This is a genomic window from Psychrobacter sp. NC44, assembly GCF_904846655.1.
In the GTDB taxonomy this organism is placed as follows: domain Bacteria; phylum Pseudomonadota; class Gammaproteobacteria; order Pseudomonadales; family Moraxellaceae; genus Psychrobacter.
In genome coordinates, this window is the sequence record NZ_CAJHBN010000018.1 from 1 (window position 1) to 57,671 (window position 57,671).

Sequence of the window (57,671 nt, forward strand, 5' to 3'; positions counted from 1 at the left end):
GTCTCGGTTGCTTTTCCGTCGGTATAACCTTTTGATGCGGTTAAGGTTTCAGTTGCTTTTTCGTCGGTATAACCTTTCGATGCGGTTAAAGTCTCGGTTGCTTTTCCGTCGGTATAACCTTTTGATGCGGTTAAGGTTTCAGTTGCTTTTTCGTCGGTATAACCTTTGGAGGCGGTCAAAGTCTCGGTCGCTTTGCCATCGGTGTAACCTTTGGAGGCGGTCAAAGTCTCGGTCGCTTTGTCGTCGGTGTAACCTTTGGAGGCGGTCAAAGTCTCGGTCGCTTTGTCGTCGGTATATCGTTTATTTACCGCATCTGTATCATTTGTCGCATCTGCCACATTAGTGATACGTTTTTCGAAACCCTTGCTACCAACTGAAATTGTATCTCTTTCATTTGCAATGGAGAAACTACCGATGGCGGTTGCGCCTGTCGCGGTGGCTTGGCTATTACTGCCAAACACGCTGCTGTCTGTACCTGATGCGGTATTCTGATAACCAACTGCAACACTATAGTCACCCTCTGATGTATTTTCAAAACCGACGGCACTACTGTTCTCACCTGATGCTGTATTATTATAACCGACGGCGCTGCTATTTACATTCGAGGCGGTATTTTTATAGCCAATTGCACTGCTATTTATGTTCGATGCCGTGTTGTTATAACCAAATGCACTACTATAACCCTCTGAGGCGATATTATTAGATCCTATCGCACTGCTATTGATACGCGATGCGGTATTGTTATAACCAACAGCACTACTGTACTCAACTGAAGCTTCATTATTAGCGCCTAATGCACTACTATAATCACCTGATGCTGCATTAGTATAACCAACCGCACTGCTATAACTACCCGAGGACTTATTGAAAAACCCCACTGCATTGCTAGAGTTACCTGTTGCTTCATTTGCATAACCTAGCGCACTAGTCGCTTCATTTGAAGCTTTATTGTCAATACCTAAGGCACTACTATTAATACCGCCTGCTGCATTATTTATTCCACAGGCTAGTGCAATTGCACCTCTTGCCGTACTTCCTCCAGAAACAGGATCCGTTACGCATACCACGCCTGCCCACACTGTCGAACCACTGATCGCTGCGATACTGAAGGCAAGCCCTTTTAGGGTCAACATCTTATAGTCATTTGAGCGAGCTATTTGGGCGATAGTGCCAGTCGTGCCGCTAGTCTTACCAGCGCTCTTAGTATTTTCAGACACCACCACTATACAACCTAGTGATTGACTCCAAATCTTTTTAAATACTTTATTCATAGCTCGCTCCATAAGTCCAAAAACTACTCGTTGATAAAATCAAGGCTATCTATGCCACTTACTATGTCACTTACATTAACCATGCTCATAAATGACAACTGTCATTTATTAAAGCACAAAGCTAACATACCTGTATATTTACATTAAAGGATATTTAATCTTCAGGGCTGTCTTAGATAAGCAAAATAATCTGGGATAGTTTTATGGAGAAATAGCATTATGAGTAAGATTCGCCTACCCAAACGCTCACAGCACAGTTAGCATAACGATTGTTATATCGGTAAGAGTGAGCACGTCTGGTAGGGTTGCAAGTGCCGTTATGGCACTCGCAAGGTCTGGCAGCAGATCAACCTGATGGCGTATCTAAGGAAATTTGGATGGCATAGAGAGTGTTGAACAAGTAACCCTTAAGTGGATGGACTGATTTCATAACCCAAACAATCCACCTAAATGATTCACTCACGTAAATCATCCACGACTGCCAACATAGCCACTAATGAGGCTTCCCCTAATTTCATAGAGCGCTCTGGTGACCAACCCGTATCCGCATCGGGGACATTATTGTTATCTATAAATGGCATCTCCAAGGTATTGGCAAGGCAGTCAAAACGTTCGGCAACCCAGTGAGTGGCAAGCGTCATGTTCGCAGTACCCGGTGCATCTACGTCATAGCCTTCTTCCGTCTGAAAGTCGGCACTGGCGATCTTTAACACTTCTGAGAATCTATCGCGTAGACGTGCGAGGCGGTCGCTATAATTTGGCGTACCCTGCGAGCCAGCAAGGAACACAAAAGGTATTTCTTCATCACCGTGTACATCATAAAACAGGTCAACGCCCGTTTCTTCCATTTTATTAATGACATGAAAGACTTCTGGGCTGGTTTCCAAACTTGGATTTGACCAAGCACGGTTTAAATTAGTACCGACTGCGTTGGTGCGCAGATGACCGCGCACGCTACCATCAGGGTTCATATTAGGCACGATGTAGAAATTAGCTTTATCTAATAACAGTTTACCCGTGGCATTATCACCATCTAACAAGCTATGCAGTAGACCATCGACCAACCATTCAGCCATCGTTTCACCAGGATGCTGACGCGCCGTAATCCAAATATTGCGTTTAGGCGCATCGTTATTGCTAGCGCCATCACTAATTTTGACTAAGGTTAAATCGCGCTTATCAAGGGTTTCTCCCAAATGCTCTAACGTCACTAATGGATGCATTTGCACCGCTGCTAATAAATCTTGATGACGCTCATCACTGTAAGGGGCAAAAAAAGCAATTTGAATGGTTTCACATTCCAACTCTGCCGTTATGGTTAGTTTGCCGTCTTTATAAGAGGTTGGCAGACGAAACCAATAGTCGCGATCGTACGACGCTACCGCTTGGTAATTCTCCCACCCTGCAGGGAATGCTGCATCCTCTGCATTCATAATATTGAGCACATATTGCTCGCCAACTTGACCTGTCAGGCGAAAATTAAACCACTGAAAAAACTCGCCTCCAACGTCCGGACGAATAGCCAATTGGATATTTTTTTTATCTTCTAAATTAATAACCTCAATATTACCAGCATCGAAATTAGCAGTGATATGCATAAATTTTCCTTAATTATTTCTGGGACTGTAGTAGATAAGCACTATGCTAGACTACTTTTATGAAGATAACCCATTGTAAAATAAACGCCACTCTCAGCTTAAACGAAGCCCTGATTTTACTAGCCTAGATTTAGTTTCAAGAAAGCCACTGATTTATAATATATTTAAAATCAGTGACTTATGAAAATAAGTTGAGAGCGGCATAAAATAAGTAAAAAAGCACAGCGAAGGCTATTAGAGTTTTTTACGGCTGGAGTAACTGCTAGAACAGCCGCAGATTTGCTTAATATCCAGCCTAACACTGCGGCACTTTTTTATCATAAAATAAGACTTGTGATAGATTCTCATCTCTCATTGGAAGCCGATGAGATTTTTGATAGTGAAGTCAAATTAGATGAAAGTTACTTTGGCGGCGTACGCAAAGGCAACAGAGGTCGCGGGGCTGCTGGTAAAACAGCTGTATTTGGTATTCTAAAACGAAATTGTAAGGTTTATACCACTGTCGTAGCAGACACCAAACAGACGACTCTAATGTCTGTTATTAAGCGTAAAATCAAGCCTGACAGCTTTGTTTGTACTGATAGTTATCGAAGTTACAATTCGTTAGATGTGAGCGATTTTAAACATTTCAGAGTCAATCACTCTAAAGAGTTTACTTGCGGTAAAAACAATCACATCAATGGCATTGAGAACTTTTGGAATCAGTCTAAACGAATACTCAGAAAATATAATGGGATCGATAAGAAGAACTTCCATTTATTTTTAAAAGAGTGTGAGTTTAGATTCAACTATGGATCACCGTCTACTCAGCTTAAAACTCTGAGAATATGGTGTGATGTTTAATCCTTATCTACTACAGCCCCTAAAAGTCGATAGTGGGTTGTCCATGCAAAAAATAATGCTCTTAACCAGAAATAGTCACTGCCACGTCATACATGAAATTTTCAGGCTTATAAGTTGCACCATTATAGGTCAATCGAATCACGTGCTTGTCATAAGAGTCTACTTTATAATCACCATTGGCGAAGTCATGCAGCGCTGGCACTATCAGTAGCGCTTCAATTTGACTGTCGTTAATGCTAACCGAGATCTGCTGACCACTGCGTGGGTATAAAAAATAATCACAATGATTATTCACCATCACTTCTGCAGTACGCTCAACGACCTGACTGCCTATTTCTTCTTGTATGAGTTTTGGACAGATATCTGAGCGCTTTGAAGCCAGCCGAGCATAAGAGTTCTTAATATTATCTTCAATATCTTCAACGTCCTGTAAGTTTCTGTCAGGATCAGTAGCGGAATCTTCTGCCGTTAGAGAGCCTTGTTCAGAAAACGTTTCTGGGCTACAAGCACTGACCAATAAAAGAGAGAGCAAAACTGAACCAAACAAAGCCATATACGTGTTATTTGATTGTAAAAACGCTTTTTTTGGCTTATCAGACTTATGTGTGTTCACCATCGTTGAATACCGCTTCTTCATAAATCCTACTTACAATAGACGCTATGTGATTTCATAAACTAAATGATCATTAACCATAGTTTTTTAATGCTAAACTATTCATCATTTAGCGCTGCCTTTCATCAGTATTATTATAGCGCTTTTAATCTAACTTAATTCGCTCTGGCTTATATTTATTTGATTTTTTAATAGATCATAGATGACTTAATAGCGGCACGAAGATGAGCTGCTGGCATGATTAAAGCCCCATTTACGATAACCATCGGTGTCTATATGTATCGCACCCGTAGCATATAGGCCTAAACCGAAATTGTGAGATTGACCCTGATATTGCCAAAACTGGCACAAGCCATCTTGCATCGTACTGAGCCGCCATAAGTTATCTTCATACTCTGGCACCCAGATGTCAATAGCACTGGCATTCATATGCTTGCTACTGTCGGCTCCACCTGCACAGTCATTAAGGCCAGGACTGCGATATACCGAGCGTATTTCACTACTGATAGGTAGAATTCCTTGATGCTTCAATTCGCCGTACAAACGTAATGTCGGGACGATATTTGCCCATAACTCTTGCGGTGGCAGCTGATAAGGCTCATAACCACATTTGCTCCAGCTTCGCGCTGTTGTGAGCAATTGCGACATAGGCGGTACATTGTGTACCCCTACCCGCGAATTTAGGTAGCGTTGAAAATCTGCCACTTGCCTAGCACGGTAGCTATTGCTATTCAACCACGCGTTAAAATCCATACTAATAGAATCAGTATAAGTACTATTGTAAGTATTGTTCGCAGTGCTGTAGCTGTTATTACTGTAAGTTGTATTATAAGCAGGTGCGCGCCGATTGACATTCATGCGCTTATTTTCTTCAATAGACAGACTGTCATCGAACTCAAAATCACGCTGCTTTTGAGCAATCAATCCTTGCATGCTATCGCCACTCAGCATGGTAACGCCAGAATTATAGCTTGTAGTATTCGTCGAAGGTCTGATGTGAGCGTTACTACTACTACCCTGACGTACTTGGATACGGCGCTCACTATTGTCGCTGATAATAGCGGCATGAACAGAGATGCTACTGGCACAGATGAGTAGTGCAAGCATAGGCTTGTGAATCTGCCTATAAGGATATTTTTTTGTATTGGTCATTGCAACAAGCTACCGCTAAAAACGTTTTATCGATACTATCAAATTTTCAGCAAGCAAGCTAAACTATCGCCTCTAATCAGAGGCGTGTTATTGGTAATTAACACTTATCCTTATAATTTTTATAATTATGTGACTTTATTTCTTATGTGTTACTTTATCTACGATATTTTACTTGCATAGATATAGATATGGTGCGATTGCCTTTAAATGTTGATCTGATTTGAAAATTCCCTCTTACCTCAATTGCCAGACACACTTTGCCTATGTCTTCTAATCCGCAATACCGTTTTTCACGTCAGAGCCATCATTTAGGCCAAGGCCATGCACCATCGTTATGGCAGCGTATACATATCGATCCATGGTTGACCCTTCTCTTATTGACGGTTTGCTGCATTGGTTTGACAATTTTATATAGTGCGGCCGGTCAAGATGTCGGTATGGTATTACGTCAAATGGTCAGCTATGGTGTGGCCTTTACGGTTATGTTTATCATGGCACAGATACCGCCTAGCCTTTATCGCACTTTTACACCTATCTTTTATGTAATGGGATTAATTTTATTGGTATTGGTCGATATCATCGGTGAAGTACGTATGGGTGCTCAGCGCTGGATTAATTTACCAGGGTTTGGCAGTGTGCAACCCTCAGAATTTATGAAACTTGGGATGCCAATGATGTGTGCTTGGTTTTTATCCAAGCGTGATCTACCGCCCTCTCTATCTAGCATCGTCATTACCTTAGCCTTAATCATCGTCCCTGTATTATTAATTGCAAAAGAGCCTGATCTTGGGACGTCGCTATTGGTGGCAGCCAGTGGTATCTTTGTGCTTTTTTTGGCAGGGTTGTCTTGGCGATTGATTTCAGCTGCCGCCATATTAGCGATACCGCTTATTGCGATTGCTTGGAATTTTCTATTACATGATTATCAGCGTACCCGTGTCTTAACACTGCTCAATCCTGAAGCCGATGTACAAGGGGCTGGGTGGAATATCATTCAGTCAAAAACCGCCATCGGTGCGGGTGGACTCACTGGTAAGGGCTATTTAGAAGGCACGCAGTCGCATTTACATTTTTTACCAGAAGGTCATACTGATTTTATTATCGCGGCTTTTTCAGAAGAGTTTGGCTTGTTGGGTGTGATTTTATTAATGTTCATTTATTCCTGTTTGCTCCTGCGCGCCTTATACATCGCTTTCACCCATCCTGATGTATACAGTAGATTACTAGCGGGTGCAATTGCCATGTCTTTCTTTGTTTATGTGTTCGTTAATGTGGGTATGGTTGGTGGTATTTTACCCGTCGTTGGCGTTCCTCTGCCCTTCATTAGCTATGGCGGTACTGCAATCGTCACTTTGATGGCAGGATTTGGACTACTTATGTCCATTCACACTCATAAGCCCAGTTGACGCACAGTTACCAGTGATTCTCTAATGAACATTCAAACTTTATCTTAATGCTATTCATGTTAAAAATCAAAAGACACAGGCTATATAAAAGTTGTAAGGCGGATGAATCAGCCAATTAAAGCCTTTATCTAAATCATTGTTACATGCAAAATGGTTGAAAATAAATATAAATCAACAACAAATTAAGGGTTTTTAACAAATTTTATTGTTTCATCATTTTATGGCAAGTCCTATAACTTGCCATAAAGACCCTCCTATCTACTTTTGATAATAAATACAAGCCATTGATTTAATTGAAATGATTAAAAACACCCTTATATTTCCTCTCATTAAAACACTTCGTTGCCAATTGGTACTGATAGATTTTAATCCTTGTTTTTTACAAATAATTGCGTTAACCTCGTTTTACTGTACTGTGATACATAACCCGTACATAGCTACTAATAAACTTTGCATTTAATTATATTTTGGTTGTAGCTCGTACGTATAGTTAGCGAATTGTAGATTCCAAGCTTTCAAATACACTACTTAATTAACGGTTTAATAACAAAGACACACGCAATGCCTTCTAAAACCTTTATTAATTTAGCAATGTTAGAAAGTTTGTAAATAGCACATATAGCGGACTCGGTACTCAACCTTTGTATTCGGATTGGGTATTCTACTAATATCGTTAGCTGTCATTTGAGCGTTTCATAAGTATCTTTGGGCGTATTATCCTGACCCGCTTATGATAATAAAATGAAAAATTACCATACCTTAAAATCTATAAAAGCCACGTTTAGTATCAATAATTATATGAAAAAAATATTGATGATGCGGCTTTAGAGTTTGTGACGCTGTTAGATTGGTCTAACATTGCCACGCTCAGTCTAGAACTATTAGAGTTAGATTTTAAAGTATAAGTTATAGAGGTATCTATGAATAAGCGTTTATCTGGTTTACTTACCATGTCAGCAGTATTGTTTGCTGGCTCCGCAGTTGCTACTAATGCAAATGCTGTAGAAGCCAAAACCTCTCTTGCGATGATTTCACAAGATAACGCCTCCCATATCGATCGTGTACTTGGTGAGCTTAGCCGTCAACATGATGGCGCATCAAGTTTGGTGAAGTCAGCACGCCAACCAACCTCGTTGGCACTTAGCAGCTCACTGTTAGCCAGTGACACCTCTCAACTGACTAATGATGAAGATGTATTAGAGCGTCTGACAGCCGTAGCCTCTAACTCGGTCAGTAAATTTAAGCAAACAGGCCTAGCCTCTTGGTATGGTCGTAAATTCCATGGTCGTAAAACAGCCAGTGGTGAAACATTCGATATGAATGGTTTGACAGCGGCGCATCGTTCACTGCCATTGAATTGCTATGTTAAAGTCACCAATAAGACCAACGGTAAAAGCGTCGTGGTAAAAGTGAATGATCGTGGTCCATTCCATGGTAACCGCGTGCTAGATTTGTCTTATGGTGCTGCCAAAAAACTCGGTATTACGGGTAAAGGTGTGGGTAATGTTGCTATTGAGCGCGTTTCAGGACCATAATTCTAAAAAAACAGTCTATTTGTATTAGAGCATAAAAAGCGCCTAACACATCAGTGTTAGGCGCTTTTTTATAGTTTCAGTTTATTGTATCCATTAGGCTACAAATAAAGCTGTAGCGCTTAGCAATAACTTATAAAACAAGGTGTAATCAAAATGATTAACCCTTACACCTTACAGTTCAAATGCACTCTCAATGGCATCATCGAGACGTTCAACGGCAATCACATTGATGCCTTTAAATTGAGGAGCATCCTTAGCAGGCGCATTGGCTTTTGGGATAATGGCATACTTAAATCCATGTTTCATCGCTTCCTTTAAACGTTCTTGACCGTTTGGTACAGGACGGATTTCACCCGACAATCCCACTTCACCAAATACAGCCAATGACGATGGCAAGGCTTTTTCTTTAATACTTGAGGCACAAGCCAACAATACTGCCAAGTCAGACCCAGTCTCTATAACCTTGACACCACCGACGACGTTGACATACACATCTTGTCCGCTAGTATGAATACCGCCGTGTCGATGCATGACGGCCAGCAGCATGGACAGACGCTGAAAATCCAATCCTAATGCCATTCGTCTAGGTGAGCCTTGCGAATCATCCACTAATGCTTGCACCTCCACCAACAAGGGTCGTGTGCCTTCGCGGCTGACCATGACGACAGATCCAGCAACGGGTTTGTCATAGCGACTTAAAAATATCGCTGATGGATTGGCGACCTCTTTCAGTCCCATATCTGTCATACCAAAAATACCTAATTCGTTGACGGCACCGAAGCGGTTTTTGACGGCACGAATCATCCGAAAACGTGAGTCTGATTGACCTTCAAAATATAAGACCGTATCAACCATGTGTTCAAGAACGCGCGGCCCTGCGAGCGTGCCTTCCTTGGTTACATGACCCACTAAAAATAGCGCGGTGCCAGTCTGTTTGGCGTAGCGAGTCAAGATGGCCGCAGACTCTCGAATTTGACTGACGCCGCCAGGTGCAGAATTGATTGCATCCGTATAAATGGTTTGAATAGAGTCAATAATAGCGATGGCGGGTTGCTCTTGAGTCAAGGCGGCACAAATAGTCTCTACATTGGTTTCGGCCAGTACGCGTAATCTATCGGCCGGTAAATCTAAGCGCCTAGCGCGCATAGCAACCTGTGCCAATGATTCTTCACCAGTCACATACAAGGCGCTACCTGCCAACGAGTCGGCACGTGCCATATTAGTCGCAGTTTGCAGCAAAATCGTCGATTTACCGATACCAGGATCACCGCCGATTAAAACGACTGAACCAGCAACCAATCCTCCACCAAGTACACGATCAAACTCACTAATACCAGTTGGTAAGCGTGTGTCTAGCGTCACGCTCACAGCATTAAGCGGCATGACCGCACTATGCGTACCCGAATAATTTCCTGATGGTGCACCACCTAATTCACGAGAGGCTGATCGATTTGCTGCTGGTTTAGAAACGTTTTTATTGTGATGGGGCATGCTCACATTTGGTGCTTCGACCAAGCTGTTCCATTCACCGCAATCGGTACATTGCCCTGCCCACTTGCCAAAATGCGCGCCGCAATGCTGACAGACATAACTGCTCTTATTTTTTGCCATAACGTATGAACCTTATTCAAGTGTCCAATCAAGATTAATTGATAAAATATCGTGACGCTCTAATAAGCGTTAATTTGAGAATGATTTTTGAGATAAATTAGCCATCAGTACGATGGACTAGATCTTATAGAAGAGGTGATGCTAAATGTGATGAATAGCTAGATATAGGAAAAGTAGCAAGCGCTGTCTTGAGAACTTAATGGAAATTATAAGTCTAACAGACAGCGTAAATAGTAGCGCGAAAAACACGTTGAGATATTAAGGTTGTATTGAACATTTAAAAATACGCAGAGCTAATCGATGCGCATTTAGCAAAAATGTATTCGAGACAAGTACAATATTCAACACATCCTCGTTTATACGTGAAAGTCTTTACCCAGATAAACGGCTTTCACCAATTCATTTTCTAACACTTCACTAGAAGTACCTTCAGCGATAATAGCACCTTCTGAGACGATATAAGCTTTCTCACAAATAGCCAAGGTATCGCGAACGTTATGATCAGTAATCAAAACACCAATACCACGATTTTTGAGGGTCAAAATAACGTCTTTGATATCACCAACAGAGATAGGATCCACGCCTGCAAATGGCTCATCTAATAAAATGAACTTTGGGTCAGCCGCCAATGCACGGGCAATTTCACAGCGACGACGCTCACCACCTGATACGCTCATACCTAATGATTTTCGTACATGCTCTAGATGGAATTCACCGATTAGTTTTTCCAGCTCTTGCTTTTGCTCGCTTTTACTCAATTCTTTGCGAGTTTCTAAAATAGCCAAGATGTTGTCTTCGATAGACAATTTTCGAAAAATAGACGCCTCTTGTGGTAAGTAACCAATTCCTGCCCGTGCACGCTCATGCATGGCATATTTAGACAGATCCATTTTTCCTAAAGTGACACGGCCTTTGTCCATATTGACCAACCCTACCACCATATAAAAGCTGGTTGTCTTCCCTGCACCATTTGGACCTAATAAACCAACGACCTGCCCTTGTTCTACGGAGAAAGAGACATCTTTCACAACCCAGCGCTTACCATAGCGTTTGCCTAGATTTTGCATTGATAGTCGCGTCGCAGGTGCTGCGTTATTGTTGGTTGCTAAAGGGTTTGTATTTTTATTATCACTCATAACTTACTCATACGGTTGCGGAATTCAAGCACTAATACACTAAGGGATGTTGATACAGTTACATTAACCATTCAGCTTTTTAGCGGATGCTACTTTGGCTACCATTACTACTGGGCGGAAACACCAACTCTACGCGCTGATTACCGCCAGCAGTTGCTTCAACATCACCAGCTTTTAGGCTATAACGAATGACATTACCCGCAAAACTGGCGCCATTTTGAACCAACTTAGCATTACCCGTCAAAGTAACAATACCCGTGACCGCATTATAATCAATCTTATTGGCTTGACCTTTCGCCAGCCCTTTTTCTTGTGTGACTACCTGTTGCATGGTTGCAGGGCGTCCAGTCGCTACTGCTGAATTAATACTGCGACCCTGTGATAGGTTAACCGTAATGTTATCAGCGGTCATTTTAAACGTACCTTGAGTGATAATGACACTACCCGAGTAGCTGGTAACGCCTGTACGCTCACTATAGGTCGCTTTATCAGCCAATAGTTTGATTTCTTGATTGGCATCTGATGGCAGCGCATGACTGTAAAGTGGCAGTGCCAGCAGCATAACCGTTGGCAGCACATGTAATTGACGCAAGCGGCACGCTGTTAGATTGAAGCGTGCTAATGATGAGCGCAAAGTAGGCAAAAATTTAGATGTCATAAAAATCACTCGTTTTATAATGGGTAGTAGGATTTGCAAACTTTATGCTAGCTGCTATTTTTATTACATAGTCAATAAGAGTTACTGCGATCAAAACAATGCTTTATCTTGGCGTTCAGCTGGAGTAAAAGCGACGGCAACTTGACCAAACTCATATTCACCGGTCTCAAGGTTGGCGGTCATGCTAGAAGCTTCAAACCGATTCATGCCTTGTTCAATCTTAACAGGCGCGTCACTATATACTTGCCCTGATTTGGTATTGCCTTTAAGGATACTACCTGTCACCTTTATCGGTTCAATATCTGGCGCGTCTTTATTGCCTTCACTGACCAGTGAAAAGCCCCCTGACAAGCTGAGTTCACCCGTTTGCTGACTGATAGCAGCACTACCCGCTTCAATACGATAACGCTGCTCTGCCGATGGCTCCCAATTCATAGTGATGCCTGACATCTCGTCTAAATTGGTCTCTGGATTGTGCGTCAATGTTTTGGCAGTCAGCTCATACTCAGTTTCGCCTTTCTCATTAGTCTGTACCGCTTTGATATCTGTTGCTTCATAATCAACATCGGTTGCTTCCATGCTAACTGGCGGCGCTATCTCTCCTTGCTGTTGAAAAAACCAACCTGCAATACCAGCGATAATCAAGGCAAGAACTATTAAAACACGAGTATTCACGACAAATTATCCTGAGTTTTTGCTGCATCAAGCGTATAATACGCGATGAAGTCTTGATAGTGTCCATGACCTTTCAAAATGAGGTCACATACTTCACGTACAGCGCCAGTGCCACCTGATCGGGTGGTGACCATGTCACTGCGATTGATGACTTCAGCATGCGCATTGGGTACTGTTGCAGCAAATCCAACGGTCTGCATCGCTTTAATGTCTGGTAAATCATCGCCCATGTAAGCGCAATCAGCAGCCGTGATATTGAGCGCTGGATCAAGTATGGTTAGTAGCTCATTTAAAGCAACCAGCTTATCATCACGACCTTGCACCACATAATTAACGCCCATTTCCGTGGCGCGCTTATCTACCATGGCACTGCTACGACCTGTAATAATAGCCGTCAAAATGCCATAACGTGCTAACGACTTAACGCCTACGCCATCATGGACAGAAAAGGCCTTGGTCTCGATACCATTGGCATCATAGATAATTTGACCGTTTGATAAAATACCATCGACATCCATTATCAACAGCTTTACTTGTCCGGCTTTTTTGATTAAGTCTTGCATCATATCCCTCTTTCTTAAGGCTATTTTTTACATTTTATTGTTATAAATCGATACTGTGCGAATCTATACTGTATAAACCGATATCTTTATTAATGCTATTTATTTTACACCGGCTTGTAGCAAATCATGTACCGTAATAATTGCTTCTAAACGATCTTGGTCGTCAATAATTAGCAACTGGCTAATACCATTTTCATTCATCACACTGAGCGCATCTGATGCGCGCATGGTCTTACTAATGCGCCGTGGATTACTAACCATTACTTCAGCCATCGGCGTTTGCAAATCGATGCCTTTTTCTAGACCACGGCGTAGGTCACCATCTGTAAATACCCCAACCACCTTATCATTATCATCGGTCACCACCGTCATTCCTAAGCGCCCAGCAGACATAGTAAAAAGCGCTTCTTGCAGTGGCGCTTGCTGATGAATAAGCGGCAAATCTTCTGACTTAGTATGCATTAAATCTTCAACTCGCGTTAGCAGCTGACGACCTAATGCGCCTGCTGGATGCGATAATGCGAAATCCTCTGAGGTAAAGTTGCGCGCATGGACTAAGGCAACGGCCAATGCATCGCCAAGCGCTAAGGTCGCCGTGGTACTGGAAGTAGGAGCAAGATTAAGTGGACAAGCCTCTTGCGATTTACCGAGCGTCAATACAATATTCGCGGCACGAGGCAACATACCGCGCTTATCACGGCTAATACTAATCAGTGGAATATTTAGGTGTTTGACCACTGGCAGCAGCATCTTAATCTCATCGGACTCACCAGAGTTAGAGATAGCAAGCAGTACATCACCTTTTACCAACATGCCTAAATCGCCATGCCCAGCTTCACCAGGATGCATAAAAAAGGCTGGCGTGCCAGTAGAGGCAAACGTCGCCGCTATTTTACGCCCAATCAATCCTGACTTACCCATACCAGTGACCACGACTCGACCCTTACAAGCTAAAATAATATCGCATGCTTGTGCAAACCTATCGTCTATCTGCTCTGTTAGCAAAGCCAATGCCGATATCTCAGTGTTAATCGCTTCGATAGCCTTACTAATAAACTGCTCATGGGTTAGATTGATTTGGGTATTACTCATGGATTCGCTCTATTTTATAATGAATCAATACTGTATTTTACTATACTATGCCCAATATTAATAATAATCTACGAAACCAATCGCTAACAACTCGGCACGTCATTTTAGACCATTATTATACGTTTATTTATACAAAAAAAACCCACTATAAAAGCAGGTTTTGATCGGATAAATCACGTATTAGTAATGCACCTTCGATAATGAATCTTGCTCTCTAACCATTGTTATCATTAGATCCATCATTTGGCTTTTCCTCAAAACCCGTATTATCTGCTGGGTTTTCGAAGCCACGGTCTTGACCAAAACCGCCACGTTCAAAGCCACGCTCCTGACTCTGACCAAAGCTACCACGCTCAAAACCACGATCTTGACCTTGGCTAAAACCGCCACGATTAAAACCACTGCGATTAGACGCAAAACCGCGCTCTTCAAAGCCACCTGTGCTAGCAGGATTACTACCGCGTTCAAATCCGCCGCCTTGATAACCTGCTGGAGCAGCGCTTTGCGGTTGAGTACTTGTACCTGTCGTTGTCGTACTGCTACGTGGATTACGTGCCGGCACGACGGTTGAGATAGCGTGTTTGTATACCATTTGACTGACAGTGTTTTTGAGCAATACCACGTACTGATCAAATGATTCAATCTGACCTTGCAGCTTGATACCATTGACCAAGAAAATAGAGACAGGAATACGATCTTTGCGCAGCGAGTTCAAAAACGGATCTTGTAAAGTTTGTCCTTTTGACATGAGAGCTCTCCTAAATATTATTAATTATGTTTTAGTGCCAATTATTTTAAGTGTTCATTTAATTATAATGGCTAACGGCAGATACAATAATAAATTTTCTTTATAAAACGTATCTAAATAAACGCTACTTGTTCTTAAGTGATTCCACTTTATCGCGAATACATTATTATTGTAAATAATTAAGTAACTAGTTGTTTCAGTAGTTATTTTTATCAACAAACGTCAATTAATATTGATTGAAAACACAGTTAGGCTAATATTACACCTACTATTTTGATGAATTTAAATTATAACAGCTATCTACGATATATTTTGATACTAATTGTCATTACTTTCTAATAGTTGCATAGAGCTTTTTGCAATACTATATTTTTAGTACACCATATTGTATTTATAAGGTATTAACTCATACCATATTTTGAGGCGATAGTGATTTTGCTATAACTGATAGCTTTAGTATCATTGATAGATTTAATATAAATAGTCTCTTGCCTGCGCCATGGTAGTGAATGCTTTTACCACCATATTGCGGTCTATAGAATAGCCTTCCTCACTAGAGGTATCGGCTGCTATCGCCCCATCCATGGACTTACTAGGCAATTGCATGACTTTGCGTAACCATGTGTACTGACGTTTTGCCAATTGTCTTGTCGCATATAATGCCTTATTTTGCATTTGCTGACAAGCAAGTGCCTGGGTCGCATCATCAGATAAGCTTGATTGAGCTGAAGACTGCAGCACTTCAAAAGCACTGTAAAATTGCGCTTTGTCTAGATGAGGCTGTTCAAATACTGGGTGATCGATATGTACTAGGTATTCTAGTACTTGGCGATAACCAACGCAGCGCATGGATGGTAGATTTGGCGTTAAAGGATAGCGCTCCAGCAGACCAATGACCTCAGTCACCAACCCGTCATTCCACATGATATCTAAACGTTGCTCGATACGTGTATGCAACCATGGACGATCAGGCATGACTGTCAATGCATGCCATTGCTGATTGGGATTATTTGCCAATGCCTGCTTGGGCTTGCGCTGCCAGTCACTTATAGGAATGTCAGTTTGCAGATAAACTTCAACTGCTCGGGTGATGCGCTGAGTATCAGTCGCATTAAGGCGCTCATGGCTGATCGGATCTATCTCACCCAAATAGTCGTAAAGCGCACTAATGCCTTTATCTTGCCGCCACTGCTCCACACGTGCGCGAACACTATCATCACTGTCAGGTACTGGAGATAGCCCGTCTAGCAGTGCCATGTAATACATCATAGTACCGCCAACCAGCAACGGTATTTTGCCATTCTCGTGACAGCTATCAATCAAACGGGCAACGTCATTCACAAATTCGGCGACGCTATAGCTCTGCATAGGATCGATAATATCAACCAAATGATGTGGATAACGCGCCAACTCAATAGCGGTTGGTTTTGCCGTACCGATATTCATATCACGATAAATCAGCGCTGAATCTACTGAAATTAGCTCATAACGCCCTGTATCATATAACTCATAAGCCAGTGCAGTCTTGCCACTTGCTGTCGGCGCCATCAAACACACCACGCTATTATCTGCTAAATTGGCGTTTAGGCGATAAGATGAGCTGTCAGATGAAAGTTGCATAGGCTTGCCTTTATTAATGATATTAGTAGCAATAAATAACTTTGAGCAGTGTCATTGCTAAAATTTGCTTATTATATTTTTTGTCGTTATAGCTATCTTGACTCAGGCGCAGATAATAGCATCAATGTTGCTAATTGATTACCATCTATCGCTTTAATCGCATGCTGAGTCAGTAACGCGTCGATATCCGCCAAGAACACCATCAAGTCTTGCTTTGACATTTGCATGCTCACGGCAGCAAGTTGCTGATTAATGTCATTTGCACTGTGCAGCCATTGATCTTTTTTATATGCCCTATTGCTAAGTAAACTTGACTCAAATAACGAACGCATTTTTGATTGCCAATTCTCTGCACCGAGCAATACACATTGGCTTTGATGATAAAACAATAGCCAAGGCAGTGCTTTATTCTCACTATATGTCGTGCCAACAGATTCGGTTAATGCCTCATTTAAATGAGTAACAACGTCTAGGCAATAAGGCAAAGATGTCGAATGTATTGCGACATCGTTAGCGATACCTCTGGTGTTTTGACTTGTTTTCTCAGAAACACTTGGTACGTTTAAGGTTTGAGGCGAATACCTATTTTCTGACAACTGATAGGGTTGTTTGGGCGCTTTTACCTGCTGGCTTTTGCTTGAATAAATGGTCGTTGATGTGTTTGGCATTGCAGTAGCGAATGCGTTATCGATAGACAAATTACTATCTACTATCTGACTATTACCTAGTATTTGAATAGCATTAGCAGAACTGATCGTCTCTGTAGTCACTACTGTCTTAAGTTTTGTCCGAATCGCATGGCTTACATGCGCCATAATATTATTGAGCGGACTTATTTTAATACGCTGTTTAGATGGATGCACATTGATATTGAGCCACTGAGTGGGCAAATCAAAATAAAGCGCATAGCCAGTTCCTACCAACTGAGCAGTTTGGGCAAGTTGGCGTAGCTGATTGCTTATCAATGCTTCTTTTACCAGTCTGCCATTCACATAGATTAATTTTGGTAAGGTATCCTGCGAATCAGTGATAGGCCATAACCAACCATTAACGCTTGCTTGATCGCCAAAGCCATTATTAACATATTCTCTGGATGGCTGCATTAAACTGGTGAGGTCTATCGCTATCTCTAACGCCTTTTTGGTTAACGACAACCCAGTCGCTTGCTCAAGACGTGCCAATGGCAAAGGATTGACATTATTATTGCCATTAGCATTTGTAGAAACGGTATTTAAAGACTTTGAATTTGAAAGCCTTGTAGTTGAAGACACCGTACTTAAAGACATCGTACTTAAAGACATCGTACTTAAAGACATCGTACTTAAAGACATCGCACTTGAAGAAAGTGACAATCGTTTTTTATTATCATGAAACAGCGTCAGTGCCACATCTGCTCGCGCCAAAGCCACTTCGCGCACAATCGTTTCGATATGACCGAACTCCGTCGCAATAGATTTCAAATTGCCACGGCGTGCTGGTACGTTAAAATATAAATCTTTAACCGTAATGGTGGTACCACGATGATGCACAACTGGCATGAGCTTTGGCGCATCATCTAACACACCTGCGACTTGCAACTGGCGACCGATGCCACTGTCATCATGGCTACTGGTTAAAGTCAGCCGAGATACTGCCGCCGTCGCTGCTAGTGCTTCCCCGCGAAAACCCAACGTCGTAATACCGTGTAAGTTAGCGACATCCGCGACTTTACTGGTTGCATGACGGGTAATTGCCATGACCATATCATCGGGATGAATACCCACGCCATTGTCGACCACTTCAATCATACCCATGCCGCCTTGAGTAATATGTATCTCAATATTGGTCGCACCAGCGTCAATGGCATTTTCTAGCAGCTCTTTGACTACAGCTGCTGGGCGTGTCACTACCTCACCCGCTGCCAATTGATTGATGAGCAGCGGCGATAGTTTTTTGATGCGAGTATAAGAATGATTGTCTGGCATTTTCGGCATTAAGAGGTATCGTTGTTTTACGTGATGATAAGTAGTACTGGCAGATATTGATGACTTATATTAAGGTCTGTTGAACATTCAAATGTATAATTAAATCTTAACAGAGGATAAATCCAAGCCTTGCGCTTGTCCAGCCTTCGATAGCCGCAGCTCGACTTGACGAGACTCATTATCCTTATCAGTGCTAGTAGCTTGCGTCATATCGATAAACAAGGTCGGCGGTGGTAAATAGCTGTCCGCACGGCTTGCCCATTCGATGATAACCAACGCGTTTGGCTCATCCAGATATTCATCAAAACCGATAAAAGACAGCTCTTCTGGGTCTTGCAAACGATACAAATCCGCGTGGTAAACTGGCTTGACTGAGCCGTCTGTTTGCTCGATGCTATAAGGCTCGACCAAGGTATAAGTCGGGCTTTTGACGGCACCTGTATGCCCGAGCGCCTGCAACCAATAGCGAGTCAGAGTCGTTTTACCTGCCCCTAAATCACCTGCCAACCAGACACTACCTGTCAAGGGTAAAGCTGCCAATTGCGCAGCCAAACGTTGAGTATCAGCTTCTGTATACAGTGTCAGCGTCTTAGCGTTTTTGTCCTCTGTTGTACTATTAGGCATCGGGCTAACCTGCCTGCACTTGCGTCTGTACCTGCATCGTCACCGTTGGGTTGATAAAGCTTTCACCGCGGATTAACTTGGCATATAGCTCAGGGTCGTGCCACTCGGCACTGACTTGATCGCTAAACTCAAACGCTTCTAGATGAAGCTTACCCATTTGCTCATTCGCCACATCATCAGCAAAGCACTGCGCGTAACCGGTAGCGGTTTCGTGTGCAATCACCGAATAAACGCTGACATCAGATTCACCGTTTTGCATTTGGGTTTGTTTTAAAATTTCTTGCGCCCAAAAGAATATCACGCGTGAAAACTGCTCTGCCGATGGCGATACTGGCAAGCTTATCCAGCGCGCACTGAATTTTTTACAGGCAGCGACATACTCAGGGTCGTCTTTATTCCAAAAACAAATCGCGTGATCAAAGCTATCGATAATGTCCTTGATAGACGATTTTAATAAGCCAAAATCATAGACCATTTGCCCATGATCCAAGCGCTTAGCCTCAAGAATCAGCTCAATCTGATAACTATGACCATGGATAGAGTGTTTGCAGCGCTCAGAGCTACAATTACGCACAATATGTGCATTTTCAAATTTAAAAAGTTTACGGATACGCATAACAATCAACCAAAACAGTAAGCATTTTTATGCTAAATATGAATATTATAAAAGTTTGCCGCGACGACTTATCGGCTTGTGGCTTATTATAGCAAATCGTGATGACTCCGTAAGTAAGCACTTATTAATAGCTGTATTGACTAAATAAATCCATGGTATCGAAAATCTACTTATAAAATTCATTTATCAGACAAATTTTTAGAAGGAGCATTAAACAAGGGATGAATACAGGATTGACTCGAATCGTAGGTGAATTGTGCTAGCGCTATCTATTGCCACACCTTAAGCATATACTCATTGCAGTACGCACTATTTGCGTCATCAGCATTAATCTAACCTTCAAGCTATTTACACCGGCTTAAAAGGTATTACGGCTTATCTCAAGAGGAAAAAACCATGAGTAAAGGTCAAGACAGTAAAAAGAACGTAAAAAAGAAACCGCTATTAACGGCAAAAGAGAAAAAAGCTGCCAAACAATCTAAGAAAGACGACAACGGCAGTATCTTAGGTAAACATTAATATTTAGTGCATCATTTTTTATGCTAGGTGCGGTCTTTATGCTAAGCACTGCGCGGTGCAAACATGATAATTGCCATGCCTAATAACGCAACCGCAGAGCCTACTATATCCCACGTGGTCGGCCTGATACCGTTCACCGTCCACAACCATAAAATCGCCATCGAAATATACACGCCGCCATAAGCCGCATAAACTCTACCAGCTGCGGTAGGATGTAAAGACAACAGCCAAACGAAAGCGACCAAACTTAGTACGCCAGGGACAAGCAGCCAAATAGACTTACCTTCTCGCAGCCATAGATAAGGCAAATAGCAGCCCGCTATCTCTGCTAATGCGGTCAGTGCGAACAGTCCAACGGTTTTTAATTCAGTCAAAACCATCTACTCCTAAACGGTGATAAATCCTGTCATATACTGAACGGCATTGCCAGAAATCATTACTCTGTCACCTGCGACGACACAGTCTAGAACCCCGCCGCGACGTGATGCTTGATACGCAACCAATTCATTTTTACCCAAACGCTCCGCCCATAATGGAGCTAAAGCAGTATGAGCTGAACCCGTCACTGGGTCTTCATCGCCACCATTGGCTGGCCAAAAATAACGTGAAATAAAATCATAGTTTTTGTAGTCAGCAGACTTAGCCTGACAAGTCACCACCACATCTAAAGGCGCAAGCTGTTTTAGCTGCTCGTTATCACGCGCTACTGTTAATACGTCGGACTCAGCATTATAAATCACAAAATAGGCTTGAGTATTTTTATAGACTTCAACGGGTGCAATAGATAGTCCTGTAAGCAAGCTATCAGGGATATTGTCAACTTTCTCAGGCTTAGTATTAGGAAAATCCATTTGTATCTTGCCATCGTCTGTTTGCACAATGGTCAATACACCAACCGCTTTGGCTGAAAATTTAATGGTTTCTATACTAGGATTTTTGTTAAATAACACAAAGGCTGACGCCAAGGTTGCATGACCGCAAAAAGCAATCTCAGTCAATGGTGAAAACCAGCGGATATGATAAATGCCTTTATCATCAAGAACCATAAAAGCTGTCTCGGATAAGTTGTTTTCAAAAGCAATAGACTGCATTAAATTATCAGAAAGCCAATCTTCTGTAATAACGACTGCCGCTGAATTGCCTTTAAAAACGGTATCCGTAAAAGCATCGATGACATTTATTTCTAGTTGCATTTTATGTTCTCGCTTTATTTTTATAGATCTATAGTTTTATAGCTTTATAGCTTTATGAATTTTATGGTGTTACTGGCAATATCAATCAACAATAAATAGCTTAGCGCCTATCTTCGTTGACGAACGATGTGCAATCGTATTGTCCGCCACTTGATAAGTCATGCCCGCTGTTAAGGTAAAAGTACGACCATCTTTTAGTTCGGTGTTCAGCTCGCCCTCAACACAGAATAAAATATGTCCTTTATCGCACCAGTGATCGGCAAGGTAGCCTGCGGAGTACTCAACCATATGCACATTGATATTGTTAAATTCGCAAGTCTTCCAATACCCCGTGCCCGTTTCACCTCTGTTTTCTACCGCTTCTACTGTCGTCCAATCGGTAATAGCAAAAGGTATATTTTTCATTTCCATAACGTCATCTCCCTGATTTTATTGTTCATTTATTTATCATCAAATCTTTACTTATTACACCTTAAATCCAGCGCCGCACTTTATTTAGATAATCCTGATAAGTTTTGCCAAATTTCTGTGCCATCATCCGCTCTTCTGGCTGGATTTGAAAGTGCGTCATATAAAGTATAAAAATAGGCAATAATACAAACGCCAGAAGGTGAGACAAATAGAACGCCCAGCCTAATAATATAAGCACCAAGCCCACATACATCGGATTGCGGCTATACTGATATATACCACTGGTCACTAAACTAGAGACCTGCTCTAACGCTTGCGGATTGGGTGTGGTCTGAGCTATTCTAAATTGAGTCACACCCATGATACCTAAGCTCAGACCCACCACACCCAAAGCCACTGCCAGTACAGTTGAGCCGTTGAGTGAGAACGTCAAAGCAGGAACCATTTTAGAGACGCCATACATAGCAGCGGCGGTAATAATCACTTGGGCGACTGGAGGGACTTTAAGTGCTAGAGCGTTCATGATTAGACCTCATAGAGCGTTAAATGAAAAACCTTAACAGTGAGTGCTCATTATACCTGCTCACTATTTTCGTTTTAATTTTTACTTTTAGCCCTTAACTATTTAAACCGTCAAAAAATAATTGTTTTCACCTTTTAGATGTCGCTATCCTTTATTTTTATTCTTTGCTCGCTAACCATATCACTGTATTTATACGGTTAACTGGGATTGTTATTTATCAAAATAACGCCATTTATGTAAAGTAAAAACATATATAAAAATATAATACCTCATAGAGTATTATGTCTTAAAGTTGTATTTAAATTTAAATGAGGAAACTGGCATCATGATGCGTATCGGATTGTTCTTATTAACCAACTTAGCGGTGATTGTGGTATTTAGCATCGTGTTTGGTATTTTATCCAGATTTTTTGGAATTGGTGGCGTACATGGTGCGGGCGGGTTAAATTACACCAGTCTTGCCATTATGTGCGGCGTATACGGCATGGTTGGTTCGATGGTATCACTATTTATCTCGAAGTGGATGGCCAAAAGATCAACGGGAACGGTGGTTATTGAAACGCCAAGCAATGCCACTGAAAAATGGCTTGTAGATACGGTCGCCAGACAAGCGCGAGCGGTAAATATTGGCATGCCAGAAGTGGGGATTTTTAATAATTCTCAGCCAAACGCGTTTGCCACAGGCTGGAATAAAAACAAAGCATTAGTCGCTGTTTCATCTGGCTTATTGCAAAGCATGACACCCGATGAAGTAGAAGCGGTATTGGCGCATGAAATTGGTCACGTAGCAAACGGTGATATGGTCACCCTTGCGCTCATCCAAGGAGTGGTAAACGCCTTTGTGATGTTCTTTGCGCGTATTATTGGTAGCTTCGTCGATCGGACGGTGTTTAAAAATACCAGTGATAGTCCAGGTATTGGTTACTTTATCACGAGTATTGTGATGGATATTTTGCTTGGATTTTTGGCGTCTGCTATCGTTATGTGGTTCTCGCGTCTACGCGAATTCCGTGCGGATCAGATGGGTGCAAAACTTGCCAGCAAAGACAAAATGATTAGTGCGCTTGATGCCTTGCGTCCTTCTGAGCAGCGTCCAGATCAAATGCCTGAGAGCATGAAAGCATTTGCTATTTCATCAGGACAATCTACGGGCTTTAGTATCGCAAACCTTTTCCGCTCACATCCAACGCTTGATGACCGTATTGCGGCGTTGAGAAATTATAACCCTAGTGAGGGGTAATGACAGGATCAGCTCCCCTACCTGCTCGTAAAATTAACGTAAAAACCCAGACATAAAAAAAGCCTATCTATAAAAGATAGGCTTTTCTAAATCAAACTCGTTATTTAAATATCAAACGCTAATGCTCTGTCGCCTTCGCTATCTTTGATACGCGTTGGCAAACCAATCTTATTCAATAGATTGATAAATGGCTTGGCATCCAGCTCTTCGACGTTAACCATCTTGCCAGCATCCCACTCACCAGTTGCGACCAGAATCGCCGCAGCGACGGGTGGTACGCCTGCGGTATAAGAAATACCTTGGCTACCAACCTCATTATAAGCGTCTTTATGATCTGAGATATTATAAATAAATACCTCGCTATCAACGCCGTTGATTTTGCCTTTGACCTTGTCACCGATGCAGGTCTTGCCTGTATAATTCGGCGCAAGAGAGCTTGGGTCTGGTAGAACCGCTTTCACTACTTTTAATGGGATAACTTCTTGCCCTTCAGCAGTCATCACTGGCTGCTCAGAGAGTAGACCCAAACTTTGTAGCACAGTGAATACATTAATATAATGCTCACCAAAGCCCATCCAAAAACGGATATTTGGTACGTCTAAATTGGCGGATAACGAATGCACTTCATCATGGCCACTTAAGTAACTGTTTTGCACGCCAACCACTGGTAAATCGTCAGTACGCTTCACTTCGAACATTTTATTAGACTGCCACTTGCTGTCCTGCCAAGAGTAAACCGTACCAGTAAATTCACGGAAGTTAATCTCAGGATCGAAGTTAGTAGCGAAGTATTTACCGTGGCTGCCAGCATTGATATCAATGATATCGATATCCGTCACCGAACCTGCATCCATCATGTCATAGCCAAGACGCGCATAGGCGTTGACCATACCGGGGTCAAATCCTGCCCCTAAAATCGCCGTGACATTATTGTCCGCACAGCGCTGTTTGCGCTGCCATTCGTAATTGTCATACCATGGCGGCGTCTCGCAAATCTTGCGTGGATCTTCGTGAATGGCGGTATCGATATAAGCAACACCTGTCTCGATACAAGCTTCCAATACCGTCATATTGATAAATGCCGAACCGACATTGATGACGATTTGGATACCCGACTCTTGAATCAGCTGTATCAGCGCCTGAGTATCCATAGCATCCACTTGGTGCGTATGCAATACCGCAGGCTGCTTGAAGCTATTCTTATCTTTCACGCTTTGGGCGATGGCATCACATTTATCTTGCGTGCGCGAGGCAATATGAATCTCGCCAAGGATATCGTTATGCATCGCACATTTATGCGCGACCACTTGAGCGACACCGCCGGCTCCGATGATGAGTACGTCTTTTTTGCTAGATTTGGCTTGTTGGTTTGTGTTCAATGAACAATCCTCCTTTGTGTCTCTGTCGATACCATCGATAGTGGCGAGTCAAAACAGAAACGAGTGAATGATATGCGTGAATTAAAAAGGAAGACCGAGGAAAACCCACGCACCCGTCGGGCAAAGCACCATTTGATTGTTGGCTTTTGCCCGTGGCGATTATAACAATTTTCATGAAGACATCGGTAAAAATAATGTATAAAAAACAGACGAGTTAAAGTCATCTAAAAACGAACTTAAGTCTTTGTTTTCTAAAATTTAAATCAATTAATCGACACAACTAAATTAAGACAAGCTGGCTTTGTAATCTTGATAATCAAATTCGCGCTGCACATCTATACTGCCATCTAGACGACGAATCACAATCGCCGGCATATTAACACCATTGAACCAGTTCTTTTTCACCATGGTATAACCTGCGGCATTACCAAAGGTTACGGTATCACCTATTGTTAGGTTATTTGGCAAGGCATACTCACCAAAGATATCGCCTGCCAAACAAGAACGACCATAAATAATCGTATTATCAGCTGACTTAGCGCTCTCGCTGATGGGTGCGATATTGGTAGGGTCGATATCAAGAGAGGCAATATTCATTAAATCACTATTCACAGCCGCTATCGGCGCTGACTCACGGTAAATTAACAAATCAAGCATGTGCGCTTCAATGGATGAATCTACTACAGCGAGATTTTTTTCATTATGCATAGTATCTAAGACGGTCGTGACCAATGACCCAGCACCATGAATACTGGCCTCACCCGGCTCCAAATAAACTTGTACATCATATTTTTCACTAAAGCCTTTTAACCTGTCAGCCAGTTTTTCTAGTGGATAATCAGGCGCGATAAAATGAATACCGCCGCCCAAGCTCACCCACTCAAGCTGCGCTAAAACATCGCCAAATCTGTCTTCGATATCGGCCAAGCTGGCACTAAAGGCTTCAAAGCTGTCATTTTCACAGTTGTTATGAATCATTACCCCACTAATATCATCAAGTACTGCTGCAATCTTGTTTTTATCATGTTCGCCCAAACGACTAAAAGGACGCGCAGGATCAGCGATGATAAACGATGAATTACTGGTCTTTGGGTTTAAGCGCAGTCCCACTGGTATATTTTTTGCCGCCGCTTGACCTTTAAAAGCATTTAACTGTGAGATAGAGTTAAAGATAATTTTATCAGCATAGCTCAATACTTCATCGATCTCATCAGCACTATAGGCGACGCTGTAAGCATGAGTTTCTTTTTTATTATCACTGTCTTTACCTTTACCAAAGGTCTCGTAGCCAAGTCTAACTTCATTGAGTGACGATGAGGTTGTGCCGTGCAAATAAGGCTGCATCACATCAAACACGCCCCAAGTGGCAAAGCATTTGAGCGCCAATAATGCTTTAGCGCCTGATAGCTCGCACAGCCGTGAGATAATCTGCATATTGGCAACGATTGCCGCTTCATCGAGCAAATAATAAGGCGTGGGCAGTAGAGATGATTGGGTGGTGTTTAGCGAAGTTTTTGCATTCATAAGAGGTTACCTAATAGCTGCTGTTGGCATCATGACAGACATAAATATTTGCGCTATAGTAGACTAAATTCATCATAATTAGAATATCTTATGTCACTATCAACCGATTATTCCACTGCTACTAGCCAAGCTTATTCATCGCAGCTCGACCCAAAAAATATTCATTTAGAACATCTTGATGCTAATGCGCGTGCTGTACTGGAGTTTTGGTTCGACAAAGACAATGAGCCATATTGGTTTGCGCAAAATGATGACTTTGATACGCAGATAAAAGATAAATTCGGTGATATCTGGCAAGCTGCCAAGCAAGGTGAATGCGTGACATGGCGTAGCGCAAACGCGCCAACCGATAGCAATAGCTCCATCACGGCGTTGGCAGGCAGACTAGCAGAAATTATTGTCTTAGATCAGTTTTCGCGTAATTTATGTCGCGGGCAAGCAGGCGCTTTTGCACAAGATGGTATGGCTATCGCATTGGCACAAGAGGCTATTGGACAACCACACTTTGATACATTACCGACTGAATGGCGCAAGTTTATCATCATGCCATTTATGCATTCAGAGTCATTGGTGATCCATAAGCGCTACTTACCATTGTTTGAAAAATTACATGATGACAATACGCTGGATTTCGAAAATCGTCATAAAGATATCATTGAACAATTCGGTCGCTATCCGCATCGCAATGACATTTTAGATCGCGAGTCAACGGATGAAGAAGAAGCCTTCTTGCAACAACCGAACTCGTCGTTTTAGCGCTTATATATTTATATGATTGATTGCAATATGGTTTATTGCAATATGATTTATTCTAATATAGTTACTTCAACTCAAAAGAAGTGTGAAGTACAAGGCAACCAAGTATAGGCATATATATATATTTCAAGCGAGATGAACGCCGAACTTTTTATAGTGCAATGGATTGACTATGATAATAAAGCAAGGGCTGAATCAGATAACTGGTTCAGCCCTTGCTTTATTTTACTTAATTTTTAGGTGCTTTCGTTCAGATTGGTGCTTTTATTCAGCTTGAGGACACGCCCTAGTTCACTTAATTATTAGTTCACTATCCCTGTCGTAAAGGTAAAGCTCTCACGCTCGATAGTTTTATTATCCACTAAAATATCAAAGCTGACACGGTAGTCACTGTTGCCATGTAAACCACAGTTTTTGCCTTTTTTACTGGCAATCTGGCAGCTTTTTAAATTATCAGTGATTGGTAATATAAAAGCTTCGTTTGCTGGTAGTGCATTTGCCGTATTTTTATAGGGATCTTGGCGATAGTCTAGCAGCTCAATCGGTACATCGATATTTCGCTGGATATCATGGAATATCACATTGCTGATATCAATCGTTTGAGCGGATGGCATATTGATATAAATGGGTTGCCCGATAGGATCCACTCGCAAGTCACGACCTGTATGCTTGACAGGATCTGGCGTCTCATTATATAGCGCGGTTACTGTATCCGTCACGCCTTCACATGGATAAGTGAATACGCCTTTAACCGTATTATCTTTAGTCGCTTGGGTCGCTGCTGCATGGTTGACCAATACATAACCTTGGTTATTCGCCGCCTCTTTATTGTATGGCTTATAGATAACCACGCCAGTACCCGTCACGCTTGCACTAGGCATCATTAATGAACGCAAATGGTAAGGCGCTGCCAGCAAGGACTTTGCCATCGAGCCTGCCACAACATCCGAGCGAATAAGATTGCCTACTGAACTATAGTGAATAGATTGGGCGATATTCTCAGTCACACCATATCGTACATTTGGGTAATTTGCGTTTGATAAACGATCGGTAAAACTTAAGCCACCAAAAAATGGATTATTGCTACTGGTAACGCCCGAAATATCTGCAATCTTATTTTCGTAATGCGCACTGAATGCGGTCGGTGAGCTATTGGCAAAGACGTATTTAATATAATTTGCATGTTTAATGGCAACATCATCAAGCGCGGTATCAACAGATAAGCCGCTCAGACCACAGCTGGTACGTGCCAAACTGAACTTATTGTTGGCAATTAATGCAGCCTTTACCTCATTAGTAGCAGTACTGCTATCAGGTTGGTCGCCAACATTATCGCTTGAATTGTCACTTGTATTACCACTGGGCTGCTCGTTTGGCTCGATAGCAGGTGGGTTCGGGCTTGGCGCATTGGTATTAGAGCTGCTATCAGAGCCACCACCGCCCCCACCACAAGCTGTTAGAAACACTGTCAAAAAAAGCACTGCAGCAAGATTTTTCTGTGGCGTACTTATTAATAGCGTACTGAGCGTCATTTTTTATCCTATAGAATAATAGCGCGTATATAAGTCAATAAATGCCAGCGTTAAATATGCGGACATAAGCTAAGTAGACTTAAGCTGCTAATATCACAGTATTGAATTTATTTGTAATGGCATTGTAATACAGTCCAAAAATTTTTACTTGGTGTTTCTTGAAGACTGATACGTTCATTATAGACTGTCTTATTTTTAGTCATGACTATTTCCACTTAGGCTATTTTAAAGAAGCACGCTCAGCTTAACGTTTATTTTTAAGTGCTTTCTTCTTAAGTGATTTGTTCTTAAATGGCTTTCTCTAATGACTTTCTGACTGGTGCAAAACTACGTCTATGCGCAGATAATACGCCGTATTTTTCGATTGCCTCTACGTGTGCGCGTGTTGGATAGCCTTTATGTTTGGCGATACCGTATTCTGGATGCTCGGCATCAAGCGCATACATGGCTTTGTCACGGCTGACTTTAGCTAATATACTGGCGGCAGCAATGCTGGTATGACGCGCATCGCCCTTTACCCATGCTTGGCAATCGATAATCGATTTTTCTATACCCAGTTCAGCGAGCATTGCCTCATTTAATTCAGGGCAGCGATTACCATCGAACAAAACTTCGACCTGCCTCATAGAGTTGACAAGAGGATGAGCAATGGCTTTTAACAATACTTCGGTACATAAGCGCATACCGAGCATCGTCGCTTGCAAGATATTGACTTGATCGATGACCGCTGCTGGGATCTCGGCGACAACATAACCAATAGCATGCTGCTGAACCAACGGATAAAGACGGTCACGCTTCTTTTCACTCAGCTGCTTGGAGTCGGTCAAGATAGATAATGGCGTGTCCTTTAATGGCTGCATCTCAATCAATCCTGACCAAGTTTTAGGCAATATCGCAGCAGCCACATTGACGCTACCGAGCAACGGCCCACGTCCTGCTTCATCAACGCCCATTTGTAGCGTTGACTGCTGCAAGCCTTGCTCCACCTCGATCCGATACTGAGCAAGTAGCGCATCAATATCTACCTGACCCGATAAACGAATAGGCTCAACCAGCTGCAGATATTGACCTTTGATATCAATTTGCTCAATACTTATTTCAATCGGGGTGACAAAATTGTCGGTTTGGTACTGGTTACTCATAGGGGCGTGGTATCTTTGTTATTAGGTATCATTGTGATTAATAGAAGAAGAAATGATCGCAATCAATAATGGCTTAAATCCAATGTTTCGCTTGGATAAACCATTGCTCAATCACACTATTAGCGGGATCATGATTACTCTGCTGTTGTAATAAGTGCTTGGTGGCGACGAGATCTTTTAATTGCTCAGCATAGGCACGCGGTTGCAGTAGCCGCATGACCGTACGACAGATATTATCACCACTCGCCTGCTCTTGAATCAGCTCAGGAACGATTGCAGTATCAGCCAAAATGTTGGGCAGCGCCACATAAGGCACTTTGACCAAGCGTTTGGCAATCTGATAGGTGAGCTTATTTAATTGATAAACCACCACCATCGGTCGCTCTAATAGCATCGCCTCTAGGGTTGCAGTGCCAGATGCCAGCATCACAATATCTGAGGCTGCCATCGCGTGCTGACTAAAGGCTGGCTGGCTATCATCATAGACCACCACGATGGCAGCACGTAGTTGCTCTGAGCGCTGATCAATAACATCTTGGACGATGTATTGGTGATTCTGGTCGACGGTCGGAATGATAAAGCACAGCTTGGGGTCAAGCAATATCAACTTTTGAATACCATCTAACATCAATGGCAAAATAGCCGTGATTTCACCGCGCCGAGAGCCTGGCATCACACAAATAAGCTGGCTGACATCGTCAAATCGTTCAATAAAAAACTGCTGCAAGCCATCGTTGTGCCAAACCAGCTCACTACGGCGCTGATTGATCGGTGTCTCTAATAATGTTTGATCGATCGTACGCAACAGCGGATGACCAACACATATTGCTGGATGATTATGACGTTCATAAACGGACAGCTCAAAGGGGAACAAACACAACACAAGGTCGGTCGCTGCTTTAATATTATGAATACGTGACTCACGCCATGCCCAAATAGAAGGGCTCACATACTGCACGCAGAATACGCCTTGCGGTTTTAACTTTTTAGCCACTCTAAGATTAAAATCAGGCGCATCAATGCCAATAAACCAATTAATATCAGCGGCTTTAAATGCGCTCAATAATTCACGGCGAGCTTTAAGTAGGTCAGGTAATTGCGCCATGACTTCTACCAAACCCATTACTGCCAAACGCTCCAACGGAAAAATGCTTTGCAGCCCTTGCGCTTGCATCTTTGTACCACCGACGCCGACCCATACAATATCACCACGTAGATTATTCATCTGCTGCATGAAGTCTGCGCCCAAGCTATCCCCTGACACCTCACCTGCGACGATACCGATGACCAATGGCACAGTCTGTAATTCAGCACTTCGAATTTCAGTCTCTGTTTGGTCTATAAAGTTATGATATTGATCAGGCGTAGCAGAATCTGTCATGACAAGCTCTCGATATTAAAAAATACAATAAATGCATATAAAATAAATGAATGATTATTATAAAATACGACGCATAAAATCTGCGCGAAAGCTCTGTGATACCTAAGCATTCGCCATACTCACTATTTTATCGTCATACCTTTTATATTGTCATCATACGTGACGATGATACAAATAGCTAAATTAGCTGATAAAAGCCAGAAATAACTACTTAACGGGTTAATTCGTTTTTCTATACGGACAGATAAATTGAGTAACAATCTTGCTTGTTGAAGCGCTCATATACGATTAACGCTGAACAAGTATAACTAAGTTTTGGTTTCCTCATTCCAGTTATCAGTCAATTAACTGCGCGACTGCCCTTGTCAACCAACACTTTTGTCCGCATAATGAAACTCCCTATAAATCAGCTAGACGATATATAACCATGACAACATCAGTTACCCATAATGCAGATATTGACGACGTGAATATTGAAAAGTTCATTCCTTTGATCACTCCCGCTGAGCTAAAAACTGAGCTACCTTTATCAGATGCAGCCTATAAAACCGTATTAAACGGTCGTAATACCATCCAAAACATCTTGGATGGTAAAGACAAGCGCCTCTTTGTGGTTATCGGCCCCTGCTCTATTCATGATATCAAAGCCGCTCACGAATATGCCGATCGTTTGGCCATATTAGCAAAAGAAATCGAAGATAGCGTGTTCGTTGTGATGCGCGTATATTTTGAAAAGCCGCGCACAACCGTTGGCTGGAAAGGCATGATTAATGACCCTGATATGAATGACAGCTTCGACATTGAAAAAGGTCTGCGTACTGCCCGTAAGCTACTGCTCGATTTGAATGAAAAAGGTCTGCCTTGCGCTACCGAAGCACTAGACCCGAATACCCCGCAGTACATGCAGGATTTGATCAGCTGGTCAGCGATTGGCGCACGTACCACTGAGAGCCAAACGCATCGTGAAATGAGTTCAGGCTTATCATGCCCAGTAGGCTTCAAGAATGGAACAGATGGCGGCATGACAGTCGCTGTTAACGCAATGCAAGCCGTAAAAGAAGGTCATAGCTTCTTGGGTTTATCAGCAGATGGCAAAGTCTCAATCATCAAGTCTAAAGGCAACCCTTACGCGCACGTGGTACTCCGCGGTGGTAACGGCAAGCCCAACTATGACGAAACTGCGGTTGCGCAAGTGGAAAACGAGCTAGCAAAAGGCAAAACCAATAGTAAGATTATGATTGACTCAAGCCATGCCAACTCAGGTAAAGACCCGTATCTACAACCAATGGTCATTCAAAACGTTGCTGAACAAATTCAAAACGGCAATAAATCTATCATCGGTATGATGATTGAGAGCCATCTAAAGGGCGGCAATCAGAAACTGACCGCTGACTTAAGTCAGCTCGAATATGGCAAGTCTATCACTGACGGTTGCTTAGATTGGGACAGTACGGTCACTGCCCTGTATAATCTACGTGATATGGTCAAAGACGTTTTGCCTAACCGTTAATATTGACAGTCCCTCATCACGATAAAGATCACTCTATCTTGATAAGTTGCTCAGCAAAAAGCCCGTCCGATATTATTATCGGACGGGCTTTTTCTTATAAAATAATTTAGTTTATTGTTATAGAGTCATTTAATTTACCCTACTCGCTCGCTGATCCTAAAACACTGTTTAGACTTTCAAGTACATGCTTAGAAGAAGCCTGCTTTTGCAACTCAATCAACCGCTCATGCGCCATTTGACGACGTGGCTCCGCCAAGGTATTCCAACGCGCTAGCACTTGCAATAAGCGCGACGCCAAAACAGGATTGGCATCATCCAACTTTTTAATCACACCAATATAAAGCTCTAACCCTTCTGCCGTCCATAAAGCCGTTGGCTGCGAGGTAAAGGCACTGACCACTGAGCGTACACGATTGGGCGTATTCCAATCAAAATCTGCGTGAGCGATCAAGGATTGGATAGTATCAGCGGTCACAGTATCAGCAGACGCCTGCACACTAAACCATAAATCGATGACCAAATCATTATTTTGGAAGCGATTATAAAAGTCCGCCAAATACTCATCAGCATTTAGCAGTTGATGATTGACCATCGCTTTCAACGCACCGAAACGCTCCGTCATACAGCTTGCATCATCATACTGCTGCTGCGCCCATTCATCTGCGCCATCGACATTCGCGGTCAGCGCCATATCGAGCACCACATTACGCAAGGCACGGGTGCCACGAGCCTCGGCACTATCTTCATAAGACTGCATAGGTAGCTGCTCATAAAGCTCAGCCCATTGATCTTTTAGCGCCTCTGCAAGCTGTTGATACAAGTCGTCGCGCTGCGCTTTCACCAATGCTGGATCGTAATCTTTATGAATAGCAGACGCCAGCTCTTGCGCTGATGGAATATCAAGCAAGCGGGCAGCCAACATCGCATCCTCAGCCGCGAGCACAGGCAATGTCTGCGCTAATGCTTGCAGATAGATATCAGGACTGCTCTTCTCGCCTTGACCTTGCAGCAAGATACGATTGACCAGCATCTGCGTCACTTGCCAGCGGTTAAAACCATTGGTTTCATGTTTGAGCAAAAATGCCAAATCTGCATCTTGATAATCATAATTGAGCTGTACTGGCGCACTAAAATCACGTAGCAAGGATACAACAGGCTCACGCGCTATATGTTCGAAGGTAAAGGTTTGCGTGGCTTGATCGAGCAGCAGCATATGCTCAGCCACAATGTCACCACTGTCTTTATCAAATAGCGCCGTCGCGACCGGAATAGGCAGTGGTTTTGGCGCAGCAAAGCCACTGACATGACGGGTTTGCTGACTTAACGTAATCGTCAGTGTCTGCGCTGCATGGTCATAATATTGATGACCAGACACCATTGGTGTGCCCGGCTGACGATACCAGTCGATAAAGCTTTCAATCTTACTATCAGTAATGCTAAGCGCTGACAAAAAGTCCTCAACCGTCACCGCTTGCCCATCATAACGACGGAAATACTCATCCGTGCCTTTACGAAAATTCTCGGCTCCTAACGTATTGGCAATCATGCGCACGATTTCAGCACCTTTCTCATAAACAGTCGTCGTATAAAAATTATTAATCTCGACGAAACTTTCAGGGCGTACCGGGTGCGCCAGTGGTCCTGCATCCTCCGCAAACTGATGAGCACGCAAGGTCGCCACATCGTCGATACGCTGTACGGCACTCGACTGCTGATCCGCTGAGAAGGATTGATCGCGGTAAACAGTAAAACCTTCCTTCAAACACAGCTGGAACCAATCACGGCAAGTGATGCGATTGCCTGTCCAGTTATGAAAATACTCATGGGCAATGATGGCTTTCACACTAAAGCTACGCGAGTCCGTTGTGGTCTCAGGACTGGATAACACACAAGCGGTATTAAAAATATTCAGACCTTTGTTTTCCATCGCACCCATATTAAATTGACTCACGGCAACAATCATATAGCGATCTAAATCGTAGGCGCGACCATAATTGACCTCATCCCATTTCATCGAATCTTTCAACGCTTGCATACCGACATCACATTTATCAATGTCAGCAGACTTTGCGTATATTTCCAGCAACACCTCACGACCTTCGCTGGTGGTATAAGAATCCGTCAATACGTCTAAATCAGCGACAACGCAGGCAAATAGATAGCTTGGTTTATTGGTTGGATCATGCCATATCGCATAGTGACGGTCTGGGGCATCTGCCACTTCACCCTCTTCAACCAAGTTACCATTGGCCAATAGTGTTGGATAACGCTTATCCGCCTCAAGACGCGTGGTAAATATCGCCAATACATCGGGGCGGTCTGGATAAAAGGTAATTTTACGAAAGCCTTCGGGCTCACACTGAGTGACAAACATCGTCTCATCACCACTGCCCGCCATATAGAACCCTTCAAGTGCGGTATTGGTCTGCGGACAGATGCGTACTTGAATCTCTAAAACAACTGCATCAGGTGCATTATTAATAGTCAACGTACCTGCTTGTTGTTGATAATCCTCAGCCATCAATGGCTTACCATTCATCGTAATGGCGATCAGCTCCAACTCCTCACCGAATAATACGAGATCTCCTGCTGTTTGACGTACCATCTTCAGAGTGCTGTCTACCTGTGCATGATTTTCGAACAGTTTAATATCTAAATCAACCGTTTCCACATCAAAGCTAGGTTTCTGGTAATCTTTTAAATTAATTTTACTTGGGGCATGCGGTGGCACATCTGGCATATCAGGATTAATAATTTGAGCATCAGTTTCAGCAATAGACATGGGTATTCCTATTATTATTTGTGGCAAAAAATATATACGGTAAAAAGCGGGATAATTTAGGTTAAGGCAGGTCATCAATTAGCATAATCTTATGACCATTAACATGATAATGGTATCTTGCTACATTGACCTAAACTGCCAAATTTCAAGAGCAGGTCCCAATTTTATTATGTTCATCGTCCCTGATACTTATCAAAATGCGATAGCAATGAGAGAGTCGATATATCAAAAGAATAAGAGAGTCGACATATTAAAAGAGCAGCATAATCAGCATCAATCACCCATTGGATAATCGCGATTAAAATGATTTAATAGGGTCACTGATGACCAACACTCGATAAACGGCCTATTATATGATAAAGCAAACCGACAGTCGCTCAGACATTACGTTACCATTACTGATAGATTACGTTGAGGCTCTTTTGCCCTCACTAACCATACAAGCGAACGCATCCACAACGATTGAATCTACTAATAATGACACTGAGTTGCTGTGGGTCGTCCCAGATCAAAATGCGCGGTTAGCATTAAAGACACTGCTAAAAAATACCCGCTCACCACAAATATCGACATTATTAGAGCTCAATCAACGACAATTACCTGAACGTTATGAGCTCGCCTGTTTTTGGTTGCCCACACTCTCACCAGAGTTTCTGCAGCAGTATATTCCGCTGCTCATGCGCTATCGAGATCTTTATGCGGCACACCTGCTAATCGCCCTTGATGACACCCTAGATCTAAAAGCTTATGGCTTTACCCCATTTGATATCTTGAATGAACCATCTTTAGAGATGAATACTACTGACAAATCAGAGCAGCCTTCATCTGTAAAGTCATCAGCGTCCGCTAGACTTTGGCAGTTCAATTTATATGACTATAAACAGCTGCCAAATTGGTTAAATGCGGATTATTGGGCCAATCCTGAAAATTGGGGCAAGCACCGCTGGTAGTAGATCTCATATCTATCTGTAAATTCTAGCATTATTTACAGTAATACTACTTACATAAAGTAACATTTAGTATATGATAGATAGCAATTGCCTAAGTTTTATCGTAAGCAGTTCAAAAAAAACAATTTTAATTAATTAAAATTTTAGGAGCTCATTATGTCAACCAGTTTTTCTAAGATCGCAGTCCTCGCTGTATTATCAAGCGCTGTGGCACTAACCACAGGTTGTGCGACCAAACGTGCTACTTCTGAAGTCGTGGTTGCCCCACTAGGTATCCCAGGTGGTCAAGTTGGATACACTGGCGCAGTCATCGTAGATAACTCAAGCGCGGTTATTATGGGCGCAGAAAACCTACAGGCAGTTGTTTACTTTGCTTTTGATAGCAGCGAAATTACTTCACAAGCAGCGAGCATTCTTAATCAACATGCCAGCTTGCTCAACTCAAATCCAGCAGCCAGCGTTGTTATCGCAGGTAATACTGATGAACGCGGTAGCCGTGAATACAACATGGCACTAGGTGAGCGCCGTGCTGCTGCAGCACGTGATTACCTTGCTACTCAAGGCGTCGCAGTAAACAATATCCGCATCATCAGTTATGGTGAAGAGCGCCCTGCTGCCGCTGGTAATACTGAAGAAGCTTACGCACTAAATCGCCGTGCTGAATTGTCTTACTAACACCAGTAAAACCAATCACAGTCGATAAAGCTCAATATATTTTATAATTGAAAGCCCAGCAATAATATATCGCTGGGCTTTTTGCATGTTACTAAGTGAACGAATCCAATAGATGTAATCAATGATGCCAAGCTCTATCTTAAATCTGACCCATGTCCAATATACCCAGCTCGATCCTGCAACGTGGTGCGCCACTGCACAAGTGAGCGAGCGTTCATCCCTCAACTTCAAAAGACTGTGGGATGAATTACTGTGGTCATCCGCGAACAATATATCGCAAGTAGATTTTCAGAAACTTTACGAGCTTAGTTGGCATTACTGCCTGTCACCAGTAAGTTTATCAACACGTGAAATGGCGCAGCATCAACGTCAACTACAACGCAAAGGCGTTCGATTATTGCTACAACAATTACTAGATCAGCTAAAGTTGCGCGATACTCTGGATGAGTCAAATTTCCCGTATCGGCTTAGCAGCAGTGAATATTACGTATGCTTTAGTCATACAGGCAGCAAGAATCATGATATTAATCAAAATACCGTTCAGACAATCAATACATCATTGAACAGTAAAGTAACAGTGGTCATTAGTCGTCACCGTCCCATTGGTATTGATATTGAAACCAATCATGTAGCATGGCACGTGGCACAGCGGTTTTATTCTGAGCATGAAATGGCTGCTTTACAAGCATTATCCCCACTTCAGCGTAAGATTATCGCTAAATTACTGTGGCAAATAAAAGAAAGTTTTATCAAAATCCATCAATACAAACTGGCACAAGGATTAGGAATAGATTACTCCTACCTGATTGCTGATTTGATTCATGCTATTAGAGAACCGTCATATTTAATGGTCATAGCAGACATTAAGTCCGATTACCGTATCGCGGTATTGTCAGCGCAACAAACCATTGTTATTTTCTAGACCATTTATACCTGTTATTCATTCTAACAACTACCCTTTCACAGACAAAAAAAACGACCCTTTTTAGGATCGTTTTTTCTTACTACTCTTCTAATAACAGTACTTAAACTGTGATTAGATTAGAAACGGTAAGTTGCACCAAGCTTAACAATTGGCATCCACTCAAGATAATCTTTATCTTCAAGCTCACGCTCAGCAAGTTTAGCAACTTGACCAGCATTTAAGCCTGAATCTACACCACCTGGAGTAACACCATTATCAATATTCACATTTCTTTCTGGGTCAACTGCATTTACAGTCGCGTTAGTTTTACCCATATAGGCTGCGCCGATTTCGCCGAATACACCCCAGTTGTTACCGATGTTAGGACGGAAACCGATAGTACCATAAGGTGCTAGTTTGTTACGATGTTCCATAGTACCTTGTAAAGAACCTACACCGTTTTCGCCATCAGCAACAAACGTTCTATCGTTAATTTTGTATACGCCGCCATCTGGATTAGCAGTTACGTCGATATCGTTGTCAGGTACGATGATACCAGCACCCATTGTAAACCAGTTACCAGTAGGGCGTAATTGCACACCTAGGTATGGGTTGCTGAAGTCAGAATCAACGTCATAGTTTACGTCGTTTGCGTCAAAGTCACCGCCGAATAGGTCAGCAACATCGCCACCTGCCCAACCAGCTTGTAGTTCAGTTTTCTCATTTAGTGACCAACCGATGTTAGCACCATAACCTAAAGTACCAACTTCAGCGCTAACAGAAGCTGGGTTGATAGCAGTTTGGAAGAAAGTCTTAGTACCACCAACAACAGCACCAGTAGTATTGCGAACGATACCAGCGTCAGCATTGTATGCATAAGCAACAGGCTCAGCTTCATATGCAACAGCAACAGGCTCAGCTTCATACACAACTGCATCATTACCATCAACAACGATAACAGGTTCAGCAGCTAGTGCAGCAGTTGACGCTAAAACGGCAGCAGAAATTGCTGTTAATTTAATAAGTCTCATAAATACTCTCCTAAAGTGTGGAATAAGTCGCCCATAAAAAATGACAATTTAGCTTTTTTTAAATCGATCATTTTGTTGAGCAGATTAAAACAATTTTGGCCGGAAAAGTCACCCCTCTAGGAGCGCTTTTTATTTGCCGTTATGTAAAGATTGCATAGATATTGTAATAATTACTACACCAATCCGCAAAACTTCGACTTTCTGTTACACAATGCTCTTAAAGTAACTCAGCAGCGCAAACATGAATATTGGTTAGCTTAATCTTCATGTAAGGATATTACAAAATATGTCATCATAATGACCTACCTCTTTATTTAACTCAATGACAGTTATATAGCTTATTACTACAGTTTGTTGTATTTTGTGAGATGGTGTAGTAATTATTGCTTTTAGAAAACTTTTCAGAAAAAAGTATTGATATTAGTTTTCAATATTGTATGACTGTGTGACGTTAGTATTGATACATTTAGTATTGGCATATAAAGTAACTAGATCTTGTCTAGGCTTGATATTATGCTAAATTAGAGGATAGGAAAATGTGTCGCAAGGCTACGTATTTACTGTTATCTATTAATGCCTTGTTGTATTTCCTACTGTATTCTTTTTATTCTTATTGAGCCACTCATATGCCTAAAGTATCGTCGATTACCCGTGTGTTAGAGATTATCGAGGCGGTGTCCTATGCCTCAAAACCGCTCTCGCCACTTGAGCTATCGCAAGAGCTTGATATTCCCAAGCCGACCATTCATCGATTGATTCAAAATCTGCTCGATGAAGGGTTTGTGACTGTGGATATTGGCGGCGGCATTATACCGGGCAAGCGAGTACGAAACTTGGGTGTTGAGCTTTGGCAGCAGCGATTGTTCTTTAATGAGCGACAAATGATTTTGCAAAAGCTGGTTGATGAGCTAAAAGAGACCTGCGGGATCGGTGTGCCTTATCAGATGAATATGATCTATACCAACCGTGCAAATACGACCTTGCCGATACAGATTTATTTGCCAGTGGGCGCAAAATCACCAATGTGGTGTACAGCGACTGGTAAGCTGTATTTAAGTCAGTTGCCGCGCACAAGCCGCGACAAAATACTGCAAAACCTTTCATTGGATAAGTTTACCAAAAATACGATTACCGATATCGATGCGCTAAACGCTGAGCTTGATCGTATCGCTGAAACAGGTATTGGTATCGATAATGAAGAGTTTATCTCTGAGATGGTGGCAATCGCCGTACCGATACGGGATAGAAAGTCGCGCTACCTTGCTTCGCTATATCTTCATGCACCGACCATACGAGTGTCTTTAGATGATCTCTTAACCCATGTCCCACAACTGCAAAAAGCAGCGCAAGATATTCAGTCGCTCGTCTATGAGCTGCCAAGTTAAATGCCTTGATATAAACCAAAAATAAGTCCAAAAAAAGGTCTGCACTATTATGATAATGTAGACCTTTTTTAGTTATGCTTTTTTTAAAATCTTAAGTCAATACTGAGCTGTCGTGACGCGCCATAATGCTCGAGAAATCTCTATCGCCGTTCTCGATTGCATGCGCTTCATATAGCTCTGTCGCTTTGGCTCCCATCGGCGTCTCTACCTGAGTATCTTCAGCGGTCTGCATGGCAAGGTTAAGATCCTTTTGCATGAGCTTACTCATAAAGCCGCCTTGGTAGCCATTGCTAGAAGGGACATTTTCCATCACTTGCGGATAAGGATTGTATACCTCTAGTGTCCAGTTACGACCTGAGCTTTGTAGCATGATATCCGATAGCACTTTTGGATCGAGACCGTTTTTGACGCCCAGATTAATCGCTTCTGCCGTTCCTGCCATCAAAATTCCAAGCAGCATATTATTACAGATTTTTGCCACTTGTCCTGCGCCATGCTCGCCTGCATGAAAGATATTTTTACCCATCACTGCCAGTATTGGCTCAGCTTTGGCAAAGGCTGTATCCTCTCCGCCAACGATAAAGGTTAACGTACCAGCGATAGCACCGCCCGTACCACCGGAGACTGGGGCATCTAAGAAGTCTATGCCAAGCTTGCTTGCCGCCTCCGCCACTGTTCTTGCATCAGCTGCCGCGATGGTACTACTGTCAATCACTAAAGTACCTTTTGCTAGCTCTGCAAGTAGACCGTCAGAGCCACCCTCTCCTAAATAGACAGAATGGACATGCTTGCCAGCGGGCAACATACTGATAACGATTTGCGCATGACGTGCAGCATCTTTAGGACTATCTGCTACACTGGCACCTGCTTGCTGCAAGCGCTCAGTTGCTTCTGCGGATAAATCATAAACCGAGAGCGGGTAACCTGCTTTTAACAAGTTCTCTGCCATTGGTGCGCCCATATTACCAAGCCCAATAAAGGCGATATGTGGCTTATCCGTCTTGGTAGTATTCATATCCTTTGTATTCATCTCATCATTCCTTGATGGTTAGTATTAATCATGCGCGCAGGCGTTGCTACACATATAGTTGTAAACTATTTAATTGAGTGTAATTTTAATTTGATGTCTATATTAAATTGATAAATTCAATTTTTAACGCACAGACTGACTGCCTAAAGCCTCATCACCCAACCAATCGCCTAACGGATGCTCACCTTTAGCATAAGGATCCACAAAGTGCTGCTGTATGTACGCCTGCCCTTCGCTACTTAGGCAGTCTGCTAGTGAACGCGACCATTGTGGATTACGATCTTTATCAATGAGCAGCGCACGTACCCCTTCTTTAAAGTCAGGATTGGCGGCACAATGTACGGCTACATTGGCTTCTAAATACAGAACTTGCTCTAGTGATAAGTCAGTGACTTTATAATAAAGCGCATAAGTTAAAGCAGCGGTAACTGGACAGCCATGGCGATAAGTGTCTACTGCTCGCTGCGTCCAGCTATCATTGGCAAACTCTGTATCTATTTTTTCGAGTACTGCATCACTTTGTAATAAAGCATCGATATCACCCAGTCCGCCGCTGTTCATCAACTGCTCAATAGGTTGCCAATGGATTGCCAATTTACTAGCAGGCAGTTCAGCTACTGGTTGCGCAGCCAGTGCACGGCTAACAATACTATGAGCGCTATCGTTGTGGCATTTATCGTTATTACCAGCTGCTGATTGCCAATTACTCTGTTTTAAACTTTGTATGACGGCATCATAGTCACTACTGGCGACGGCATACTCTGCAAGATTGGCTAATAAAGCGTCACTGCCATTACACATCGCGCCCGTTAACCCTAAGAACAAACCTGTTTTAGCAGGCATGCGCTGCAAGAACCAACTGCCAGAAGCATCAGGGAACAGCCCAATAGTTACTTCTGGCATGGCAAATCGCGTGCGCTCTGTGACCAAGCGGTGACTACAACCTGCCATCAAGCCCATGCCACCACCCATGATAATGCCGTCACCCCAGAGTATTAGTGGTTTGGAATAAAAGTGCATCTGCCGATAAAGACGATATTCATGACCAAAAAATTCTGTCGCGTAAGGATTCGGTAGCGGTGCATCACTAGACATACTGTCATAAAGCTTACGAATATCACCGCCAGCACAAAACGCCTTATCGCCTGCGCCTTTTAATAGCAATGCCACCACTTGCTCATCACCTTGCCACTGCTCTAGTTGCTGCGATAACAATTGACACATCTCAACGCTAAGGGCATTAAGAGACTTTGGCATATTTAACGTCATTATCCCAATCAGGTGACCACAATCTGTCGGTTCGGTGCTGAATAGTACCGGCGCTTCTGGTTTGCCTTCTATAGCTGTTGTCATAAAAGTGACCTACAAATATTAAAAGAAAAATAGTATCATTAAGTTTGACTTTATGGCGTTTATTTATTTTGCCAAGTGGGTTTACGTTTTTCTAAAAATGCTTGTACACCTTCGCGCTGATCTTCAGTATCGAACAATTTAACAAAGGCTTCACGCTCATGGATAAGGTTTTGTGCAGGCGGAGTATGTCTTGCCGCTTGGATAAGTGTTTTGGAATAACTGACCGCAACTGGTGATTGTTTAGCGACTTTTTGTGCCAAGGCTTGTGCTGTTTGTAATCCCTCACCTTTTATAGCAACTTCTTCGACTAAGCCAATGCGTAGTGCAGTCTCGGCATCGACGCGCTCGCCGCACAATATCATGCGCTTTGCCCAGCCTTCACCTACTAAAGCTGTTAGATTTTGGGTACCGCCAGCACAAGGTAACAAACCAACGCCAGTCTCAGGCAATGCCATTTGTGCATGGTCTTCTGCAATACGGATATCACAAGCCAGCGCACATTCAAGACCACCGCCCATCGCATAGCCATTGATGACAGCGATGCTCACGCCGCGATAGGCTGACAACGCTTCAAATGCTTCACCAAAGGCTATCGCCATACTAATCGCACGACCTTTATCGCCATCTGCAAAATTATTTAAATCGGCACCTGCTGAAAAGAACTTCTCGCCATCACCATGGACGATTAACGCATACACCTCATCATTGGTATTGAGATCAGAGACCAATTGCTTAAGCGCATTGAGACTGTCCATCGTCCACGTATGAGCAGGTGGGTTGTTCAATGTGAGCGTCGCAATATGACCATTAATTGATAGTTTTAAGTTGGTATAATCCGTCATGAAATATCCTTGTTATAATTTTTTATAAAATTGCTTTATCCATACATTCGAATAGGCAAATTATCTATTCATATAAAATGATTAGCGTAACTGGCTTAACGCATCGTCTTGTAGCAGCTGACGTGAGACAATCACGCGCATAATCTCATTGGTGCCTTCTAAGATTTGATGCACACGCAAATCTCGCACATGGCGCTCAAGCGGATACTCATTGAGATAACCATAACCGCCATGCAGCTGTAAGGCTTCATTGGCGACATCAAAACACAAGTCAGTAGACAAACGCTTTGCCATTGCGCAATAAGTAGAGGCCTGTGCATCATTATTGTCGACTTTATTCGCCGCTAAATAGAGCATTTGCCGTGCGGTAATGGTTTGGGTCAACATATCTGCAAGCTTAAACTGTACCGACTGTAAACTAGCAATCGGACTACCAAATTGGCTACGCTCTTGCACGTAATTGGTCGCTGTCTCAAGCGCCGCTTGCGCAGTACCGACTGCACAGATACCAATATTAATCCGACCGCCATCTAAACCCTTCATCGCAATACGAAAGCCTTGACCTTCTTCGCCGATGAGGTTTTCTACTGGCACTTTGACATCTTTAAAGCTAATCGTCCGTGTTGGTTGTGCTTTCCAACCCATTTTATGCTCGTTTTTGCCGTATTCGATACCAGCACTGTCTGCATCAACGACGAATGCTGAAATCCCCTTTGGACCTGCAGCGCCCGTACGTGCCATAACCACTAACACATCAGTGGAACCTGCCCCTGAGATAAAGGTTTTTTCGCCGTTAAGAATATAATGCTCGCCTTGCTTATCGGCTTTGGTACGTAGTGATGCCGCATCAGAACCGGCATTAGGCTCGGTCAAACAATAACTGCCCAGCCATTCACCACTAACCATATTTGGCAAATATTTTTTGCACAATGCATCACTGCCAAACTCACCAATCATCCAGCCAGCCATGTTATGAATGCTCATATAAGCAGCAACAGCCGTATCACCCCATGCTAACTCCTCAAACACCATCGCAGAATCTAAACGCGGCAGACCCAAGCCATCATAGTCAGGGTTGGTATATAACCCTAAAAAGCCGAGCTCGCCTGATTTTTTAATCACATCAATTGGGAAATGCGAGGTGCGATCCCATTCAGCGGCATTGGGCTTTAGCTCTTTTTGTGCAAACTGTCTAGCAGTTTGGCGAAAGGCAATTTGGTCATCGGTCAATGAAAAATCCATGGGGTCATCCTTGTGCTGAATAGAGTGTATTAAAGCGTCAATGCAAATATAGGTGATTCAGCGTTAAATTGAAATAGTGGTATTAACCCCGCGGCTCGCCTCATCATCAAACCAGCGCGCCGTGACGGTCTTAGTTTGAGTATAGAACTGTACCGCTTGCTTACCATAAGGACCGAGATCACCAAGTTTACTGGCACGCGAGCCTGAGAATGAGAACATTGGTAATGGTACAGGAATCGGCAAGTTAATACCGATTTGGCCCACTTGGATATCTTGTTGGAACTTATGCGCAGCTGCACCTGACTGAGTAAAGATAGCCGTACCATTACCATGTGGATTGGCGTTGAGTAATTCAATCGCTTCATCTAAGCTGGCAGCACGCATGATGCACAGTACAGGTCCAAAGATTTCTTCTTTGTAAATTTGCATATCCGCAGTGACGTTATCAAAGATAGTAGGTCCTACAAAGTTGCCTTTCTCATACCCTTCAACCGTAATACCGCGACCATCAAGAATCAAGCTTGCCCCTTCTTCTACTCCAGTACCAATCAAATGCTCAACACGCGCTTTTGCCGCGGGAGAAATTAGCGGACCTAAGTCTTTATCATGCTTACCAGCTGAGACGATTAAACCTTCTGCTTTGGCCTTGATATCATCAATCCATTCACCCGCAGCGCCCACTAGCACCACAACTGACAATGCCATACAACGTTGACCAGCAGCACCAAATGCAGCACCAGCTAGCTGATTTAGCGTTTGCTCTTTATTGGCATCTGGCAATATAACACCATGGTTTTTCGCGCCCATCATACACTGTGCACGTTTTCCTGATTGACTGGCACGCTCATAAACGTGTTTGCCGACGTTGGTCGAACCGACAAATGAAACTGCTTTGATATCAGGATGATCACAAATCGCATCAACGGTCGCCTTGCCACCATGTACGACGTTTAGCACACCTTCAGGTACGCCCGCTTCAACCGCTAGCTCAACCAAACGCATGGTCACCATCGGATCTTGTTCAGAAGGTTTTAGGATAAAAGTATTGCCCGTGGCAATCGCCATTGGGAACATCCACAGAGGAATCATCGCTGGGAAGTTGAACGGCGTGATACCAGCACAAACACCAAGCGGCTGCCAAATACTATAGGTATCAACGCCTGAGGCAACGTTTTCAACGAAATCGCCAATCTGTAGATTTGCAATCCCAGCAGCATGCTCAACCACTTCTAAACCACGGAATACATCACCGCGTGCATCAGCAATAGTCTTGCCCTGCTCTGCGGTCAAGATTTCTGCTAGCTCATCCATATGGTCACGAATCAATGCCTGATATTTTAGAAAGATACGCGCACGTGTGGTAATCGGTGTTTTGCGCCACGTTTGAAAAGCGGCTTTGGCTGCTGCAACCGCCTGATTGATTTCATCGTCTGTGGTTTGCGGAACTTTGGCTATGACTTCTTGCGTGGCAGGATCGGTGATATCAATCCATTCACTGGTATTAGAATCAACAAATTGACCATTGATGAGCTGCTTGACGTGGTGCATAAGATATCCTTATCTTGTTTGCGAGACTACCCTTTAGCGGTGTCTTAATATTCAAAAAGAGAGAAAAAATGATGAGCTTTTATCGATCAAACGTAATTTATAAAATGATTTATTTCGTATCGTTATTGACTATACCAATAAACCATTTTTAGGGTCAAGCGCTTTGTCAAAATTTTATCTGAGTTTATGTTAACGAAAAAAACTTTATGTAAGGTATATTTTCAGTTTGAGCGAAAGCGACTAAGTAGTGATAAAAATGAAGAGACGCCTTAAATTGAAAACAAAAAAGCCCATGATTGTGCATGAGCTTTTTTTCAATATTAACGTTAGATGGCTTTTTTCAATTAATACGCCATCGTATTAGTAGTCTTTCATAGACTGCTTAATCGCCTCAATCGCTGTTGGATTATCAAGCGTTGACATATCTCCTGTTTCGTTGCCTTCTGCTAGAGCACGAATGGCTCGACGTAAGATTTTGCCAGAGCGCGTTTTTGGTAGTGCTTGCGGGAAATAAATTGCCGCTGGCCTTGCGATACCACCAAGGGATTTGACCACAGCACCGATGACCTGCTGCTCAATACGGAAACGATTTTCGGTGGTCGTGACTTGTTCATGATCTCTCAGCACACAAAAGGCTATCGGCAATTCTCCTTTCAATTCATCATGAATACCCACAACCGCACATTCTGCCATCTCTGGATGCGTACTAATCGCTTCTTCAATTTCTTGCGTGCCAATACGATGACCGGCGACGTTAATCACATCGTCAGTTCGTCCTAAAATATAAAAATAACCCTCCTCATCAGTCACGGCATAGTCTGAGGTTGAATATTGCTTGCCATCAAACAGACCAAAATAGCTACTGACAAAGCGTTCGTCATTTCGCCATACCGTGGTCAGACAACCGGGCGGCAATGGTGCACGAATCGCGAGCAGTCCTTTTTCGCCAGCTTTACAAGGTTCGCCTGTTTCTTCATTAATGACATGCGCATCGTAACCATACATGGGATAACCAGGTGAGCCTTGCTTGTGCGGCTTATGATTGAATTTGGGCGTGTTACTCAGGATGGGCCAGCCAGACTCTGTTTGCCAATAATGGTCTAAAATTGGCACACCTAAATGCTTAGTCAGCCAGTTGGCTGTCGATTCATCCAGTGGTTCACCTGCCAAAAAGAACGATTTGACACTTGAGACATCGTAGCGTGTCATCCATGTCTCATCTTGCTTTTTGAGCATACGTACGCCGGTCGGCGCGGTGAACAAAATATTGACCTTGTTGGCTTCCACAATTCGCCACCAGATACCAGGGTTTGGTCGATGTGGTAAGCCTTCATACATCACACTCGTCATGCCAGCCAGCAATGGTGCATAAATGGTGTAAGAATGCCCGACCGCCCAGCCGATATCTGATATCGCCCAAAATGTCTCGCCCGCCTTGCCATCGTAGATATAGTCCATCGACGTCGTTAGCGCAACCGCGTGACCACCTGTATCACGTTGCACGCCTTTTGGCGTACCCGTAGTGCCTGAGGTATAAAGTAAATATGATGGCGTATTTGACTCAAGCCAAACTGGCTCGACAATCGCATTGGCTTCACAGCTGATACGGCGCTGAGTTGCATAATCAACATCAATATTTTTTGGCTCAAATGGTAAAATGCCACGATTGATGACCAATACATGCTTGGGCTTGACCGTTGCTTGCTCTACCCCTTGATTGACAAGGTTTTTATAATTAATAACTTTACCGCCACGCAAACCTGCATCCACCGTGATGACCATTTTTGCTTCGGCATCATCCATACGAATGGCTAAGTTATGGGCAGCAAAACCACCAAATACCACGGAATGTACCGCACCGATACGAGCGCAAGCCAACATGGCATAAGCGGCTTCTAGAATCATCGGCATGTAAATGACAACGCGATCGCCCTTGCCAATACCATGACGCTGTAGCACATCAGCAAAATAATTGACTTCTTTATATAGGTCATTATAGGTCAGACGACGTTTGGTATAGTCCGTGTAAAGCTCAACGTTATTACCCAAATCTTTAAACGCATCGACGACTGCAGGAAAGGTTTCGATTAACTCTTGGTTAATCTCAGAGGATAACCAGATAAAAGCATCTTGCTCTGCGCGTTCTGCAAGATGGCGATCCACACAGTTATAGCAAAGATTGGTCTCGCCGCCGACATACCACTGCGCAAAAGGCAGATTGCTGTCATCAAGGATTTGTTCAGGTTCTTTATGCCAATAGATACGCTTTGCTTGCTCTGCCCAAAACTGCTCTTTATTTTCAATAGAAGAGTGATAAATTTCAGCAAAAGTTTGAGTGGTATTAGATAACGCTTGAGAAGTCTGAGCTTGCTCTGACGATTGGTTGGTCACTGAAGTGGCGGTTTGCTCGCTCATAATAGCTGTCCTTAGCATAAATGATGGGTAATACGATGTAATATTGTCATAGTAAAGATTGGCTATCCCTGCCAGCTATCTCTAATAGAACAAAAAACCGATACACTACGTATCGATTTAGTAGGTATCGGTTTAAAATGTAGCAGAGCTAACAATAAAGGTCAACTATTAAGCCAGTTATCTGCTCAATAGTTAAGCCACTTTAAGCCTATACCTCAGTTTGATCAGCATACATCTCACGCATCACTTTTTTGTCATGTTTACCAACAGAAGTCTTTGGTAGCTCATTGACGAACTTAAACTGACTTGGCACACCATATTTCGGGATAATACCCCGCTCTACAGCTTTCTCAGCAATGGCTTTGATATCATCAACGCTCGTGTCTTGAGCATTAGGTTTTAACACAATCAAGGCCAATGGACGCTCGCCCCACTGTTTGTCACGTACCCCAATCACAGATACGTCAGCGACCGCTGGATGTAACGACAAAATCGTCTCAATCTCTAATGACGATATCCACTCGCCGCCTGACTTAATGACATCTTTTAAGCGATCAGTAATTCTAATATAACCATCAGGACGTATATAAGCAATGTCTTGGGTGTGCATATAGCCGTTTTCCCACAGCTCTTTGCCCGCATCGTCATTTTTTAGATAGCTTTGCGTTAGCCAAGGTGCGCGCAATACCAGCTCGCCAGTATTGTCTTGACCGGTACCAACCGACTCATTATTGCTACTCCATATTTGAGCATCCACCATCAGTACGGGCTTACCAGTCATACAACGGCGAGCGATATCTTCATCTTCACTCATTTCAGGCTCGTCGAGACTAAATTCTGTCAAGCTAATAAGGGGCGCTGTCTCTGACATACCATAACCAGTATATACTTCGATACCTTGTGCCATGGCGGTTTTTGCCAAGCCTTCAGTCAACCTTGAACCACCGATGATCATTTTTAAACCATTAAAGCTAGCACCGCGATCTTGCGCTTCTTTGAGCACCATTTGCAAAATCGTTGGGACACAATGGGTAATACTAACTTTTTCATTAATAATCAAATCCATTAACACATCTGGTGCATAGCGTCCCGGATACACTTGCTTCAGACCAGCCATGGTCGCAGTAAATGGAAAGCCCCACGCATGTACGTGGAACATTGGCGTCATCGGCATATAGACATCACCGTAGCTGACGCCTTGCTTGTCGGGCAGCATACCTAATGTCGCCGCTTCGGTAAGAGTATGCAATACTAGCTGGCGGTGGCTAAAGAATACGCCTTTTGGATCGCCCGTCGTGCCTGAGGTATAAAACGTCGTGGCAATGGTGTTTTCATCAAAATCTGGGAAGTCAAACTCACTATCGGCAGCTTGTAATAACGCTTCATACTCACCTACTACGCGGTTTTGATTACCACCGAAGACTCCTTCAGATGTCACGCCATCATCATCTAGCCAAATAATGTGCTCAATACTAGAGTTTTCAAACTGATAGCTTTTGACCAATGGCGCAAACTCAGAGTTGAGCAGCAGCACTTTTGGCTTAGCGTGATTGATGGTATAAAGAATTTTTTCTGGCGATAGGCGGATATTAACGGTTTGTAAAATATACTCTGACATCGGTACCGCGAAATACGACTCAAGATAACGATGGCTGTCCCAATCCATCACCGCCACTATATCACCTGCATCTAGATTTAAACCTACTAAGACATTGGCCAAGCGATTGATACGATTGAATAAATCTTTATAGGTAAGGCGTTTTTTGTCAGCATAAACGATTTCTTGCTCTAGCGACACCGTTTTGGCACGGTTCAATAGTTGCTTAACTAATAAGGGATAATCGTAAGCAGAAGGGGCGCTGTGGTAAATATTTGACATAGATGTGACGTCCTTGTTGGTCATGCGGATAAGTTATTATGCGGGTGAATCATGGATAATTGATGGCACGCAGTTCTAGTTATTTTAGCTTTTACTTATAAAAAATTGGCTGTTTAAAAAGTGATAGTGGCTAACATTATTAATAGAATTATTAAGGTGTATTGAACAGGCTATATCGATAGTAAGAAAAAATCGACGCTATGTAAAGCAACCTTACGTAAACATCCTAAGCTGCAATAGCTTGATGAAAATTGCTCAAAAACAGCCATCAAGCCGCGCGTGATTTTGTTTTAATCATGCCAAAACTGGCAACCAGTAATGCCAAAATCTGTACAAATAAGAGCAGCCATACTGTGAGCGACCACTGCCCGCGCGCATAAGCCATACCGCATAACCACGCACCCATCGTACCGCCAGCATAATACCCCATGTAATATAAACCAGACGCCAATGAGCGCCCTTTTTTAACATTGACGGCGATATAACTGATGGTAGCAGCTTGGGTGATAAAGACACCTGAGGACATAATAGCAAGACCAATAATAATGCCCCATAACGGCGTTACTAGCGTTAACAGCACCCCAATCATAGAAACGAAAACAGCCACGCGCACTGTGCGCGCTGAACCAAAGCGACGTAGCAAGGTCGTCGACAATGGCGTGATGACAACGCCTATCAAATAAACGGCAAAAATATTGGCAAGCGCACCCGTATTCAACTCATATGGCGTCTTAGCAAGATGTAGATTGATAAAGGTAAAACAACCCACGAGTGAGAATAAAACACACGCTCCTAGCAGACAAGCCGTCACCACATAACGATTGGTTAGATGCTCACCGAGCGTCTGCATCGCGGAACGAAAATTCGGATTGGCCACAAACTGCTGTGACGATGGCAGCATTTTGCCGACCCACAGCGCACCGATAAGGGTCATCGCTGCCATCACATAATAGCCTGCACGCCAGCCGATAAGCTCGTGCAAATGCCCAAGCAAAAATCGCCCCATGAAGCCGCCAAGTACCGAGCCTGAGACATAGAACGACATCAGTTCTGTGACAGCGCGTCCCTCAAACTCTTCACCGATATAAGCAATCGTCACCACGGTAATGCCCGGTACAGACAACCCTTGCATAAACCGCCACATACCCATCCAACCAATACTCGGACTTTGGGCAATTAAAGCAGTTGGTATCGCTAAAAATAATAATGCGCCAACGATAAAGGATTTACGCCCCACAGCGTCAGACAGCATGCCCAAGAATGGCGACATAATAGCAATCGCCATCACCGTTGCACCGACGATCATGCCAGCTTGCACCTCAGTTGCAGACAGGTCTACCATTAATACGGGCAAAATGGCCTGAATAGAATACACTTGCAAAAAAGCAAACATCCCAATCAAGCCAATGGTGAGTTTTAAGACCCACGATGTTGCATTATTGATTGGTGTAGATAGAGGTTCTGGCATATTATTTTGGGATTTACTGATGGTATTTTTCACAGGGATACAGGCTATGTTGGACGCGGATGATCTGGCGTGAGTAATAGAAATAGGACGATAATAGCTGAAATAATGACGAAAACAATGATGACAATAATGGCTGATGCTAGGGATAGCCGTCAGGTATGATTTTAGCACACCAAATACCAGACTCTGGTTTCGGTGTGTTATCGGTATTGCTTTATTGATGCTTAGGGTCTGTTGAACACTAAAAATTGCTGCTTTGTATACTGCGTAGGTGACGTATATTTTTGACAGCAAGCAGATTACTGTCTACTATTATTTTGATCTATTATATATAAATGCGATCTACAAAAACTTATACCCACAAAATATAACCTGCGGCAAAATCCAACTCACCTATAGCAGACTCTCTATCATGCCCAAATACCCTTTTTATTCGCAATGGATTGTCGCTATAGGTGCATTGGTTTTTTCTATAAGTGCGTCGGCAGTTACGTTAGACGAAGTAGCCGCAACTAACAAGCTCACAATTAAAGAGCAATCGACCAAAATAGTATCAACCCCGATAGCGTCAGCGGTTGTAATAACATCGTCTGTATCAGCACCAGCCGTGCCGTCAAACTGTATCGCCGACAGTATTATTACAGCGGCTAATCTTTCAGATACGCGTGATAAAGGGCCTTTTTCGGTGGCCAAAAAACCCGTTCCTCGTCAGTTAGCCAACGGCTTTGGTGGCGGAACTATTTATTATCCAACCAATGCAGGCGGCTGTGGTCTGTTAGGCGGAATCGCAGTAGTACCGGGTTATGTGTCCTACGAATCTTCTATTAAATGGTGGGGGCCGCGTTTGGCATCTTGGGGATTTGTGGTTATTACCATCGATACCAACTCCATTTATGATGACCCAGAGAGCCGTGCGGCGCAGTTAAGTGCCGCGCTTGATCATATGCTTCGTGACAATACGGTAGGCGCTCAGATAGATAGTACACGCTTGGGTGCTATTGGCTGGTCAATGGGCGGCGGCGGCGCGCTCCAGCTAGCGACAAAACGTCAGACGGTTCGAGCGATTATTCCGCAAACGCCCTATCACGATAAAGACTATGGCGAAATGAACACGCCTGCTTTATTCATTACTTGCCAAAATGACCGTATTGCCTCAAATAAAAAATACAGCAGTCGTTTTTATGATAAGGCTACAGGCGCAAAAATGAAGATTGAGATAAAGAACGGTAGCCATTTTTGTCCAAGTTATCGTTTTAATGAGATATTACTGAGCAAGCCCGGTATTGCTTGGATGCATCGCTATATTAATGGCGATACCCGCTTTGATCAGTTTTTATGTAGTAACGACAACTATGGCAACAATCCTCGTATATCCGCTTACGACTATAAAAACTGCTCATAAACGAGGCACTCATGAGAAAAGCACTGATAAACTAGACACTTATAAACGATCCGCTGGTCAACGTCTGACTTAGGAGCGCTTAGCATAGAAAAAGGCTACCGAAATGGCAGCCTTTTTTATAAAATCATTAACGCAATTATTCACAGCTCGCTTTGCCAGTGCGATGATTAACGGCACCATTGGCGGCTAATAGCTTTTGCATATCAACCAAATCTCGCGAACACGCATATGAATAGGCACCTTGATTATATGAGCCCATTTTTTTGTCTTTGGTCGTTGCCACTAGATTTGGATTAGCACCTTGCGCCAATAAATAGTTGACAGTTTCAAGGCGATTATTACTAGCTGCAACCATAATCAAGGTTTCACCATCACTTTCTACCGTCTGATCATTTAAGTCCACAGGCGCTTTTTCATTCAATAACGTATGTACTTTTTTGACAATATTGGTATTTTTTCCCAGTACAGCAGATTTCATGACGTTATAAACATCACCGTCATCTTTAGCATAGATATCAGCACCTTTGCTGACTAAGTAATCGACCACATCTTCATAGCCGATAAAAGCAGCCCAGCCTAACGCCGTTTGGTTAAGGCTACCTGTATCTTTAACTTCTAAGTCTTGACCATTGTTAACCATGTATTTGACCGTGGCTAGATCACCATGTTTTACGGCGTCAAACCAAGTAGCATCTGCACCTGTGGAGGGTTTGTCATAAAACACACGCCAAGAAAGTTTGTTTTGATTGGCAAGATCAAAATTCTCAGTAGTGCTGAAACGAAAACCCACTTGTGGGACTGGTGCGGTTTGAGCAGCTTGGATAGTGTCAATTTTAGTGACGCTGTTATCATTGTTTAGGCTTGAGCAACCTGCTAATAACATCGTTGCCATAACCGCTGATGCGCTCATTTTTCCAAAAAATCTCATGACTCAACCTTCAAATACAAATTAAATAGTGAGAGATATTATACAGATTCATTAAATAATAATCTATAAATTATAAGCTATGAATGACAATGACCCTCGAGTAATATAGGCTTATATCCGACTTTAACGTTATACACTGAACCTAACAATCAACATCTTTTTTATAACAGACTTTAGGTACATGACTCACCATAATAAGATATCAATTATAATAAGTTGTCATCTACTGATAAGAAATATTCATTATTAAAATTGCTGAGACATTAAAAAACTCGAATAAAAACACTAAGGAATAATTTCAATGACCGATAAAATTCATGATTTAGGGGCAGGATTTTGGAATATACGCGGATCTTTTCGCATTGGCGGTGTTCTAAACATTGGCACTCAGTGCTCACTTATACAGTTAAACTCAGGAAAGTTTATATTTTTGGATAGTTATTCATTGACTGGTGACGTACGCGATGAGGTGATGGCATTAACCAATAATGGTCAAGATGTCGAAGCAGTACTGAACGTCCACCCATTCCATACGGTGCACTGTGCACAAATGGCAAAAGACTTCCCGCAGGCGACCTTTTATGGCAGTCGCCGCCACCATAAAAAAGTACCTGAAGTACAATGGGCAGATGACTTGGTTGAAAGCGATGCGGTCGCCAAGCGTTACCCTGAGCTTAAGTTCTCAATGTCACAAGGCATCCACTATATCTCACCCAATGAGATGATTCATGCAGGCTCACTATTAGCCTATCATCCTGCCAGTCAAAGCTTGCACGTCGATGATACCTTTATGAGTCCACCGATGAAGTTATTAGAGGCGATATTACCTGAACTGATACTGCACCCAACGACCAAAAAAGCGCTAAAAAATGAGCCCGATGCAGGCAAGCAATACTGCGATTGGGCAAGCAATTTGGCACATGAATGGCGCGATGCGCGTAATTTCTGCGCCGCACATTCCTATTTAGTGACATTCAATGACGGTGAATTTGAAGTGGCGCTATTAAAAGCCATTGATAAAGCCCGTCCAAAATTAGAAAAAGCTTAATTGACCGTATAATCTCACATTAGAAGCATAACAAAGGGAGTGACCAAGATGGTCGCTCCCTTTTTTGCAATGACGCCATCAACATCAAAAGTTATTAACGAAACAATAAAGACGCTAGCTCATCTTCGTTATTGATGATATCTGCCAAGGTATAGCGCTCAAGGACGTTAATAAATGCCGTTAATGCTTCAAAGAATACACTTTTTAGTTGGCATGCTGGGCTAATGACACAGCCTCTAGCGTTATTTGTCGTTTCATCAATAAGCGTAATAGGCAAACCAGTCTGTCGACCATCACTACTCTTATCATTCGCGGGTGTCGCAAAACACTCGACCAAATCAAAGTCCGGCTCTATTTTTTTAATTAATACACCCAAATTGATGTCTTTTGGCGCACGAGCCAAACGTATACCACCATTTTTACCACGCACACTTTCTATATAACCAAGCTGACCCAACTGATGAATAATCTTGGTCAAATGACTTTTAGAAATGCCATAACTGTCGGCAATATCACTGATATTTGCAAGTAATGGCGGCTCTGGTCTCACTGCCAAGTAAATCAATGAGCGCAGCGCATAATCGCTATAATTGGTCAATCGCATTTATTTGCGCTCCTATTTTATATAAATCTTTCAAATATGTATCAGCTTAAATTTTAGCAATGTAACTCTATAAGTTTGAAAATGAGGGTCTTGAAAAGTCAGTGTCTCAAACAAACGGTATTTCAAACAAACAGTGTCTGGAAAACAAAGGTCTTAAAACCTTATAACATTTGCAAAATAATCTACTTAAAAATATCAACAATCAGTCGATAGACTTGGATAAATACCCTATTATTTTGGCGATAGCATTATAACGGCTCTACAGGCTCTAACCAAACAAACCATCAGGTCTAGGACGTGCCAGCATCGGCAAATAACTGATGCAAAATAGCACGAAGCAAGCAATCCACGCCCCTTGGGCAATCATGATCCATAATAGATAGTGACTCATATCGGCAAGCGGCAACAGCACGCGACTGACAAATGCCAATACCATCAGACCATACATAATATTCACCGTCTTGGGCGGCTGATGAATGCTGCGTCCCGTATGACCAAGCGATACCCGCGTCATCATCGCTACGGTCATCATACCAACGCCTGCAATGGCAAGCCCATGCATCGCAATACTATGAGTATAGCCCAACCATGGTTGCAGCGCATACAGCAGAAAACTCAAACACATGCCCAAAAATGCAACATATAATGACCAAAGCAATGGCTTTTGCCAGATACCGCGATGATACCAGCCTACCAAACGGACGATATTAACCACTGCTACGCCAAGCGCCGTAATAGTCAGCAGATACTGATTAGGATAAAACAAGTCACTGATAAAAAACGCTAAGAAAAACAATAAACTCGCAATATCCTGTACTTTACTATTGCGCAACTTGATGACTTCCGTCGTTCCAAGACTCAGACCACGTTCAATAAAGAATGGCACCACGCGGCGACCAATGGTCAGCACCAAACCGATAATTAAATAAAACCCTAGATAAATACCTATTTTAGTCATACTCATATCGGCATTGATAATACCCCAGTAGCAGATTCCATTGCCAACGGTCAATAATGCCAGTTTCGCTAAGATACCCATTTGCTTATACTGCTTGACCTGTAATACCGCTCGACATATCACAAATGCCATCGAAGCGATAAACAATAAGTCAAATACTGCGGCGATATATAACAACGATATACTGCTACCCGCAACCGTCATACCAAGCCCAAAACCTGCCCAGCTCAAACGTGCCAGCAGCCAACAGCCAAATATAGCCAGCAGCTTATAACCATGCGGCATCATTACCCCTGTCCACGTCTTCACTGCCGTGAGGAGAAATCCTGCAATGACCGCCAAGGCATAACCATAGACCATCTCATGACCGTGCCAATACAATGGGTTCAGTG

49 protein-coding genes and 1 pseudogene (1 of these 50 running past the window's edge) are annotated in these 57,671 nt (G+C 42.8%); 13 read left to right on the top strand and 37 right to left on the bottom strand.

From position 1 onward, the window contains the following. Both JMX95_RS11870 and JMX95_RS11875 read right to left on the bottom strand, forming a co-directional pair. Positions 1–1,271, bottom strand: a 1,271-nt coding sequence (locus JMX95_RS11870; protein ID WP_265089728.1) for an ESPR-type extended signal peptide-containing protein, incomplete at its 3' end; no start/stop codon positions are given. Between the two features lie 455 nt (positions 1,272–1,726). Next, positions 1,727–2,869 (bottom strand): M14-type cytosolic carboxypeptidase, encoded by a 1,143-nt coding sequence (locus JMX95_RS11875; RefSeq protein ID WP_201560922.1) that lies wholly within the window; start codon positions 2,867–2,869, stop codon positions 1,727–1,729. 207 nt (positions 2,870–3,076) lie between these two features. Between JMX95_RS11875 and JMX95_RS11880 the strand changes: the two genes are divergently transcribed. Beyond that, positions 3,077–3,712: an IS1595 family transposase gene (locus JMX95_RS11880; protein ID WP_201560935.1), complete on the top strand. Its 636-nt coding sequence runs from the start codon at positions 3,077–3,079 to the stop codon at positions 3,710–3,712. A gap of 61 nt (positions 3,713–3,773) precedes the next feature. Here the strand turns inward: JMX95_RS11880 and JMX95_RS11885 are convergent, their stop codons facing one another. Continuing rightward, complete coding sequence (locus JMX95_RS11885; RefSeq protein WP_201560923.1) at positions 3,774–4,349, bottom strand: hypothetical protein; 576 nt, start codon at positions 4,347–4,349, stop codon at positions 3,774–3,776. Between the two features lie 183 nt (positions 4,350–4,532). Then, positions 4,533–5,477, bottom strand: coding sequence for a D-Ala-D-Ala carboxypeptidase family metallohydrolase (locus JMX95_RS11890; protein ID WP_201560924.1), 945 nt, complete (start codon positions 5,475–5,477; stop codon positions 4,533–4,535). A 263-nt stretch (positions 5,478–5,740) separates the two neighbouring features. Between JMX95_RS11890 and rodA the strand changes: the two genes are divergently transcribed. Further along, positions 5,741–6,883 carry a rod shape-determining protein RodA gene (gene rodA / locus JMX95_RS11895; protein ID WP_055124925.1) on the top strand — a complete coding sequence of 381 codons (1,143 nt, stop codon included), beginning with the start codon at positions 5,741–5,743 and terminating at the stop codon, positions 6,881–6,883. A gap of 1,193 nt (positions 6,884–8,076) precedes the next feature. Then, a pseudogene (locus JMX95_RS13855) lies at positions 8,077–8,418 on the top strand (septal ring lytic transglycosylase RlpA family protein); the annotation flags it as partial. Between the two features lie 171 nt (positions 8,419–8,589). Here JMX95_RS13855 and radA read toward each other — a convergent pair. The 11 genes from radA to JMX95_RS11955 all read right to left on the bottom strand — a co-directional run bounded on the left by radA (position 8,590) and on the right by JMX95_RS11955 (position 19,725). Next, positions 8,590–10,029, bottom strand: coding sequence for a DNA repair protein RadA (gene radA / locus JMX95_RS11905; RefSeq protein ID WP_201560925.1), 1,440 nt, complete (start codon positions 10,027–10,029; stop codon positions 8,590–8,592). Between the two features lie 356 nt (positions 10,030–10,385). Beyond that, entirely contained in the window at positions 10,386–11,165 is a 780-nt protein-coding gene (lptB, locus tag JMX95_RS11910) for an LPS export ABC transporter ATP-binding protein (protein ID WP_055124926.1), read from the bottom strand. Positions 11,166–11,244: 79 nt separating this feature from the next. Beyond that, on the bottom strand, positions 11,245–11,727 hold the full coding sequence (lptA, locus tag JMX95_RS11915) for a lipopolysaccharide transport periplasmic protein LptA (RefSeq protein WP_087816076.1): 483 nt from the start codon (positions 11,725–11,727) through the stop codon (positions 11,245–11,247). 186 nt (positions 11,728–11,913) lie between these two features. Beyond that, the gene (lptC, locus tag JMX95_RS11920) at positions 11,914–12,498 is read right to left on the bottom strand and encodes an LPS export ABC transporter periplasmic protein LptC (protein ID WP_045446404.1); all 585 of its coding nucleotides are present in this window, start codon (positions 12,496–12,498) and stop codon (positions 11,914–11,916) included. Continuing rightward, on the bottom strand, positions 12,495–13,061 hold the full coding sequence (locus JMX95_RS11925; protein WP_201560936.1) for a KdsC family phosphatase: 567 nt from the start codon (positions 13,059–13,061) through the stop codon (positions 12,495–12,497). The genes lptC and JMX95_RS11925 overlap by 4 nt, the downstream gene beginning before the upstream one ends. Before the next feature lie 99 nt (positions 13,062–13,160). Further along, positions 13,161–14,153 carry a KpsF/GutQ family sugar-phosphate isomerase gene (locus tag JMX95_RS11930; RefSeq protein WP_045452836.1) on the bottom strand — a complete coding sequence of 331 codons (993 nt, stop codon included), beginning with the start codon at positions 14,151–14,153 and terminating at the stop codon, positions 13,161–13,163. Between the two features lie 214 nt (positions 14,154–14,367). Next, positions 14,368–14,901, bottom strand: coding sequence for an RNA chaperone Hfq (hfq, locus tag JMX95_RS11935; RefSeq protein WP_087815933.1), 534 nt, complete (start codon positions 14,899–14,901; stop codon positions 14,368–14,370). 471 nt (positions 14,902–15,372) lie between these two features. After that, the gene (gene miaA, locus JMX95_RS11940) at positions 15,373–16,521 is read right to left on the bottom strand and encodes a tRNA (adenosine(37)-N6)-dimethylallyltransferase MiaA (RefSeq protein ID WP_087815931.1); all 1,149 of its coding nucleotides are present in this window, start codon (positions 16,519–16,521) and stop codon (positions 15,373–15,375) included. A 92-nt stretch (positions 16,522–16,613) separates the two neighbouring features. Beyond that, a complete protein-coding gene (gene mutL, locus JMX95_RS11945; RefSeq protein ID WP_227676060.1) occupies positions 16,614–18,494 on the bottom strand; it encodes a DNA mismatch repair endonuclease MutL in 1,881 nt (626 codons plus the stop codon). 90 nt (positions 18,495–18,584) lie between these two features. After that, positions 18,585–19,109, bottom strand: coding sequence for a tRNA (adenosine(37)-N6)-threonylcarbamoyltransferase complex ATPase subunit type 1 TsaE (gene tsaE, locus JMX95_RS11950; RefSeq protein WP_201560926.1), 525 nt, complete (start codon positions 19,107–19,109; stop codon positions 18,585–18,587). 4 nt (positions 19,110–19,113) lie between these two features. Next, on the bottom strand, positions 19,114–19,725 hold the full coding sequence (locus tag JMX95_RS11955) for a 6-pyruvoyl trahydropterin synthase family protein (RefSeq protein WP_201560927.1): 612 nt from the start codon (positions 19,723–19,725) through the stop codon (positions 19,114–19,116). A gap of 396 nt (positions 19,726–20,121) precedes the next feature. Here JMX95_RS11955 and JMX95_RS13775 point away from each other — a divergent pair, with 396 nt between their 5' ends. Further along, positions 20,122–20,244 (top strand): hypothetical protein, encoded by a 123-nt coding sequence (locus JMX95_RS13775; protein WP_020443648.1) that lies wholly within the window; start codon positions 20,122–20,124, stop codon positions 20,242–20,244. A 41-nt stretch (positions 20,245–20,285) separates the two neighbouring features. Here JMX95_RS13775 and JMX95_RS11960 read toward each other — a convergent pair whose 3' ends face one another. The 4 genes from JMX95_RS11960 to JMX95_RS11975 form a co-directional block, all read right to left on the bottom strand. Next, entirely contained in the window at positions 20,286–20,618 is a 333-nt protein-coding gene (locus JMX95_RS11960; protein ID WP_201560928.1) for a YnfA family protein, read from the bottom strand. 12 nt (positions 20,619–20,630) lie between these two features. Beyond that, positions 20,631–21,437, bottom strand: coding sequence for a PhzF family phenazine biosynthesis protein (locus tag JMX95_RS11965; protein ID WP_201560929.1), 807 nt, complete (start codon positions 21,435–21,437; stop codon positions 20,631–20,633). A gap of 81 nt (positions 21,438–21,518) precedes the next feature. Next, entirely contained in the window at positions 21,519–21,848 is a 330-nt protein-coding gene (locus JMX95_RS11970) for a DHCW motif cupin fold protein (RefSeq protein WP_045446391.1), read from the bottom strand. A gap of 61 nt (positions 21,849–21,909) precedes the next feature. Further along, complete coding sequence (locus JMX95_RS11975; protein WP_087815920.1) at positions 21,910–22,371, bottom strand: methyltransferase family protein; 462 nt, start codon at positions 22,369–22,371, stop codon at positions 21,910–21,912. A gap of 325 nt (positions 22,372–22,696) precedes the next feature. On the opposite strand from JMX95_RS11975, the gene htpX reads away from it, so the two are divergent. Then, positions 22,697–23,611, top strand: coding sequence for a protease HtpX (gene htpX, locus JMX95_RS11980; protein ID WP_055124936.1), 915 nt, complete (start codon positions 22,697–22,699; stop codon positions 23,609–23,611). A 104-nt stretch (positions 23,612–23,715) separates the two neighbouring features. On the opposite strand, the gene JMX95_RS11985 is transcribed toward htpX, so the two are convergent. Together JMX95_RS11985 and JMX95_RS11990 are read right to left on the bottom strand one after the other, a co-directional pair. Then, positions 23,716–24,990 (bottom strand): saccharopine dehydrogenase family protein, encoded by a 1,275-nt coding sequence (locus tag JMX95_RS11985; RefSeq protein ID WP_055124939.1) that lies wholly within the window; start codon positions 24,988–24,990, stop codon positions 23,716–23,718. Between the two features lie 285 nt (positions 24,991–25,275). Beyond that, the gene (locus JMX95_RS11990) at positions 25,276–26,514 is read right to left on the bottom strand and encodes a carboxynorspermidine decarboxylase (RefSeq protein ID WP_201560930.1); all 1,239 of its coding nucleotides are present in this window, start codon (positions 26,512–26,514) and stop codon (positions 25,276–25,278) included. A 90-nt stretch (positions 26,515–26,604) separates the two neighbouring features. Between JMX95_RS11990 and JMX95_RS11995 the strand changes: the two genes are divergently transcribed. Next, entirely contained in the window at positions 26,605–27,270 is a 666-nt protein-coding gene (locus tag JMX95_RS11995) for a DUF924 family protein (protein ID WP_201560931.1), read from the top strand. A 302-nt stretch (positions 27,271–27,572) separates the two neighbouring features. Here JMX95_RS11995 and JMX95_RS12000 read toward each other — a convergent pair whose 3' ends face one another. From JMX95_RS12000 to lpxB, 3 genes are all read right to left on the bottom strand, one after another. Further along, the gene (locus JMX95_RS12000) at positions 27,573–28,802 is read right to left on the bottom strand and encodes a CAP domain-containing protein (RefSeq protein ID WP_087815914.1); all 1,230 of its coding nucleotides are present in this window, start codon (positions 28,800–28,802) and stop codon (positions 27,573–27,575) included. Positions 28,803–29,089: 287 nt separating this feature from the next. Next, on the bottom strand, positions 29,090–29,944 hold the full coding sequence (locus tag JMX95_RS12005) for a ribonuclease HII (RefSeq protein WP_087815912.1): 855 nt from the start codon (positions 29,942–29,944) through the stop codon (positions 29,090–29,092). A gap of 73 nt (positions 29,945–30,017) precedes the next feature. Then, on the bottom strand, positions 30,018–31,325 hold the full coding sequence (gene lpxB, locus JMX95_RS12010; protein WP_109590030.1) for a lipid-A-disaccharide synthase: 1,308 nt from the start codon (positions 31,323–31,325) through the stop codon (positions 30,018–30,020). A gap of 427 nt (positions 31,326–31,752) precedes the next feature. Between lpxB and JMX95_RS12015 the strand changes: the two genes are divergently transcribed. Continuing rightward, entirely contained in the window at positions 31,753–32,835 is a 1,083-nt protein-coding gene (locus JMX95_RS12015; RefSeq protein WP_045446373.1) for a 3-deoxy-7-phosphoheptulonate synthase, read from the top strand. Between the two features lie 139 nt (positions 32,836–32,974). Here the strand turns inward: JMX95_RS12015 and pepN are convergent, their stop codons facing one another. After that, on the bottom strand, positions 32,975–35,575 hold the full coding sequence (pepN, locus tag JMX95_RS12020) for an aminopeptidase N (RefSeq protein WP_201560939.1): 2,601 nt from the start codon (positions 35,573–35,575) through the stop codon (positions 32,975–32,977). Between the two features lie 395 nt (positions 35,576–35,970). Here pepN and JMX95_RS12025 point away from each other — a divergent pair, with 395 nt between their 5' ends. From JMX95_RS12025 to JMX95_RS12035, 3 genes are all read left to right on the top strand, one after another. Beyond that, positions 35,971–36,567, top strand: coding sequence for a DUF6231 family protein (locus tag JMX95_RS12025; protein ID WP_055124945.1), 597 nt, complete (start codon positions 35,971–35,973; stop codon positions 36,565–36,567). A 156-nt stretch (positions 36,568–36,723) separates the two neighbouring features. Continuing rightward, the gene (gene pal / locus JMX95_RS12030) at positions 36,724–37,242 is read left to right on the top strand and encodes a peptidoglycan-associated lipoprotein Pal (protein WP_109590035.1); all 519 of its coding nucleotides are present in this window, start codon (positions 36,724–36,726) and stop codon (positions 37,240–37,242) included. Positions 37,243–37,363: 121 nt separating this feature from the next. Continuing rightward, a complete protein-coding gene (locus tag JMX95_RS12035) occupies positions 37,364–38,164 on the top strand; it encodes a 4'-phosphopantetheinyl transferase superfamily protein (RefSeq protein ID WP_201560932.1) in 801 nt (266 codons plus the stop codon). A gap of 119 nt (positions 38,165–38,283) precedes the next feature. Here JMX95_RS12035 and JMX95_RS12040 read toward each other — a convergent pair whose 3' ends face one another. Next, a complete protein-coding gene (locus tag JMX95_RS12040) occupies positions 38,284–39,177 on the bottom strand; it encodes a hypothetical protein (RefSeq protein ID WP_045452795.1) in 894 nt (297 codons plus the stop codon). A 626-nt stretch (positions 39,178–39,803) separates the two neighbouring features. On the opposite strand from JMX95_RS12040, the gene JMX95_RS12045 reads away from it, so the two are divergent. After that, complete coding sequence (locus JMX95_RS12045; protein WP_201560933.1) at positions 39,804–40,562, top strand: IclR family transcriptional regulator; 759 nt, start codon at positions 39,804–39,806, stop codon at positions 40,560–40,562. Between the two features lie 91 nt (positions 40,563–40,653). On the opposite strand, the gene mmsB is transcribed toward JMX95_RS12045, so the two are convergent. The 8 genes from mmsB to JMX95_RS12085 form a co-directional block, all read right to left on the bottom strand. Then, positions 40,654–41,592: a 3-hydroxyisobutyrate dehydrogenase gene (mmsB, locus tag JMX95_RS12050; protein ID WP_087815898.1), complete on the bottom strand. Its 939-nt coding sequence runs from the start codon at positions 41,590–41,592 to the stop codon at positions 40,654–40,656. A gap of 123 nt (positions 41,593–41,715) precedes the next feature. Then, positions 41,716–42,945: an enoyl-CoA hydratase/isomerase family protein gene (locus tag JMX95_RS12055; protein ID WP_201560934.1), complete on the bottom strand. Its 1,230-nt coding sequence runs from the start codon at positions 42,943–42,945 to the stop codon at positions 41,716–41,718. Positions 42,946–43,004: 59 nt separating this feature from the next. After that, positions 43,005–43,787: an enoyl-CoA hydratase gene (locus tag JMX95_RS12060; protein WP_087815893.1), complete on the bottom strand. Its 783-nt coding sequence runs from the start codon at positions 43,785–43,787 to the stop codon at positions 43,005–43,007. A gap of 81 nt (positions 43,788–43,868) precedes the next feature. Next, positions 43,869–45,029, bottom strand: coding sequence for an acyl-CoA dehydrogenase family protein (locus tag JMX95_RS12065; protein WP_087815891.1), 1,161 nt, complete (start codon positions 45,027–45,029; stop codon positions 43,869–43,871). A gap of 63 nt (positions 45,030–45,092) precedes the next feature. After that, positions 45,093–46,577 carry a CoA-acylating methylmalonate-semialdehyde dehydrogenase gene (locus JMX95_RS12070; protein WP_109590045.1) on the bottom strand — a complete coding sequence of 495 codons (1,485 nt, stop codon included), beginning with the start codon at positions 46,575–46,577 and terminating at the stop codon, positions 45,093–45,095. 360 nt (positions 46,578–46,937) lie between these two features. Further along, a complete protein-coding gene (locus tag JMX95_RS12075) occupies positions 46,938–48,992 on the bottom strand; it encodes a propionate--CoA ligase (RefSeq protein WP_109590047.1) in 2,055 nt (684 codons plus the stop codon). Between the two features lie 208 nt (positions 48,993–49,200). Further along, the gene (locus tag JMX95_RS12080; protein WP_109590049.1) at positions 49,201–50,871 is read right to left on the bottom strand and encodes a fatty acid--CoA ligase; all 1,671 of its coding nucleotides are present in this window, start codon (positions 50,869–50,871) and stop codon (positions 49,201–49,203) included. Between the two features lie 268 nt (positions 50,872–51,139). After that, entirely contained in the window at positions 51,140–52,339 is a 1,200-nt protein-coding gene (locus JMX95_RS12085) for an MFS transporter (protein WP_170108259.1), read from the bottom strand. A 412-nt stretch (positions 52,340–52,751) separates the two neighbouring features. Here JMX95_RS12085 and JMX95_RS12090 point away from each other — a divergent pair, with 412 nt between their 5' ends. After that, positions 52,752–53,741 (top strand): dienelactone hydrolase family protein, encoded by a 990-nt coding sequence (locus JMX95_RS12090; protein WP_109590052.1) that lies wholly within the window; start codon positions 52,752–52,754, stop codon positions 53,739–53,741. Between the two features lie 136 nt (positions 53,742–53,877). Here the strand turns inward: JMX95_RS12090 and JMX95_RS12095 are convergent, their stop codons facing one another. Next, positions 53,878–54,669, bottom strand: a complete 792-nt coding sequence (locus JMX95_RS12095; protein WP_227676062.1) for an ankyrin repeat domain-containing protein — start codon at positions 54,667–54,669, stop codon at positions 53,878–53,880. 301 nt (positions 54,670–54,970) lie between these two features. Between JMX95_RS12095 and JMX95_RS12100 the strand changes: the two genes are divergently transcribed. Further along, entirely contained in the window at positions 54,971–55,717 is a 747-nt protein-coding gene (locus JMX95_RS12100; protein WP_109590054.1) for a hypothetical protein, read from the top strand. A 94-nt stretch (positions 55,718–55,811) separates the two neighbouring features. Here the strand turns inward: JMX95_RS12100 and JMX95_RS12105 are convergent, their stop codons facing one another. Both JMX95_RS12105 and JMX95_RS12110 read right to left on the bottom strand, forming a co-directional pair. Continuing rightward, positions 55,812–56,321 (bottom strand): Rrf2 family transcriptional regulator, encoded by a 510-nt coding sequence (locus JMX95_RS12105; RefSeq protein ID WP_087815879.1) that lies wholly within the window; start codon positions 56,319–56,321, stop codon positions 55,812–55,814. Between the two features lie 268 nt (positions 56,322–56,589). Beyond that, positions 56,590–57,671: the 3' portion of an NnrS family protein gene (locus JMX95_RS12110; RefSeq protein ID WP_087815877.1), read on the bottom strand. Its footprint extends 160 nt past the window's final position; 1,082 of the gene's 1,242 nt are visible here — the last part of the coding sequence; its start codon lies beyond the right edge, outside the window; the stop codon is at positions 56,590–56,592.

Excerpts from the sequence above, each read along its gene's own strand:
- JMX95_RS11875 (WP_201560922.1), bottom strand. The coding sequence starts at position 2,869 with ATGCATATCACTGCTAATTTCGATGCTGGTAATATTGAGGTTATTAAT.
- JMX95_RS11885 (WP_201560923.1), bottom strand. The coding sequence starts at position 4,349 with ATGAAGAAGCGGTATTCAACGATGGTGAACACACATAAGTCTGATAAG.
- JMX95_RS11890 (WP_201560924.1), bottom strand. The coding sequence starts at position 5,477 with ATGACCAATACAAAAAAATATCCTTATAGGCAGATTCACAAGCCTATG.
- rodA (WP_055124925.1), top strand. The coding sequence starts at position 5,741 with ATGTCTTCTAATCCGCAATACCGTTTTTCACGTCAGAGCCATCATTTA.
- radA (WP_201560925.1), bottom strand. The coding sequence starts at position 10,029 with ATGGCAAAAAATAAGAGCAGTTATGTCTGTCAGCATTGCGGCGCGCAT.
- lptB (WP_055124926.1), bottom strand. The coding sequence starts at position 11,165 with ATGAGTGATAATAAAAATACAAACCCTTTAGCAACCAACAATAACGCA.
- lptA (WP_087816076.1), bottom strand. The coding sequence starts at position 11,727 with ATGCTGCTGGCACTGCCACTTTACAGTCATGCGCTGCCATCAGATGCC.
- JMX95_RS11925 (WP_201560936.1), bottom strand. The coding sequence starts at position 13,061 with ATGCAAGACTTAATCAAAAAAGCCGGACAAGTAAAGCTGTTGATAATG.
- JMX95_RS11930 (WP_045452836.1), bottom strand. The coding sequence starts at position 14,153 with ATGAGTAATACCCAAATCAATCTAACCCATGAGCAGTTTATTAGTAAG.
- hfq (WP_087815933.1), bottom strand. The coding sequence starts at position 14,901 with ATGTCAAAAGGACAAACTTTACAAGATCCGTTTTTGAACTCGCTGCGC.
- miaA (WP_087815931.1), bottom strand. The coding sequence starts at position 16,521 with ATGCAACTTTCATCTGACAGCTCATCTTATCGCCTAAACGCCAATTTA.
- mutL (WP_227676060.1), bottom strand. The coding sequence starts at position 18,494 with ATGCCGAAAATGCCAGACAATCATTCTTATACTCGCATCAAAAAACTA.
- tsaE (WP_201560926.1), bottom strand. The coding sequence starts at position 19,109 with ATGCCTAATAGTACAACAGAGGACAAAAACGCTAAGACGCTGACACTG.
- JMX95_RS11955 (WP_201560927.1), bottom strand. The coding sequence starts at position 19,725 with ATGCGTATCCGTAAACTTTTTAAATTTGAAAATGCACATATTGTGCGT.
- JMX95_RS13775 (WP_020443648.1), top strand. The coding sequence starts at position 20,122 with ATGAGTAAAGGTCAAGACAGTAAAAAGAACGTAAAAAAGAAACCGCTA.
- JMX95_RS11965 (WP_201560929.1), bottom strand. The coding sequence starts at position 21,437 with ATGCAACTAGAAATAAATGTCATCGATGCTTTTACGGATACCGTTTTT.
- JMX95_RS11970 (WP_045446391.1), bottom strand. The coding sequence starts at position 21,848 with ATGGAAATGAAAAATATACCTTTTGCTATTACCGATTGGACGACAGTA.
- JMX95_RS11975 (WP_087815920.1), bottom strand. The coding sequence starts at position 22,371 with ATGAACGCTCTAGCACTTAAAGTCCCTCCAGTCGCCCAAGTGATTATT.
- htpX (WP_055124936.1), top strand. The coding sequence starts at position 22,697 with ATGATGCGTATCGGATTGTTCTTATTAACCAACTTAGCGGTGATTGTG.
- JMX95_RS11990 (WP_201560930.1), bottom strand. The coding sequence starts at position 26,514 with ATGAATGCAAAAACTTCGCTAAACACCACCCAATCATCTCTACTGCCC.
- JMX95_RS11995 (WP_201560931.1), top strand. The coding sequence starts at position 26,605 with ATGTCACTATCAACCGATTATTCCACTGCTACTAGCCAAGCTTATTCA.
- JMX95_RS12000 (WP_087815914.1), bottom strand. The coding sequence starts at position 28,802 with ATGACGCTCAGTACGCTATTAATAAGTACGCCACAGAAAAATCTTGCT.
- JMX95_RS12005 (WP_087815912.1), bottom strand. The coding sequence starts at position 29,944 with ATGAGTAACCAGTACCAAACCGACAATTTTGTCACCCCGATTGAAATA.
- lpxB (WP_109590030.1), bottom strand. The coding sequence starts at position 31,325 with ATGACAGATTCTGCTACGCCTGATCAATATCATAACTTTATAGACCAA.
- JMX95_RS12015 (WP_045446373.1), top strand. The coding sequence starts at position 31,753 with ATGACAACATCAGTTACCCATAATGCAGATATTGACGACGTGAATATT.
- pepN (WP_201560939.1), bottom strand. The coding sequence starts at position 35,575 with ATGCCAGATGTGCCACCGCATGCCCCAAGTAAAATTAATTTAAAAGAT.
- JMX95_RS12025 (WP_055124945.1), top strand. The coding sequence starts at position 35,971 with ATGATAAAGCAAACCGACAGTCGCTCAGACATTACGTTACCATTACTG.
- pal (WP_109590035.1), top strand. The coding sequence starts at position 36,724 with ATGTCAACCAGTTTTTCTAAGATCGCAGTCCTCGCTGTATTATCAAGC.
- JMX95_RS12035 (WP_201560932.1), top strand. The coding sequence starts at position 37,364 with ATGATGCCAAGCTCTATCTTAAATCTGACCCATGTCCAATATACCCAG.
- JMX95_RS12040 (WP_045452795.1), bottom strand. The coding sequence starts at position 39,177 with ATGAGACTTATTAAATTAACAGCAATTTCTGCTGCCGTTTTAGCGTCA.
- JMX95_RS12045 (WP_201560933.1), top strand. The coding sequence starts at position 39,804 with ATGCCTAAAGTATCGTCGATTACCCGTGTGTTAGAGATTATCGAGGCG.
- mmsB (WP_087815898.1), bottom strand. The coding sequence starts at position 41,592 with ATGAATACAAAGGATATGAATACTACCAAGACGGATAAGCCACATATC.
- JMX95_RS12055 (WP_201560934.1), bottom strand. The coding sequence starts at position 42,945 with ATGACAACAGCTATAGAAGGCAAACCAGAAGCGCCGGTACTATTCAGC.
- JMX95_RS12060 (WP_087815893.1), bottom strand. The coding sequence starts at position 43,787 with ATGACGGATTATACCAACTTAAAACTATCAATTAATGGTCATATTGCG.
- JMX95_RS12065 (WP_087815891.1), bottom strand. The coding sequence starts at position 45,029 with ATGGATTTTTCATTGACCGATGACCAAATTGCCTTTCGCCAAACTGCT.
- JMX95_RS12070 (WP_109590045.1), bottom strand. The coding sequence starts at position 46,577 with ATGCACCACGTCAAGCAGCTCATCAATGGTCAATTTGTTGATTCTAAT.
- JMX95_RS12075 (WP_109590047.1), bottom strand. The coding sequence starts at position 48,992 with ATGAGCGAGCAAACCGCCACTTCAGTGACCAACCAATCGTCAGAGCAA.
- JMX95_RS12080 (WP_109590049.1), bottom strand. The coding sequence starts at position 50,871 with ATGTCAAATATTTACCACAGCGCCCCTTCTGCTTACGATTATCCCTTA.
- JMX95_RS12085 (WP_170108259.1), bottom strand. The coding sequence starts at position 52,339 with ATGCCAGAACCTCTATCTACACCAATCAATAATGCAACATCGTGGGTC.
- JMX95_RS12090 (WP_109590052.1), top strand. The coding sequence starts at position 52,752 with ATGCCCAAATACCCTTTTTATTCGCAATGGATTGTCGCTATAGGTGCA.
- JMX95_RS12095 (WP_227676062.1), bottom strand. The coding sequence starts at position 54,669 with ATGAGATTTTTTGGAAAAATGAGCGCATCAGCGGTTATGGCAACGATG.
- JMX95_RS12100 (WP_109590054.1), top strand. The coding sequence starts at position 54,971 with ATGACCGATAAAATTCATGATTTAGGGGCAGGATTTTGGAATATACGC.
- JMX95_RS12105 (WP_087815879.1), bottom strand. The coding sequence starts at position 56,321 with ATGCGATTGACCAATTATAGCGATTATGCGCTGCGCTCATTGATTTAC.